The organism is Nissabacter archeti (assembly GCF_018257325.1).
Lineage (GTDB): Bacteria > Pseudomonadota > Gammaproteobacteria > Enterobacterales > Enterobacteriaceae > Chimaeribacter > Chimaeribacter arupi.
Genome location: NZ_JAERKB010000001.1, coordinates 511,616 through 564,374 on the forward strand (window position 1 = coordinate 511,616; position 52,759 = coordinate 564,374).

At 57.4% G+C, this 52,759-nt stretch carries 69 protein-coding genes (2 of these 69 cut by a window edge); 39 read left to right on the forward strand and 30 right to left on the reverse strand.

The window, feature by feature from the left end; translation table 11 throughout:
• The 15 genes from JK232_RS02315 to JK232_RS02385 form a co-directional block, all read right to left on the reverse strand.
• Positions 1–340, reverse strand: partial view of a phosphoadenosine phosphosulfate reductase domain-containing protein gene (locus JK232_RS02315; protein WP_212588739.1) — the start only. 701 nt of this gene lie to the left of the window's left edge; 340 of the gene's 1,041 nt are visible here — the first part of the coding sequence; its start codon is at positions 338–340; its stop codon lies off the left edge, out of view.
• Positions 337–936, reverse strand: a complete 600-nt coding sequence (locus JK232_RS02320) for a recombination protein NinG (RefSeq protein WP_212588740.1) — start codon at positions 934–936, stop codon at positions 337–339. Before JK232_RS02320 ends, JK232_RS02315 begins: the two co-directional genes overlap by 4 nt.
• A complete protein-coding gene (locus tag JK232_RS02325; protein WP_165699529.1) occupies positions 929–1,069 on the reverse strand; it encodes a protein NinF in 141 nt (46 codons plus the stop codon). The genes JK232_RS02320 and JK232_RS02325 overlap by 8 nt, the downstream gene beginning before the upstream one ends.
• On the reverse strand, positions 1,053–1,439 hold the full coding sequence (locus JK232_RS02330) for a phage protein NinX family protein (RefSeq protein WP_212588741.1): 387 nt from the start codon (positions 1,437–1,439) through the stop codon (positions 1,053–1,055). The genes JK232_RS02325 and JK232_RS02330 overlap by 17 nt, the downstream gene beginning before the upstream one ends.
• Positions 1,436–1,720: a hypothetical protein gene (locus tag JK232_RS02335; RefSeq protein ID WP_212588742.1), complete on the reverse strand. Its 285-nt coding sequence runs from the start codon at positions 1,718–1,720 to the stop codon at positions 1,436–1,438. Before JK232_RS02335 ends, JK232_RS02330 begins: the two co-directional genes overlap by 4 nt.
• Complete coding sequence (locus JK232_RS02340; RefSeq protein ID WP_212588743.1) at positions 1,717–2,151, reverse strand: recombination protein NinB; 435 nt, start codon at positions 2,149–2,151, stop codon at positions 1,717–1,719. The genes JK232_RS02335 and JK232_RS02340 overlap by 4 nt, the downstream gene beginning before the upstream one ends.
• A gap of 2 nt (positions 2,152–2,153) precedes the next feature.
• Positions 2,154–2,333, reverse strand: a complete 180-nt coding sequence (locus JK232_RS02345; RefSeq protein WP_212588744.1) for a hypothetical protein — start codon at positions 2,331–2,333, stop codon at positions 2,154–2,156.
• Entirely contained in the window at positions 2,330–2,575 is a 246-nt protein-coding gene (locus tag JK232_RS02350; protein ID WP_212588745.1) for a hypothetical protein, read from the reverse strand. Before JK232_RS02350 ends, JK232_RS02345 begins: the two co-directional genes overlap by 4 nt.
• A 43-nt stretch (positions 2,576–2,618) precedes the next feature.
• Positions 2,619–2,792, reverse strand: coding sequence for a hypothetical protein (locus tag JK232_RS02355; protein WP_212588746.1), 174 nt, complete (start codon positions 2,790–2,792; stop codon positions 2,619–2,621).
• The gene (locus JK232_RS02360; RefSeq protein ID WP_212588747.1) at positions 2,789–2,932 is read right to left on the reverse strand and encodes a hypothetical protein; all 144 of its coding nucleotides are present in this window, start codon (positions 2,930–2,932) and stop codon (positions 2,789–2,791) included. The genes JK232_RS02355 and JK232_RS02360 overlap by 4 nt, the downstream gene beginning before the upstream one ends.
• Entirely contained in the window at positions 2,932–3,171 is a 240-nt protein-coding gene (locus JK232_RS02365; RefSeq protein ID WP_212588748.1) for a hypothetical protein, read from the reverse strand. The genes JK232_RS02360 and JK232_RS02365 overlap by 1 nt, the downstream gene beginning before the upstream one ends.
• On the reverse strand, positions 3,168–3,863 hold the full coding sequence (locus tag JK232_RS02370) for a replication protein P (protein WP_212588749.1): 696 nt from the start codon (positions 3,861–3,863) through the stop codon (positions 3,168–3,170). The genes JK232_RS02365 and JK232_RS02370 overlap by 4 nt, the downstream gene beginning before the upstream one ends.
• Positions 3,860–4,774 carry a replication protein gene (locus JK232_RS02375; protein ID WP_212588750.1) on the reverse strand — a complete coding sequence of 305 codons (915 nt, stop codon included), beginning with the start codon at positions 4,772–4,774 and terminating at the stop codon, positions 3,860–3,862. The genes JK232_RS02370 and JK232_RS02375 overlap by 4 nt, the downstream gene beginning before the upstream one ends.
• A 76-nt stretch (positions 4,775–4,850) precedes the next feature.
• A complete protein-coding gene (locus JK232_RS02380) occupies positions 4,851–5,189 on the reverse strand; it encodes a hypothetical protein (RefSeq protein WP_212588751.1) in 339 nt (112 codons plus the stop codon).
• Positions 5,190–5,303: 114 nt separating this feature from the next.
• Positions 5,304–5,531 (reverse strand): helix-turn-helix domain-containing protein, encoded by a 228-nt coding sequence (locus JK232_RS02385; protein ID WP_072929987.1) that lies wholly within the window; start codon positions 5,529–5,531, stop codon positions 5,304–5,306.
• A gap of 98 nt (positions 5,532–5,629) precedes the next feature.
• On the opposite strand from JK232_RS02385, the gene JK232_RS02390 reads away from it, so the two are divergent.
• Positions 5,630–6,319 carry an XRE family transcriptional regulator gene (locus JK232_RS02390; RefSeq protein ID WP_072930064.1) on the forward strand — a complete coding sequence of 230 codons (690 nt, stop codon included), beginning with the start codon at positions 5,630–5,632 and terminating at the stop codon, positions 6,317–6,319.
• A gap of 377 nt (positions 6,320–6,696) precedes the next feature.
• Positions 6,697–7,056, forward strand: coding sequence for a transcriptional antitermination N peptide (locus JK232_RS02395; RefSeq protein ID WP_212588752.1), 360 nt, complete (start codon positions 6,697–6,699; stop codon positions 7,054–7,056).
• A 192-nt stretch (positions 7,057–7,248) separates the two neighbouring features.
• Here the strand turns inward: JK232_RS02395 and JK232_RS02400 are convergent, their stop codons facing one another.
• Positions 7,249–7,374: a DUF2256 domain-containing protein gene (locus JK232_RS02400; RefSeq protein ID WP_072930066.1), complete on the reverse strand. Its 126-nt coding sequence runs from the start codon at positions 7,372–7,374 to the stop codon at positions 7,249–7,251.
• 59 nt (positions 7,375–7,433) lie between these two features.
• Between JK232_RS02400 and JK232_RS02405 the strand changes: the two genes are divergently transcribed.
• A complete protein-coding gene (locus JK232_RS02405) occupies positions 7,434–7,601 on the forward strand; it encodes a hypothetical protein (RefSeq protein ID WP_212588753.1) in 168 nt (55 codons plus the stop codon).
• Positions 7,602–7,620: 19 nt separating this feature from the next.
• A complete protein-coding gene (locus JK232_RS22915) occupies positions 7,621–7,752 on the forward strand; it encodes a hypothetical protein (RefSeq protein ID WP_276515042.1) in 132 nt (43 codons plus the stop codon).
• A 49-nt stretch (positions 7,753–7,801) separates the two neighbouring features.
• Here the strand turns inward: JK232_RS22915 and JK232_RS02410 are convergent, their stop codons facing one another.
• The gene (locus tag JK232_RS02410; RefSeq protein WP_101828317.1) at positions 7,802–8,008 is read right to left on the reverse strand and encodes a hypothetical protein; all 207 of its coding nucleotides are present in this window, start codon (positions 8,006–8,008) and stop codon (positions 7,802–7,804) included.
• Between the two features lie 248 nt (positions 8,009–8,256).
• On the opposite strand from JK232_RS02410, the gene JK232_RS02415 reads away from it, so the two are divergent.
• The 14 genes from JK232_RS02415 to JK232_RS02475 all read left to right on the forward strand — a co-directional run bounded on the left by JK232_RS02415 (position 8,257) and on the right by JK232_RS02475 (position 13,009).
• The gene (locus JK232_RS02415; RefSeq protein WP_101828316.1) at positions 8,257–8,385 is read left to right on the forward strand and encodes a protease FtsH-inhibitory lysogeny factor CIII; all 129 of its coding nucleotides are present in this window, start codon (positions 8,257–8,259) and stop codon (positions 8,383–8,385) included.
• Positions 8,382–8,510 carry a hypothetical protein gene (locus JK232_RS22920; protein WP_276515043.1) on the forward strand — a complete coding sequence of 43 codons (129 nt, stop codon included), beginning with the start codon at positions 8,382–8,384 and terminating at the stop codon, positions 8,508–8,510. Before JK232_RS02415 ends, JK232_RS22920 begins: the two co-directional genes overlap by 4 nt.
• Positions 8,507–8,710 carry a thioredoxin reductase gene (locus JK232_RS02420; RefSeq protein ID WP_212588754.1) on the forward strand — a complete coding sequence of 68 codons (204 nt, stop codon included), beginning with the start codon at positions 8,507–8,509 and terminating at the stop codon, positions 8,708–8,710. Before JK232_RS22920 ends, JK232_RS02420 begins: the two co-directional genes overlap by 4 nt.
• On the forward strand, positions 8,707–8,856 hold the full coding sequence (locus JK232_RS02425) for a hypothetical protein (protein ID WP_212588755.1): 150 nt from the start codon (positions 8,707–8,709) through the stop codon (positions 8,854–8,856). Before JK232_RS02420 ends, JK232_RS02425 begins: the two co-directional genes overlap by 4 nt.
• The gene (locus JK232_RS02430) at positions 8,853–9,476 is read left to right on the forward strand and encodes an ERF family protein (protein WP_212588756.1); all 624 of its coding nucleotides are present in this window, start codon (positions 8,853–8,855) and stop codon (positions 9,474–9,476) included. Before JK232_RS02425 ends, JK232_RS02430 begins: the two co-directional genes overlap by 4 nt.
• Positions 9,477–9,938 (forward strand): single-stranded DNA-binding protein, encoded by a 462-nt coding sequence (locus tag JK232_RS02435; RefSeq protein WP_212588757.1) that lies wholly within the window; start codon positions 9,477–9,479, stop codon positions 9,936–9,938.
• 19 nt (positions 9,939–9,957) lie between these two features.
• Positions 9,958–10,299 (forward strand): hypothetical protein, encoded by a 342-nt coding sequence (locus JK232_RS02440; RefSeq protein WP_212588758.1) that lies wholly within the window; start codon positions 9,958–9,960, stop codon positions 10,297–10,299.
• Positions 10,300–10,316: 17 nt separating this feature from the next.
• Positions 10,317–10,712 carry a hypothetical protein gene (locus JK232_RS02445; protein WP_212588759.1) on the forward strand — a complete coding sequence of 132 codons (396 nt, stop codon included), beginning with the start codon at positions 10,317–10,319 and terminating at the stop codon, positions 10,710–10,712.
• A complete protein-coding gene (locus JK232_RS02450; RefSeq protein WP_212588760.1) occupies positions 10,705–11,058 on the forward strand; it encodes a hypothetical protein in 354 nt (117 codons plus the stop codon). The genes JK232_RS02445 and JK232_RS02450 overlap by 8 nt, the downstream gene beginning before the upstream one ends.
• 44 nt (positions 11,059–11,102) lie before the next feature.
• Positions 11,103–11,345 (forward strand): DNA polymerase III subunit theta, encoded by a 243-nt coding sequence (locus JK232_RS02455; RefSeq protein WP_212588761.1) that lies wholly within the window; start codon positions 11,103–11,105, stop codon positions 11,343–11,345.
• A gap of 117 nt (positions 11,346–11,462) precedes the next feature.
• A complete protein-coding gene (locus JK232_RS22990; RefSeq protein ID WP_338086288.1) occupies positions 11,463–11,828 on the forward strand; it encodes a DUF4060 family protein in 366 nt (121 codons plus the stop codon).
• Entirely contained in the window at positions 11,825–12,055 is a 231-nt protein-coding gene (locus tag JK232_RS02465; RefSeq protein ID WP_212588762.1) for a DUF551 domain-containing protein, read from the forward strand. The genes JK232_RS22990 and JK232_RS02465 overlap by 4 nt, the downstream gene beginning before the upstream one ends.
• Before the next feature lie 281 nt (positions 12,056–12,336).
• The gene (locus JK232_RS02470) at positions 12,337–12,714 is read left to right on the forward strand and encodes a hypothetical protein (protein ID WP_212588763.1); all 378 of its coding nucleotides are present in this window, start codon (positions 12,337–12,339) and stop codon (positions 12,712–12,714) included.
• 103 nt (positions 12,715–12,817) lie between these two features.
• Positions 12,818–13,009, forward strand: a complete 192-nt coding sequence (locus JK232_RS02475; protein WP_101828307.1) for a helix-turn-helix transcriptional regulator — start codon at positions 12,818–12,820, stop codon at positions 13,007–13,009.
• Here JK232_RS02475 and JK232_RS02480 read toward each other — a convergent pair.
• Positions 12,990–14,171 (reverse strand): tyrosine-type recombinase/integrase, encoded by a 1,182-nt coding sequence (locus tag JK232_RS02480; protein ID WP_212588764.1) that lies wholly within the window; start codon positions 14,169–14,171, stop codon positions 12,990–12,992. The genes JK232_RS02475 and JK232_RS02480 overlap by 20 nt on opposite strands.
• Before the next feature lie 147 nt (positions 14,172–14,318).
• Here JK232_RS02480 and sbcB point away from each other — a divergent pair, with 147 nt between their 5' ends.
• Positions 14,319–15,782, forward strand: a complete 1,464-nt coding sequence (sbcB, locus tag JK232_RS02485) for an exodeoxyribonuclease I (RefSeq protein ID WP_420847727.1) — start codon at positions 14,319–14,321, stop codon at positions 15,780–15,782.
• Positions 15,783–15,961: 179 nt separating this feature from the next.
• On the opposite strand, the gene JK232_RS02490 is transcribed toward sbcB, so the two are convergent.
• Complete coding sequence (locus tag JK232_RS02490; protein WP_072932846.1) at positions 15,962–17,344, reverse strand: APC family permease; 1,383 nt, start codon at positions 17,342–17,344, stop codon at positions 15,962–15,964.
• A gap of 493 nt (positions 17,345–17,837) precedes the next feature.
• Complete coding sequence (locus JK232_RS02495; protein WP_072932848.1) at positions 17,838–19,256, reverse strand: glutamine synthetase family protein; 1,419 nt, start codon at positions 19,254–19,256, stop codon at positions 17,838–17,840.
• Between the two features lie 281 nt (positions 19,257–19,537).
• Between JK232_RS02495 and puuD the strand changes: the two genes are divergently transcribed.
• The 10 genes from puuD (at position 19,538) to JK232_RS02545 (ending at position 30,484) form a co-directional block, all read left to right on the forward strand.
• A complete protein-coding gene (gene puuD / locus JK232_RS02500) occupies positions 19,538–20,320 on the forward strand; it encodes a gamma-glutamyl-gamma-aminobutyrate hydrolase (protein ID WP_072932850.1) in 783 nt (260 codons plus the stop codon).
• Positions 20,321–20,333: 13 nt separating this feature from the next.
• Complete coding sequence (gene puuR, locus JK232_RS02505) at positions 20,334–20,891, forward strand: HTH-type transcriptional regulator PuuR (protein ID WP_072932852.1); 558 nt, start codon at positions 20,334–20,336, stop codon at positions 20,889–20,891.
• Positions 20,892–21,036: 145 nt separating this feature from the next.
• Entirely contained in the window at positions 21,037–22,314 is a 1,278-nt protein-coding gene (locus JK232_RS02510) for an NAD(P)/FAD-dependent oxidoreductase (RefSeq protein ID WP_072932855.1), read from the forward strand.
• Positions 22,315–22,991: 677 nt separating this feature from the next.
• The gene (locus JK232_RS02515; protein ID WP_072932857.1) at positions 22,992–23,975 is read left to right on the forward strand and encodes an iron-containing redox enzyme family protein; all 984 of its coding nucleotides are present in this window, start codon (positions 22,992–22,994) and stop codon (positions 23,973–23,975) included.
• A 12-nt stretch (positions 23,976–23,987) separates the two neighbouring features.
• Entirely contained in the window at positions 23,988–24,974 is a 987-nt protein-coding gene (locus JK232_RS02520; protein ID WP_072932860.1) for an iron-containing redox enzyme family protein, read from the forward strand.
• A gap of 10 nt (positions 24,975–24,984) precedes the next feature.
• A complete protein-coding gene (locus JK232_RS02525; protein ID WP_072932862.1) occupies positions 24,985–26,394 on the forward strand; it encodes an iron-containing redox enzyme family protein in 1,410 nt (469 codons plus the stop codon).
• 80 nt (positions 26,395–26,474) lie between these two features.
• Positions 26,475–27,647, forward strand: coding sequence for an aminotransferase class III-fold pyridoxal phosphate-dependent enzyme (locus JK232_RS02530; RefSeq protein ID WP_165698498.1), 1,173 nt, complete (start codon positions 26,475–26,477; stop codon positions 27,645–27,647).
• The gene (locus tag JK232_RS02535) at positions 27,637–28,791 is read left to right on the forward strand and encodes an ATP-grasp domain-containing protein (protein WP_212588766.1); all 1,155 of its coding nucleotides are present in this window, start codon (positions 27,637–27,639) and stop codon (positions 28,789–28,791) included. Before JK232_RS02530 ends, JK232_RS02535 begins: the two co-directional genes overlap by 11 nt.
• Positions 28,792–30,012, forward strand: a complete 1,221-nt coding sequence (locus JK232_RS02540; protein WP_212588767.1) for an MFS transporter — start codon at positions 28,792–28,794, stop codon at positions 30,010–30,012.
• Positions 30,013–30,031: 19 nt separating this feature from the next.
• Positions 30,032–30,484: a GNAT family N-acetyltransferase gene (locus JK232_RS02545; protein WP_072932870.1), complete on the forward strand. Its 453-nt coding sequence runs from the start codon at positions 30,032–30,034 to the stop codon at positions 30,482–30,484.
• 1 nt (position 30,485) lies between these two features.
• On the opposite strand, the gene JK232_RS02550 is transcribed toward JK232_RS02545, so the two are convergent.
• The 4 genes from JK232_RS02550 to yieE all read right to left on the reverse strand — a co-directional run bounded on the left by JK232_RS02550 (position 30,486) and on the right by yieE (position 35,198).
• A complete protein-coding gene (locus JK232_RS02550) occupies positions 30,486–31,277 on the reverse strand; it encodes an ABC transporter ATP-binding protein (RefSeq protein ID WP_212588768.1) in 792 nt (263 codons plus the stop codon).
• A complete protein-coding gene (locus JK232_RS02555) occupies positions 31,274–32,356 on the reverse strand; it encodes a FecCD family ABC transporter permease (RefSeq protein ID WP_072932876.1) in 1,083 nt (360 codons plus the stop codon). The genes JK232_RS02550 and JK232_RS02555 overlap by 4 nt, the downstream gene beginning before the upstream one ends.
• Positions 32,357–32,649: 293 nt before the next feature.
• On the reverse strand, positions 32,650–34,122 hold the full coding sequence (locus tag JK232_RS02560; protein WP_072932878.1) for an amino acid permease: 1,473 nt from the start codon (positions 34,120–34,122) through the stop codon (positions 32,650–32,652).
• A gap of 188 nt (positions 34,123–34,310) precedes the next feature.
• Positions 34,311–35,198 carry a DNA-binding transcriptional regulator YeiE gene (gene yieE, locus JK232_RS02565; RefSeq protein WP_072932912.1) on the reverse strand — a complete coding sequence of 296 codons (888 nt, stop codon included), beginning with the start codon at positions 35,196–35,198 and terminating at the stop codon, positions 34,311–34,313.
• A 311-nt stretch (positions 35,199–35,509) separates the two neighbouring features.
• Between yieE and JK232_RS02570 the strand changes: the two genes are divergently transcribed.
• Both JK232_RS02570 and nfo read left to right on the forward strand, forming a co-directional pair.
• Positions 35,510–36,592, forward strand: coding sequence for a YeiH family protein (locus JK232_RS02570; protein WP_079205323.1), 1,083 nt, complete (start codon positions 35,510–35,512; stop codon positions 36,590–36,592).
• 79 nt (positions 36,593–36,671) lie between these two features.
• Positions 36,672–37,535 (forward strand): deoxyribonuclease IV, encoded by an 864-nt coding sequence (gene nfo, locus JK232_RS02575; RefSeq protein WP_212588769.1) that lies wholly within the window; start codon positions 36,672–36,674, stop codon positions 37,533–37,535.
• Positions 37,536–37,598: 63 nt separating this feature from the next.
• Here nfo and fruA read toward each other — a convergent pair whose 3' ends face one another.
• The 3 genes from fruA to fruB are packed head-to-tail and all read right to left on the reverse strand — an operon-like array spanning position 37,599 to position 41,400.
• Positions 37,599–39,320 (reverse strand): PTS fructose transporter subunit IIBC, encoded by a 1,722-nt coding sequence (gene fruA / locus JK232_RS02580; RefSeq protein ID WP_072932883.1) that lies wholly within the window; start codon positions 39,318–39,320, stop codon positions 37,599–37,601.
• A 14-nt stretch (positions 39,321–39,334) separates the two neighbouring features.
• Entirely contained in the window at positions 39,335–40,273 is a 939-nt protein-coding gene (fruK, locus tag JK232_RS02585; protein WP_101828302.1) for a 1-phosphofructokinase, read from the reverse strand.
• Positions 40,270–41,400 (reverse strand): fused PTS fructose transporter subunit IIA/HPr protein, encoded by a 1,131-nt coding sequence (fruB, locus tag JK232_RS02590; protein WP_101828301.1) that lies wholly within the window; start codon positions 41,398–41,400, stop codon positions 40,270–40,272. The genes fruK and fruB overlap by 4 nt, the downstream gene beginning before the upstream one ends.
• A 247-nt stretch (positions 41,401–41,647) precedes the next feature.
• On the opposite strand from fruB, the gene JK232_RS02595 reads away from it, so the two are divergent.
• Complete coding sequence (locus JK232_RS02595; RefSeq protein WP_072932888.1) at positions 41,648–42,073, forward strand: nucleotide triphosphate diphosphatase NUDT15; 426 nt, start codon at positions 41,648–41,650, stop codon at positions 42,071–42,073.
• A 187-nt stretch (positions 42,074–42,260) separates the two neighbouring features.
• Positions 42,261–43,517 (forward strand): sugar efflux transporter, encoded by a 1,257-nt coding sequence (locus JK232_RS02600; RefSeq protein WP_101835682.1) that lies wholly within the window; start codon positions 42,261–42,263, stop codon positions 43,515–43,517.
• A 6-nt stretch (positions 43,518–43,523) separates the two neighbouring features.
• On the opposite strand, the gene JK232_RS02605 is transcribed toward JK232_RS02600, so the two are convergent.
• A complete protein-coding gene (locus JK232_RS02605) occupies positions 43,524–43,778 on the reverse strand; it encodes a YkgJ family cysteine cluster protein (protein WP_072932916.1) in 255 nt (84 codons plus the stop codon).
• 299 nt (positions 43,779–44,077) lie between these two features.
• On the opposite strand from JK232_RS02605, the gene mtr reads away from it, so the two are divergent.
• Together mtr and yeiP are read left to right on the forward strand one after the other, a co-directional pair.
• A complete protein-coding gene (mtr, locus tag JK232_RS02610) occupies positions 44,078–45,316 on the forward strand; it encodes a tryptophan permease (protein ID WP_101835680.1) in 1,239 nt (412 codons plus the stop codon).
• Positions 45,317–45,443: 127 nt separating this feature from the next.
• On the forward strand, positions 45,444–46,019 hold the full coding sequence (gene yeiP, locus JK232_RS02615) for an elongation factor P-like protein YeiP (RefSeq protein WP_101828298.1): 576 nt from the start codon (positions 45,444–45,446) through the stop codon (positions 46,017–46,019).
• Positions 46,020–46,087: 68 nt separating this feature from the next.
• Here the strand turns inward: yeiP and uxuA are convergent, their stop codons facing one another.
• Positions 46,088–47,284 carry a mannonate dehydratase gene (gene uxuA, locus JK232_RS02620; RefSeq protein WP_072932891.1) on the reverse strand — a complete coding sequence of 399 codons (1,197 nt, stop codon included), beginning with the start codon at positions 47,282–47,284 and terminating at the stop codon, positions 46,088–46,090.
• 375 nt (positions 47,285–47,659) lie between these two features.
• Between uxuA and JK232_RS02625 the strand changes: the two genes are divergently transcribed.
• Complete coding sequence (locus JK232_RS02625) at positions 47,660–49,132, forward strand: mannitol dehydrogenase family protein (RefSeq protein ID WP_072932892.1); 1,473 nt, start codon at positions 47,660–47,662, stop codon at positions 49,130–49,132.
• Between the two features lie 64 nt (positions 49,133–49,196).
• Here the strand turns inward: JK232_RS02625 and JK232_RS02630 are convergent, their stop codons facing one another.
• Entirely contained in the window at positions 49,197–50,585 is a 1,389-nt protein-coding gene (locus JK232_RS02630; RefSeq protein WP_212588770.1) for an aminotransferase-like domain-containing protein, read from the reverse strand.
• A gap of 139 nt (positions 50,586–50,724) precedes the next feature.
• On the opposite strand from JK232_RS02630, the gene JK232_RS02635 reads away from it, so the two are divergent.
• The 3 genes in view from JK232_RS02635 to JK232_RS02645 are tightly spaced (at most 4 nt apart) and all read left to right on the forward strand, a layout consistent with a single transcriptional unit that may run on beyond the window.
• The gene (locus JK232_RS02635) at positions 50,725–51,858 is read left to right on the forward strand and encodes a hypothetical protein (protein ID WP_139300368.1); all 1,134 of its coding nucleotides are present in this window, start codon (positions 50,725–50,727) and stop codon (positions 51,856–51,858) included.
• Complete coding sequence (locus tag JK232_RS02640) at positions 51,830–52,108, forward strand: 2Fe-2S iron-sulfur cluster-binding protein (RefSeq protein ID WP_072932895.1); 279 nt, start codon at positions 51,830–51,832, stop codon at positions 52,106–52,108. The genes JK232_RS02635 and JK232_RS02640 overlap by 29 nt, the downstream gene beginning before the upstream one ends.
• Positions 52,109–52,112: 4 nt before the next feature.
• On the forward strand, positions 52,113–52,759 hold the 5' portion of the coding sequence (locus tag JK232_RS02645; RefSeq protein WP_072932896.1) for an iron-containing redox enzyme family protein. It continues 88 nt past the right edge of the window; 647 of the gene's 735 nt are visible here — the first part of the coding sequence; it begins with the start codon at positions 52,113–52,115; its stop codon lies beyond the right edge, outside the window.

A 52,759-nucleotide genomic window follows, 5' to 3' on the forward strand; every position in this document is an offset into this window, starting at 1 on the left:
AAGGCCCAAGCTTCATTCTGTCTGTGCAGAACGGGCCAGTTACGTACGGGAGTCCGTATTTTTTCATCATGCGCACCCAGGGGGTCATGTCATGCTGGATATCTTCAACGTCGACGACCTCATAGCTGTTTGCTCTGCCTAGTTCGTTATTCGGGACAAGCCGCAGGCATGTCAGGTTGATCTGCCAGTTCTGAACAAACTCACGGATGAAATCGTAAGTTTTAGGATGCTCTGCGCCGGTATCCATAAAGATGAATTGCGTTTCTGGATCGAGCTCCAGCATCGTTCTAACCAAAAATGCAGATGTGCGCCCACCGGAAAAGCTGACAACGTTAATCATGCTGCCTCCTGTCGATGTTTTATGAGTTCGCGCAATTTCTTTCTGTAACGCGCTCTGAGCGTGTCGAGTTCTTCGCGGGTGTATCGGTGAGGGTTGTTATCAGATTCGAGTGCTATAACGCGCTGGAGGCCGATTTTCGCTATCAGGTTGATGCGGTATGGCCCGATGTTTCCGGAGTGATGGGTATTGCAGGCTGCACACTGCAAATTGCAGTTGTCTTCATTGAATCTGAGTTGTGATGCCGCCGCTGTCGTCCGGAAGTGACCAGCGTGATAACTGACCGCCGTTGTGCTGCCGCAGCTGATGCAACCCTGCCCTTCATCCCTTGCCCTGATGTAGTCGTTGAATACCCGCTGGGTCATGTTCATCCAGTGGCTTAACGGCTTCACATCGGCTTTGCGCTTGTTCCACTCTTTCCGCTCTTCACGGTGTTGCTTACGGGCTTCACGCGCGGCTTTCTCTTCTCCTTTGAGACGGGTGAATTCGATAGCGCATTTATAGGAGTGGCAGACTTTCTGAGTGGTAGAGCGAGGAGTGTATTCGGCGGAGCATATGGGGCAATTTCGAGCTTTCGGCGGCTTGGTGCCTTTAGCCATCGTCATCCTCCCCTACTGCATAATTGGGGTCGGTCATCTCGAACCAGTCGGCGCAGTTCTGGCAGCAGTAGGTTTCGTCAGCTTCCAGCTTCAGGCCACAGTGGGCGCATACTGGCTCAGGCTGCTTCTGCATATCTGGCCTCCTGCATCATCAGGAAAACAATCATCGCCAAGCGACATGGAGACTCCGGGCAACGCTTCCAGTCGTTATAGGAAGCAATCCCGCGCAAATTGCATGACGCATCCCAGCTAATGCCGTCGTAGTTCAGTTCAATGCCATTACGATGGATAATCGGCCCGGCATCAGCCCATGAGTTGCACGGGTCGAATCGGTTAGGCGCATCGCCGAAACCGCGGGCTACCAGGAGCGTCTTGCCGTTCAGGTCGTACTGAACCGACTCCCGGACATCCTTCACTGAGTAGGCGTTAACCATCTTCGCGCCCAGGGCAATGGCGACCAGTTTGTTAATTTCATAGTCCGATAGTTCGCTGTAATTGTTCATCCATGTCTCCGGTAGATGTTCTGGCATGAGGTCACCTTAAGGCCGGTGAGCCTGGCGATTTCTTTAAACGGCAAACCTTGATGGCGTAGCCTGACTATTTCTTCAATGTCCTGCATGGTGTGGCTCTTGTGGCAGCCGGAAAACAGGCTGATGCCGTGCTTTTTGGCAATACCGCGGATGCTTCCCTCTGTACGACGGAGAATTTTTCCCATCTCTGCTGCGGTGTGGGTGCCGGCCAGCGCCCTAATGCGCTCGACGTGTGCGGCTGTGCAAGGTTTCATGCTGTTGTTCCGTATCTGTTCGCCCATTCAGCAGCCCGTGCAGCTTCGTCGCTGAATCTGACGTTATGCTCGGCACCAAAGGCGCTGATGAGTTCGATTAAGTCCCGCATTTCACGAACGGCCATGCGGCTGGTTGATTGGCCTAAAACCACGAATCCGCCATCAATACCTGGCACCACGTCTTGCTTCTTGAGTGCCGCGGTGAATACCCACTTCCACTCTTCGCTGGTCAGCTTTCGGCCATGCCAATTGACCTGCTCTGAAATATCGTTCAGGCAAGCCCAAAGCTTGGCGTTTTGCGAAATGCTGCGAGTGCGTTCTTGGATGGTTATTACGATGGGTGATTCAGGATTGGCTGGTAAGGTCTGGATGTATTCGATGCAGTTTCGTCGTCGGATAGAGTCAATCAGGAAATAGCTCTGTTTGTTCACGGTTACCTCCCTTCGCTTGTCTCCACGTAGTCGAGTACCAGGTCATGGGCTTTGCTGAGCAGCAGGTCTAGCGTGTGCTGCTGATGCCCGCCCTCACGCACCAACTTCAGGGCTTGGTTGATGTACTGCTGAGCCTCTGTGAGTTGCCTGCGGGGATGGAGGGGAATAATTTCAGCTGTCATTGCTTCTCTCCATGTTTCTGGATAGCCATGATGATGCAGGCAGTGCATAACCACATGGTTCCAATGATTATTTGTTGAGGGTTATCGGCAGCCATCCCATAACCCGTAATGGGTGCGCCGATAATGGCGAGGATGTAAGGCATTAGTTCTCCTGCTTGCTGCGGGCGGCCCGCCATATTTTCCAGCCCCAGCCTTGCGCGCATGACTTTCTTAGCTCGTGCTGCTCCGACAGCTCCTACCACGATAAGAACTCCACCCAGTCCCTTACCAGCTCATCGTTGTTGGTCATTGGCTTTTCCCCTTCAGGGGCCAAAGGTCAATAATCAAAAGCAACAGCGCTGGTCCAATGGACACAATGGCTTGCCATGGTTGAAGGCGCGCATCGCCACCGTAGTGAACAATGAACAGTAGAATGCTTGCTGGAATCCACGCTAAGGCGATTTTGATAGCGGTTATCATGATTCCTCCTGATTGCCGGCCTGCCGCGCTGCGCGCCAAGCAGCTTCCCAAATCGGGGCAACTTCTTCGAAAGAGGCTTCGCCGTCGTACTCATGGACAAACCATTCGAAGAATTTCTTATTCTCAATTTTCTCATCCATCAGAACTTACCTCTGCCTTGTGGTTGGCTGTAAACGCTTGAATGCTCGGTGGCCTCAATGAGCACATCGAAAAGCTTATGGATTCCCTCACAGGCGTCTAATTTCAGGTCTTCCGATGCCGGATCAGCTGCTTTGATAGACGCCACCGTAGTGATTAACCAGTCGCGGAAATCCTTGCCTGTCTGAATATCTCTTGCCTTCGCAGTGTATGGTTCAAGGCTGATAACATTGCTCATCATGATTTCCTCTGCATCCCCAGCTTGGCGCGAATTTCAGCAATCTTTGATAACCCCCTCTCGCTACTCATCGGCAGGTGAAGTTTGGGTATCTGAACAACCGGTGCAGGAATTTGCTCTCCAGCTTCAAGCCGTCGGGACATGGCCGTCAGCTCTTTCCCGCAACGCTTGCGAAGCTCTGACTCGCTGAGGTTATTTGCGCGCATTTCAGAGTAGAGCTTGGTGACCATCCAGTAAGCAGCGTTGCTTTGCCAGGGGAAGGCTTCAGGGCTGTCGTGCATACCGCGGCGAGCGCTGTAATCCAACACCATGTCGTAGAGCGATTCATCATCAGGCAGGCCAGCTGCCCGGATAGCGCCCTGCTTACACCATGCAATGAACTGCCCTGGTGACGGCCAGAACGGTGACTCACTGGCACGGGCATGTTGCATCCCGGCAGAAAGCTGCTGCTTAGTCCGAATACCGTTTTCGGCAAAGGCGGCGATCCACTGGCGCTTAGCCGCTGCCTCATCCCCAGAGTTTTTTAGCGTTGTAGATACCGCTGCTGGGAAGACTTGTTTCAGATTGCTGAATAGCGCATCTACCATCTTTTCCGCGTCAGGATTAACCATCTTCGCTGGTTCAGGCGATGAGCCGGCCATCCGGGCTAAAGCACCGCTGTCACGTGCTGCGATAATCTGCGTCAGATTGCTCATATAAATTCCTCCTCCCATGCCTGCCGATCATTCCAGTGACTGACCGGCTCGGCATCAGGGCGTTGTTGGCGGTTTTTCTGAGTTTGCTGAAGGGCCAGCGTGTCCCACTTCTCACGAAGCTTTGCAGGAGATAGGACGTTGCTGTGCCAGAAGCTATCTGCGTTTGCCCACTTGAACAGGGCGCAGATGTCATGATGGGTAACCTGCTTAACATTGCGAAGCAGTCGAACTGCGTTTGCCCAGTCAGGCCAGCCAGGCTCTTTGGCGGTCGGGCTGACCTTGAGCACCATGGCATAAATCCACTGGGCAGCCTTCAGGTCATCAGCGGTTCCCCATTTGCTGCCAGTGGGTGTGTAGACTGCTGCCTCTGGATTGCAGGAAAGAAATTTTTGCAACCGTCCGTCAGAGGATTCGTGAGAATTCTCGGACGTAGGGTTAATGTCTTTCTTGTCTTTTGTAATAGTGTCTTTTGTGTCCCCCCGTTTTGAGGGATTCGACTCCCTCAATTTGAGGGATGTTTTATCCCCTGATTTAGGGGATTTCCCCTCATTTTGAGGGATGCGCCATTCGGAGACATTTTTATTAGGTCCAAACATGCCGCCCTGCTGCTTTAGAAGCCCCATTCTGACCAGTTCCAGCTTCGCTTCATTGCACCGCTTAACAGGCAATTTCGCTATCTCAGCAATCTGCGAATCGCTTATCCTGTCCATAGGTTTATTCCATCCGTAAGTCTTTCTCAGAACAGCCAGAAGCACCTTGAACTGACGCTTTGTCAGATCAGCTCCTGCATACTCCTCAAGAAGCATGTTCGACAGCTTGGCATAACCATCATCAAGGTCAGCCACACGTTGCTCCACTGCCCGCAAGTCGGGCCTGATTGGTACTACGGTTTTGTGGGCGGGACTAGCCATAAACCACCCCACTGCTGTTTACATATCCAGCCATTTTTGGCATAATTACCTCGTTGAAATTGCTTACATTTCGATACTAGGCCTCGAAGCTGTTCGCGCAGCTCGGGGCTTTTTCTTTTGTGATTTCCAACTGCAACTTTGCGAAGTTCATCGCCGTTGACATCAGCCAACGGTACTCCTCCAGAGATATTTTCTTTTCTCCGCGCATGACAAAATCCTCTACGCCGCTTGCGGCGAGAGTTTCCATGAGTTCTGGGAATTTTTCGGTTCTGCGAAGGACTGTTGAATCCGCTACGTTGAGCAGCGTTGCAACCACGGTTTGACGTGTATTCGATAGCGCCTGGTGCGCGGTGGCCAGGAGATGACGGCCGATAAATACGACGGTGCTCGATTTGCGTGTTGTTGCGTTTTCCATTTGAGATACTTTCCGTATTGAATAAGTAGTTGATTAAGTAGTAAACCGGTTACGATTTGCCTTAAAGGATTACCGCGTTGTCGGCGGTCTAGATTGTATAAAGAGCGGTGTTGCTTAAGCTGCGCTATCAGCAGCTGTCATATATCGCTGCGGGTAGAGAATTTGCATCTCGCTGATCTTCCCTTTGAAGAACTTTGAGAGCTTTTCAGCGGTTTCTAGCGAAGTGACCTGGATACCTCGTTCGATACGACTTAGGTTGCCTACATCTATCTGGGTGGCGATAGCTACCTCAGAAATTGTCAGCCCCTTCTCTACTCGCATTTTTCTCAGTGGCGTTTGCATAATGCACCTCCATAATGCGTTATGCGCATAATATGCGATATGCATGATATGCGCAATACGCTTTGCGTGTCACGCATAAAAAAGGTTTTAATGTGATGATGAAAACAGGCCAAAAAATCCGACAGATTCGCAAAGCGAATAAAATGACGTTAAGTGAGCTTGCGTTGCGTGTAGATAGCGACGTAGGCAACCTGTCACGCCTGGAACGGGGTGTTCAAGGCTTTAGTGAATCATTAATTCATAAAATTGCTGAAGCTCTTGGCGTTCCCGTTTCTGAACTATTCTCTTCTAATGAAGCTAATGATACTGTAGAAACATACAGTGTAAGTTCCATTATAAAAAAGGGGAGAAAAGATGTGTATAGAATTGATGTCCTTGACGTTTCTGCAAGTGCCGGAGATGGTTCACCGTCAAAAGACGTCGTTGAAGTTATAAGATCTATTGAATACGTACCGGAACAAGCCAGAGTAATCTTTGGCAACCGGCCGGAGCAATCAGTGAAACTGATTAATGTCCGTGGCGACAGCATGGAAGGCACCATTGAACCCGGCGATCTAATATTTGTTGATGTCGGTGTAAGTACATTTGATGGTGATGGAATCTACGTATTCGACTTCAATGGCGACATGTTTGTAAAGCGCCTGCAGAAGGTTAAGAGTCAGCTGTACGTCATTTCTGATAATCCCCGCTATAGAGAGTGGACCATTTCTGAAGAAGAAATGCATATGCTCCATGTAGCCGGCCGCGTGATGCTAAGCCAGTCTCAGCAGTTCAGGCGTCACGGATAAGCCAACTCATCTCGACAAACCCGCCTAGTGCGGGTTTTTTTATGCCTCACGCATAACCCGCCTAAAAATAATTCCCTTTTTGTTTCAAAAGCATACACAGAAACTACAGTTCATCTTTGAAATTCCCATTATTATGCGCTTGACGCATATGCGTATTGCGCATAAATTACATCACATCAGCAGGACGCACGACTCACCAGGACGGTGAAGCTCTTTAACAACATAGAGCGCTGACAAAGCGCAAAAGCAACAAACCGAGATGGGTTTGGGGTGCAGGAAGAAGCCAACCTCTTCGGCGGAGGCGCTCGGCAATGAGTACGCGGTCAGGATTAGCCGCCTGACTTTCTGCACCACCAAAACCATTTCAGGAGGTAATCATGACAGTCATTACTTACGGATCATCAAGTCTGGACAACGCTAAAACCCGTCGCCATGCTCGCCGCCGTGCTGCGGCAATGGAGCTGGAACGTATCGGGAGCATTCTCGAAGCAGCCTTTGGGCTTGAGCCAGAAGTTAAGACCGAAGCAGTAAGCAAGCCGGTTAATCGAGTAGTGAAAGCTGTATCCAGCGCTGAAGGGTATGGCCGGCAGCTACAGAAGGCTATCGGCCATCACGAGCCAATCGCTCAGAAGCGCGAAGAGAAGCAGCGCCGTGAACACATGAAGGTGCGCAATCCGCTGGGGCAGCAGGTTAACGCCCGTCAGAAGATGCGTGGCAAAAGCATCCCGTTAATTTGAGCGAGGTGACCATGAGAACAACATCATTCAACTCCGTACAGCGTCAGGCGTTTTGCCAGAAGTTATACGGTCGCCAGTGGATGGCTAAGTGCAGCAAGGAGCTGAGGTTCGGGGAAGTGCCAGCGAGAAAGGTGTTCTGGCCTGTGTACATATAGCCGCCCAATGAGGCGGCTTTTTTATTGCCAATCCAGCTCACTGACGCCGACAGCGCTCTGAGCATTTCCGCACTTCATCCCAGCACTTTTCCCACTTCTTACGCCATGTAAATGGGCGGCCGCAAACTGTGCAGATTTTTGTTGGGAGTTCGCTTTTTTTCACAAAGAGCCTCACGCGGTAAGAGTGGAAAACACATTATTTTAGCCGAAACAGGAGAAATTGTGAGCAAGAAGAAACAAGAAAAGAAAGAATCATCATCACTTAAAGATGGCGATAAAAACTGGCGAGTGGCCTGCGATAACTGCGGGCAAAAGCCAACAGTGCACTCTACTGGCTTGTGTGGGCCTTGCTGCTTTGGTGAGTCTGATACTGCCGGTGGCAACTGGTAACCGCTAACAGGAGAGAAATATGTGGGAAGTTGATTTAGATGAAGGTGGAAGTTATGTCGCCGCCTGGGATGGTGACTGGCTTCCGAATACATATCAAAGCCGCGAGGAAGCAATGGAGGCGCTTCTCGACTGGCTTAGCGAAAACATCTGAGTGACACCGCAGAGCTGATTCACTGAGTCGGCTCGACGATGGCACTTGGCTACTTAATCCGGCTTAGGCTGGCACCTTCTGAGACCGCATATTTCTCAGTGAAATGTTTCTCTATTTGGTCAAACAAATTAATCAAATAAGAAGCATCGCCATCTTGTGTGAATTCATGCAACCGCCCTGCTCTAATTAGCTCAATTACAAGTTGCTGGGCTGCTAATTGAGGATTCGTTTTCGGATTGATAATTAAATCTGACATCAGTAGCCCCTTATCAAGATTGCAAAAAAAAACACCCTAGCACTTCTCGGTGGTATAAATAAAGAGCAGCGCATCACACTTTGAACCCGCTGTTTTTATTGGTATTTATAGTCATAAATTGAGCCTTAAATATATTTAATCAGTCCCCCAGGAATTAATTAAATTCGCACACCTTTTACTGCATATCAAAACAGCTTCATTTGAGGCTGCTCTGCTATGTAAACAATCAACTTAAGGAACCACCCGTGATGGATTTAGCTATCGCAGGCGGCACCATCATGGGTGCCAATAGCTTCAATAACTCTTTACTCGACATTATCACCGAGCGCCTCCGTTCTGGCTGGCGTTCATTCACTCGTTCAGTGAGGCATCCATGAAGTTCACCATCGCCGGTCAGCTTCTCATCATCACGATAAGCGGGAGCAGTCGTGAATATCCAAATAACGCGGCTGGCTATCAGCTGATGGCTCGCGAGTTCTGCCAAAGCAAGGGGTTGTTATGAACCTGAAATTTGAATGCCGGGATGTACGTGTCCGCCCCGGAGTTCGCCTGGGTGAATTCAAAGTAGAGGCCGCGGACGTGGCTTTATACGGTCAGTCAGACGACCGCGAGATTCTGAGCCAGCTCGATATCACAGAGGTTGTTGAATGGCTTACCGGCCAGGGTTACAGCGTTACCGCACCACAGGAGTACGCAGCATGAATGAATGGAGTGATGACGCTTTCATCGCGCTGATGAAAGACGTATGGCCTGAAGAGCCGATTGATATTGGCGAGCCGGTTGACCTGGCTGCGGAACGGCAGAAGCCAGAGATTAGCTGGGCTGAATTTGCGGGGAACTATCAATGACAGTGAAGAAGGTTTATCAGGCCATCAGCGCGGTGGCCAAGGACATGGCGGCGGTTGGTATCAGCAAAGACCGCCGCAACCAGCAGCAGGGATTCAACTTCCGTGGTATCGACCAGGTGTATAACGCGCTGGCGCCAATGTTGGCCAAGCACAACCTGGTCATTCTGCCGCGCATCACAGAGCGCACAGTGACCGAGCGAACCACACAGAAAGGTGGCGTGTTGTTCTATGTCGTGGTCAGGGCAGAGTTCGATTTCGTGTCTACGGAAGACAGCAGCACTCATACGGTCACCACCTACGGCGAGGCTATGGATAGCGGCGACAAGGCCACGAATAAGGCTATGTCTATCGCCTACAAGTACGCGGCGTTTCAGGCGTTCTGCATACCCACAGAAGAGACTGCTGTTGACCCTGACTCAGAGGTTCATGAGGTGGCCAGCAGAACACCGGATGAAATCCTGGCTGAATTCACGGCTCAGGCTGGGGCAAGTAACACAGTTGAAGAGTTGAAGGCGATATACAAACCGGCATGGAACTCCCTGGCCAAGCATCCCGAACATCAACAGAAGTGCGTGGAAGTCTTTAAGACACGCGGTTCAGAACTAAAGCAGGCGGCATAAATGGCAAGCAAAGGCATTAACAAGGTAATTCTCGTTGGCAATCTGGGGCAAGACCCCGAGGTGCGTTACATGCCCAATGGCGGTGCTGTGGCCAACATTACGCTGGCCACGTCAGAATCATGGCGTGACAAAGCAACCAGTGAGCAGAAAGAAAAAACCGAATGGCACCGGGTGGTGCTGTTCGGGAAGCTGGCAGAAGTGGCCGGTGAATATCTGCGTAAGGGTTCACAGGTATACATCGAAGGCAAGCTGGCCACGCGAAAGTGGACAGACCAAGCAGGTGTCGAGAAGTACACAACAGAGATTCACGTCAATGTTGGCGGAGTAATGCAAATGCTGGGCGGTCGCCAGGGTGGTGATGGCCAGCAGCAACGGCCGGCACCTCAGCGCCAGCAGCAAGCGCAACGCCCTGCTCAGCAGGAAGAGCCCCCTATGGATTTTGACGACGATATCCCCTTCTAACCTTCACAGGTAAACCCAAATGCTCACCAGCCACGAGCAGGATGTCTACGACAACCTGCCGGTTGAGCTGCGTCCAAAATACCTGGACAAGCTCCGCCGAATCAAAGAAAGGGATGCTCTCATCGTTGCTGGTGCGCTCAAGGCAGTGGAGTGCGCCAGACAGGGATTGCAGCATGAGCGCCTCAACAGGATGAGGCTCAACGCGCTCAACAAGGAAGCGGCGTTCTACCCACTATGCCCTGAGCATATTCTCGCTAAAGACAGGCGGGCGTTCACCAGAGAGCAGCCTGCCAATACTGATATTTACCTCGACTACACTAACCCAATCAGGGGCTTTGGCGGCGCTGTCCGTCAGGGTTAATTACGTAAGGACTCATCATGACAGACAAACAGCCCGCCCCGATTGGGGATTGCCACATCGTAGGGAAAGCGGTTGTGCCGGAGGATTTCGTAAAGCTTGAGGCAGAAGCTAAGCGGCTTCAGGAGCTGATGGTTAGCGCAAGCATAGAGTGCGCAGGGAAGCAGCAGGAAGCGCTATCCAAGGCAATGGAAGCCTATCTTGAGGTGAGTACACCGAGCGTCATGCTTAGCCTGTTGCAGCAGAATGCTGAGCTTAAGGCAGGGCGGGATGCGCTGGCGGTTCTGGCTGAAGAAAGGCGTCAGTTCATCATCAACGGCGTGGAATTTGGTTATATCCGACTCCCCGATATGGACATTGATTCCGCAACATGTGTCTATGAACGATGCCTGAGCAAGGCGGTGAAGAGTGAATAAATCGCACCAAATTAAAGAAATGCAGGTTGTCATCGACAACTGGAAGTCGCGCGCTGAAGCGGCCGAGGCAGAACTTGATCGGCTGCGGGAGCTGGAGCCTATTGGCAAGGTACGTTTAGGCGAATATGACGACTGCGGTAACTATCCTGATGCTGCCGTTGTATGCCTGCACGAAAGTGCGCATTGGGATAATTTCCCGGAGGGATATGCCCTCTACGCCGCCCCGCCCGCACCGGTGGTTAGGGTGCCGGATGTAGACAAATTTTGTCATGGCTTGTGGCCTCATGCCGTTAAGGCTTTAGAGGATTACCGCAACGAAGTGCTCCGCCTGAACAGCCAGGGATAGCGCCCTTCTCTTTCCGGCGTATACTCCATTCAGGAGGTATGCCTATGTCTTTCAATATCGCAGAACGCAGCAGAGAAGAGCGTGACAAGGTAAATGTTGACCTTGCGGCGTCATCAGTCGCATACAAGGAAAGGATGAACCAGCCGGTTATCCCGCAGCATGTGGAAGCGGAGCAGCCGGAGGAATACAGGGAGTATTTCAGGGAGAGGTTGCGGCACTACAGGGAGGTAAGTCAGCAGTTCCCGCGTGGGACTGACCCGGTCTACTTTAGAGAGGAGGAGAGATAATGTCAGAACAAAAGCGGATGCGTAGGGAGCCGCGTCCTTCCGAATGCCCTTATTGCGGCTCAGAAAGAGTGGCTAAGGAAAAAATCATGGGTAACGATACCGGTGACTGGATCTGCGGTGCATGTAAAGAGACTTGGTCTATCAAATATATACCAGAAGAATAAAACCCAATCCGCAATAAACCTCGCTCCGGCGGGGTTTTTATCACTATCACAAGCCGCCTCGAGCGGTTTTTTTACGCCTAAAATCATGATTGAGCGCATCTACGGCGACACCGAGCCAGCCCATATCGTTGTCGCACATAAAGCTATGGAAGCGCATAAAGCCAAGTATGGCGAGGGCAACAAGTTTCATCCCCGGATTTACTCAGTCGCATATCGCGGCAGGTTCTATCAAATCGAGGTCGTGACCCGGCGCCAGACTATGGCAGCGACGGTGATTACTGGTGTCAGAACGTTAACTAAGGTGTTGGAGGTTGCATGAGCGAGTGGATTGAATGTAGCGACGGCCTGCCAGAAGATGAAACTCCGGTGATAATCAATATTAATGGTGAAGTAAGGGTTGGGGTGATTTGTTGGGAGCAGCCGGGCTGGGAAGATGCCTATTCGCCTTTCCAATACTGGGACGACCCATACAACAAAGGGCAAGACTGGGACTGGTGTGATGTTACTCACTGGATGCCACTACCAGAGCCACCGGAGCATACCTAATGCTTGCCGGCTTCGTCCTCTTACTCACCTCCTGCACTACTGATTGCCGCGCCATCCCCGTATCAGAAACCATCTTCCCTACCCTGACCGAGTGCCAGCAGATGGCTGAGCGCATCAGGATGGTTCGCCCGCGGGTCACTTTGGAATGTGCGGAGGTGCGCCGCTAAGAATGCTTACACCACTTCACCTGCTTATCACTATCGCCGCCCTGGCTATCTATTACGTCCTGATGGGCTAACGCCCTTAACCTTTTACTATCGCGCTATGCGTGAGGAGTTTTCATGTCTGAAGAGAAGGAATATTACATCGTTTCGGTAAAGTGGACCGAGCGCGGCGATCCATACATTACGCTTTGGGGGCCAGATGATGGTGGTTACCGAGCCAGATTGGAAAGCTCGGGGCGGTACAGCCATGAAAACGTGATGAGCGCCCTTTGGTACTATAACAACGGCTATCACACTCTCGCCGTTCCATGCCCAATCCTTGAAGAAATTGCCGTCAATGTTAAACCGGGGTGGATTGACGGCGATGGTGGGAATTGGATTCCTAATAATAGGGCAAGCTGGGAAGTGATTTTAAGCAACGCAATCTGCGTTCCTTCCAGAGAAGCCAGGCCAAGATATCGCGGCGCACCGCGCAGTCATGTTCGCTATGCATGAACACACTTCCCGACATCTCCCCGAGCGAGCTAATCCTCTGGCTCGCCATCGTCACCCTTTTCATCATCGACAGCTTTATCAGTAAGCCACCAAAGGAGTAGCTATGTCTGACATTACCCTGATCCAAGAAAAAGAAGTCATGGAAAAATTGCAGATTACCTCACGCACAACCATGTGGAAGTATTGTGAGTCGCATAATTTTCCCAAGCCCGTCAGAACGCGCCCAAAAGCATTTCTCAAGAGCGCGGTTGAAGAATGGATACTAAACGGAGGTGTTAATCAGAAAGCTTCCTGATGTGCCAGAACAGCTTATCGGCATGTATCTCATATGCCTTTCTCTGATCCTCTATCCAGTCGTGCTTGTTATATACCGCCATTACCCCGCCCAACTCATGCCCAAGCATCCTTTCGGTAACGTGAGGTGCTACCCCCTCCTCCGAAAGACGCGTGACAATAGTTCGCCTAAAGTCATGAGCGCGCCAGTAACCAATATCCATTCCCTCGCGAATACGCAGAATGTAGCGGTTCGCGGCGGCAATGGTTATTGGCTGGTTCACATCATTTCCCGGAAACAGTATCTGGTCATAGGTTTCCATGGCCCGTTCCAGTAGTGGCTTCATCTGTTCAAAGATGGGCCGCCTGATGACGTTATGCATCTTGCTGTGCTCTTTCGGAACCGTCCAGACCCATTCGCTCAGATCAAACTCTTTTCTTTCTGCAAGTCGAAGCTCTGATACCCTAGCCCCCCATAACATCAGCATCTGGTGAAGCAGTTTATTAGATGTAGCTGCTCTGCTTCTTTCAATCGCCACCCAGATACGAGCCAGCTCACTGTATGTCAGCACTCTACTCCCAGTTTCTGAACGCACGCCAACATCCTTCGGGCTGATGCGCATAATTGAGGAGCTATCAATCACCTGACGCCTTATGCACCAATTAATGGCCGTCCTGGCTTGGGACAGCAACTGCCGAGCGCGCCGGGGGTTCTCTTTTTCCTCTTTTGAGAAGAAATCTACCCACTGCTTTACAGTTATATCGGCAATGGGCCTGCCCGAGAATGCGCCTTCTAAGTGCTTAAGCACGGTCGATGTGTACAAAGCCTGCGTTTTTGGGCGCAGGGCTACATCGACGTAATGCTCTTTCCAGTAGCGCAGGCAGTCGCCGACAGTCATGGAGTCACCGCCTGAGGTTTCTTCAAAGTAAGTACGGGGGTCTGTGCCGCCGTCATAAAGAAGGCGTAGCTCTCCGGTAAGTGCTCGGGCATCTTTCAGGCTCAGTGCTGGATATCGTCCCAAGCCAAGGCGCTGGGCCTTACCTTTCCAGCGATAACGATATTGAAAGGTGATCACCCCTTTCGGAGAGATGCGAGCGCTGAGGCCATCTACATCTGAAACTTCTGGAGAACCAGAATATGGTTTACCATGTAATGAACGGAGTTTAGTGTCGCTCAAAGCCATAATTATTTTCTGTACGCAGTGAAAATGAAGTTCTGTACCAACTGTGTACGCAATATTGCATGGACTAAAGAGAACATCAATGAACTGATGTGAACATGTGCGGGCAAAAGCGAGGATGTTTGGCGGGATTGTCACTGCTCAAACAGTATGTTAGCAAACAGAAGTGAACGGATAAAAATCTTGGCAAACAAAAGCGAACAACCTACCTTCCTTATTCACGATTACGAAACCTTCGGCAAAAGCCCGTGGCGCGACCGCGCCGCGCAGTTTGCCGGGGTACGTACCGACATGGATTTCAACATTATCGAAGAGCCGCTGGTGATTTACTGCCGCCCGGCCGATGACTACCTGCCGGAGCCGGAAGCCGTGATGATCACCGGCATCACCCCACAACATGCCAGGGCGCAGGGGCTGCCGGAAGCGGAGTTTATCCGCCGGATCCATGAGGCCTTCAGCGTGCCGGAGACCTGCATCATGGGGTATAACAATATCCGCTTTGATGATGAGGTGACGCGCAACCTGCTTTACCGCAACTTCTACGATCCGTACGCCTACAGCTGGCAGAACGGTAACTCCCGCTGGGATTTGCTCGACGTGATGCGCGCCTGCTATGCGTTGCGCCCCGAAGGGATTGAATGGCCGGAAAATGAGGAAGGCTTCCCCAGCTTTAAACTGGAGCACCTGACGAAAGCCAACGGTGTGGAGCACACCCACGCCCATGACGCGATGTCCGACGTGTATGCCACCATTGCGATGGCGAAATTGGTGAAGCAGGCGCAGCCGCGGCTGTTTAATTTCCTGCTGACCCACCGCAGCAAGCACAAACTGATGACGCTGATTGACATCCCGCAGATGGCGCCGCTGGTGCATGTGTCCGGCATGTTCGGCGCAGCACGCGGCAACACCAGCTGGATTGCGCCGCTGGCCTGGCACCCGGACAACAAAAACGCGCTGATTGTCTGCGATCTGGCCGGCGACATGACGCCGCTGCTCACGCTTGACGCGGACGCACTGCGCGAGCGGCTCTATACCCGCCGCGACCAGCTGGCGGGCGATCAGGCTGCCGTGCCGCTGAAGCTGGTGCACATCAACAAATGCCCGGTGCTGGCCCCGGCCAAAACCCTGTTGCCGGAAACCGCCGACCGGCTGGGCATCGACCGTGAACGCTGCCTCGCTAACCTGAAACTGCTGCGGGATAACCCGCAGGTGCGGGAAAAGGTCGTGGCGCTGTATGCCGAAGCGGAGCCGTTCAGCGGCAGTGACGATGTTGACGGCAAGCTCTATGACGGCTTTTTCAGTGAGGCTGACCGCACCACCATGACCATTATCCGCCAGACCGCCCCGCAGAACCTGCCGGCGCTGGATCTGACTTTCCAGGATCCGCGTATGGAGGCGCTGCTGTTCCGCTTCCGCGCCCGCAACTACCCGGCCACGCTGGATGACGCCGAGCAGCAGCGCTGGTTGCAGCACCGGCGTGAGGCGCTGAGTGCCGAGCGCGTGCAGCGCTACCTTCAGGAACTGGAGGAGTTGTATAACCTGCACGAAGGGGATAAAGAGAAACTGGCGCTGCTGAAAGCCCTGTACGACTATGGTCGTGAACTGGCGGGCTAAGCCGCCAGGGGGCCGTGAACCGGCAGACTGAACCGCCAGGGGGCCGCGAACCGGCAGACTGAACCGCCAGGGGGCCGCGAACCGGCAGGCTGAACCGCCGCACCAGGCTGCACACGCAAAAAAGCCAGACCGGAGTCTGGCTTTTTTATTACTGTATTGCTGCGGCCGCTGCGCGGGGATTACGCCATCTCGTCGGCGGCATCCTCTTCCATCTGCGGCGGGGTTCTGCTGAAGAAGCGGGTGATGTAAGCCAGGTAAGCCAGGCCAACCGCGCCCCATGCCAGGCCCAGGTACATCGAGCTGGCTTCCAGGTTCAGCCACAGCGCCCCGACCGTCAGCGCGCCGATCACCGGCAGCACCAGGTAGTGCAGCACCTCTTTCGCGGTTTTATTGCGCTTCTCGCGGATAAAGAACTGCGAGATAACCGACAGGTTCACAAAGGTGAACGCCACCAGTGCACCGAAGTTAATCAGCGCCGTGGCAGTGACCAGGTCGAAGCAGACGGCAGACAGCGCCACCACACCTACCAGCACCACGTTAAAGGTCGGGGTACGCCATTTCGGGTGGACGTAGCCAAAGATCTTCTGCGAGAAGACGCCGTCACGGCCCATTACATACAGCAGGCGCGACACACCGGCGTGCGCGGCCATGCCGGAGGCCAGCACCGTTACACAGGAGAAGCAGAGGATAACCGACTGGAAGAACTTACCGGCCACATACAGCATGATCTCCGGCTGCGACGCATCCGGGTCCTGGAAGCGCGAGATGTCCGGGAAGTAGAGTTGCAGGAAGTACGACACCACGATAAAGATGATGCCGCCAATCAGCGCCGTCAGGAAAATCGCGCGCGGGATTACTTTCGCCGCGTTCGGCGTCTCTTCTGACAGCGAGCTGATGCCGTCAAAGCCCAGGAACGAGAAGCAGAGGATGGTTGCGCCGGTAATCATCGGCACCACGTGCGCATTCTCAGACCAGAACGGCTTGCTGCTCACCAGCTGGCCGGTGCCCTCGCCCTGATACACGCCGTGGATCAGCAGGCCCAGGAACACCACCATGATCGCCACCTGCACCACCACGATAAAGCTGTTGAGGTTCGCCACCAGCTTGATGCCGCGCAGGTTGAAGAAGGTCATCAGGCTTACCAGCGCCACCACGAAGATCCAGGACGGCACGCCTGGGAAGATCGCTTCCAGGTAGATTTTCGCCAGCAGGATGTTGATCATCGGCATGAACAGGTAGTCCAGCAGCGACGACCAGCCCACCATAAAGCCGACGTGCGGGCTGATGGCTTTCTGGGCATAGGTATAGGCCGAACCGGCAGAGGAGAAACGCTGCACCAGTTTGCCGTAGCTGACAGCGGTAAACAGCACGGCGATCAGCGCAAAGGCGTAGGCGGTCGCGACATGGCCGTCCGTCAGGCCGGTCACGATGCCGAAGGTATCAAAAATGGTCATTGGCTGCAGATAGGCCAGGCCCATCATCACCACCTGAACCAGCGTCAGGGTTTTATGCAGCTTCACGCGCTGCGCCGCCGGTGCGGCCGCCATCACATCAGCAGACATGGCTCAGCCCTCCCAGCGCGCGCGGGGAAAGGGTAAGGCCCGGCATTACCGGCCTGGGGTATTCATACAGAGGAAACTGGGGGGACACCGCGGCGCGGGTCCGGCACAACCTGGTACTTTTTTCCTGGCTATGACCACAGACGCCGGCGGGCACCGGCACGAACACTTTACTTTGCCCCATCGTTCATTTCCTCATAGTGGCGACCGGTAGAGTTTGGGGTCGCACACGGACTGGTTTGATTATCTATCCGGATCGAAGCCCGGCCTCTTGATATGTAAAAACGCCCTGTTTCCAGCGCGCGTAAATGGTTTGTACAGCCTTGAATGCAAAAAAATAACCGACGCCTGTGAGCGCCGGTTATTTGCAAGCCGCGTATTCTGCCCGAGGGGGGCAAAGATGACAAGATCCAGAGACGCCCTGACACACATTCTTTCAATTCGTGTAAAAAACAGCCAATCCTGCGCAGGCGCCGATCCGCTGTTTTTCTGCCGGTCAGGCGTTTTTCAGCATCCAGTCAATCTCAGTTTCCGTGATAAGCCGCTCAAATTGCAGCAGCTCATCTGATTTACAGGTGTGGTACACGTGGCAGAAGCGCTCACCTAAATAGTGTTTCAGCGGCGACTGCTCTTCAAATTCATACAGCGCGTCACTCTGGCGGATCGGCAGCGGCACGCCCTCTTGTTCCAGCCCGTTGCCGGTCACCGGCTCCGGCAGCGGCAACTCGTTGTCCAGCCCGTGCAGCATCCCGGCCAGCACCGCAGCCACCACCAGATAGGGGTTGGCATCCGCACCCGCGACCCGGTACTCCACACGGTGACTGTTGGCGTCCCCGCAGGGAATACGCAGTGCCACGGTACGGTTATTGTGGCCCCAGGAGGCCTGGTTCGCCACATATTTGCCCGGCTGGAAACGGCGGAACGCGTTGACGTTCGGTGCCAGCAGCGCCATGGATGCCGGCATCAGGTCAATCATCCCGGCCAGCACGCGTTTCAACAGCGCGGAGTCTTCACCGTCGGCATCAGCAAACAGGTTTTTGCCCTGGGCATCCACCATGCTGACGTGGATGTGCATCCCGCTGCCCGCATACTCTTCATAGGGTTTCGCCATAAAGGTGGCGTGCAGGTTGTGGTTTTCTGCCACCTGGCGTACCAGGCGTTTCAGCGCCAGCGCATCGTCGCAGGCGCGCAACACGTTGTCGGTATGGTTGAGGTTGATCTCAAACTGGCCGGGCGAGGATTCCGCTACCGCGCCGTCGGCAGGCAGGTGCTGCATCTGTGCCAGCGCGTCAATATCGCTCAGCACGTTGCCGAAATGGTTCAGGTTATCCACCGAGTAGACCTGGGTCTGGATGTTGCGCTCCTGGGTGCCGGGGGCGCACGGGGGTTGCAGGTAGCCCTCACTGTCACGCTGACGGTCGATCAGATAGAACTCCAGCTCTACCGCTACCACCGGGAAGAGTCCGCGTCGGCGCAATGCTTGCCATACATTATTCAGGACATTACGGGGTTCAACGTCAAAGGGAGTACCATCTTCGTCCATCATGGTAAGCAGTAACTGGCCGATGTGCTCCGGGTCAGCGGCGGAGGGCACCAGCGTACCGGGGATAGGCATACAGACGTTGTCAGGCTCGCCCAGCTCCTGGCCGAGACCGGCCTCTTCCACCACATTGCCGAGGATGTCCATCGCGAAGACGGATGAAGGGAAGTAGCAGCCTTTTTCGAGGCGTTTCAATGCAGAGACAGGGATGCGTTTACCGCGAAAACTACCGTTGAGATCGGTGAGGAGGACGTCGACGTGCTGGGTTAAGGGATGGCGTTCCAAGTATTGTTCGACTTCACGTTGGAACGCGCTACTTCGTCTCTCTTCGCTATGCTGCGCGAATTTTTCAACTTCTACCAGATTGGTTTGCATAAATCACCTGCCGTTGTGAGGGTCCGGCGCGGCCCACAGAGGGCTGACTGCACCGTTAACTGATTGTTTTCAAAACCTGGGTCCTGTCTGGGGGCGCTGCGTTGTGCGCTCAAAATATACACCGTCTGCTAGAAACATAGCCCCATCACTTATGTTTTGCAAATGTTACGAGCTGGTTTGAATATTAACCACCGGACTGCTAAATTGATAAAATAATGACCAGGATGTCAAAAAAGCAGCGTTTTTTGGCAAAAATTTAGTCCAGTCTGCGAGGTCAAATAATGGGCAATATATTTAACAGACCGATTGTTGGCGTGGTTATGTGCCGGGAATGTATTGAGGGGCATTACACACAAACCGTTGAAGAAAAATACCTGGATGCGGTGTTCGCAGCCGGGGGGTTACCGGTGGCATTGCCGCAGGTGCTGGCGTCTCAGCCCTATGCGCTCGACAGCGTGATCGCCAGGCTTGACGGGATCTTCCTGACCGGCAGCCCGAGCAATATTGAGCCGCACCATTATGGTGAAGAGGGGATTGAAGAGTGGATTGATCCGGGGCGCGACAAACTGGCGCTGACGCTGATCCGCAGCGTCCTCGACCAGCGGTTGCCGTTGTTTGCCGCCTGCCGCGGGATGCAGGAGCTGGTGGTGGCCACCGGCGGCGCGCTGCACCGGCAGGTGCATAACGAGCCGGGCTTTATGGACCACCGCGAGGATCTCTCACAGTCGGCGGATATTCAGTACGGCCCGGCACACCCGGTGATTGTGGAACCGGGCGGATTACTCGAATCTTTGCTGCCGGGCACACCGTTGTTTGAGGTGAATTCGCTGCACGGCCAGGGCACACGGCGGCTCAGCCCGTCACTGCGCGTGGAAGCCAGCGCGCCGGACGGCCTGGTGGAGGCGGTCAGCGTGCGTGACCACCCGTTCGCCCTGGGGGTGCAGTGGCATCCGGAATGGCGCATCGAGGAAAACCCGGTATCGCGCCAGTTGTTTGAGGCCTTTATTTGCGCATGCCGCGACGCGATGGTTGAGGAGCGCGCGGTGCAGGAAAACGTCCTATGAGCGAAAACGTCCTATGAGTGAAGTCAGCCTGGCACCGGGGCGACGGCTGTCACAGCTGCGCCAGCAACTGGGGTTATCACAGCGCCGGGCGGCCGAACTGGCCGGCCTGACCCACAGCGCCATCAGTACCATTGAGCAGGACAAGGTCAGCCCGGCGATCAGCACGCTGCAAAAGCTGCTGACGGTATACGGGCTGTCGATGGCGGAGTTTTTCACCGATGAGGATCGCCTGAAAACGCCGCAGGTGGTGATTGAACCGGAGAACCTGATTGAGATTGGCAGCCAGGGCGTATCGATGAAGCTGGTCCATAACGGCAACCCGATGCGCACGCTGGCGATGCTGCTGGAAACCTATGAGCCGGGCAGCAGCACCGGCGAGAAGATCCGCCATCAGGGTGAAGAAGTCGGCACCCTGCTGGAAGGGGAAATTGTCCTGACGGTGAACGGCCAGCAATTCCCGCTCCATGCCGGGCAGAGTTACACCATCAATACCGGCATGGCGCACAGCTTTACCAACCTGTCGGCGCAGGTGTGCCGCATTATCAGCGCCCACACCCCGACGACGTTTTAGCGGTCAATCCGCAGGCAATGGCACAGTAATTGCTTCATTTTGTTGCCATCTACGGTGTCTGTTCCGCAGCGTGGGAACCCCGGCCTGAGGTCGCCGCGTTCCCCTGTGGGCAAGAAGCACACCGGGCCTGTATAAGGAGAAGGATATGACCGAGCATATTACCAGTTACTATGCGGCAACAGCCAACCCGCATGAGCCGTGGCCGCAGCTGGCCGGCCAGGTGGAGTGTGACGTCTGTATTGTGGGCGGCGGCTTTACCGGCCTCTCTTCTGCCCTCTACCTGACGGAAGCCGGGTACGATGTGGTGCTGCTGGAGGCGGTGCGTGTCGGCTGGGGAGCCACCGGACGCAACGGCGGCCAGGTGGTGAACTCTTTCAGCCGGGATGTGGATGTGATCGAGGCGCGTTACGGCCACGACACTGCCCAGGCATTGGGCAGCATGATCTTTGAAGGGGCGGACATCATCCGCCAGCGCATCGATCAGTACGCCATTGATTGTGACTATCGCCCCGGCGGCATCTTCGCCGCACTCAACTATAAACAGGTGGCCCACCTTCACCAGCAGAAAGCGCTGTGGGAGAAGTATGGGCATCACAGTCTGATCATGCTGGATGAGAGCGGCATCCGGCATGAAATCGGCACCCGGCGCTACGTGGGCGGTATGCTCGACCCGCGCGGGGGCCACCTTCATCCGCTCAATCTGGCGCTGGGCGAAGCCGAGGCGATCCGCCGCCACGGCGGGCGCATCTACGAACACTCGGCCGTCACCCATATTGACCACGGCACCCCGGCGCGGGTGCACACCGCGCAGGGCGAAGTCAGGGCGCGGTTTGTGATCATGGCTGGTAACGCCTACCTGGGCGACAGGCTTGAGCCGCGCCTGTCGCGCCTCAGTATGCCGTGCGGTTCACAGATTGTGGCCACCGAGCCGCTGTCTGAGGCGGTGGCCCGGTCGCTGTTGCCGAACAACTACTGCGTGGAAGACTGCAACTACCTGCTGGATTACTTCCGCCTGACCGCGGACCGGCGGCTGCTGTTTGGCGGCGGCGTGATCTACGGCGCGCGCGACCCGGCCGATATTGACCCGCTGATCCTGCCGAAGCTGTATAAAACGTTCCCACAGCTGAAAGGCGTGAAAATTGACTACCGCTGGAGCGGTAACTTCCTGCTGACGCTGTCACGGATGCCGCAGTTCGGCCGGCTGGAGAAAAATGTCTACTATATGCAGGGCGACAGCGGCCACGGCGTCACCCTCACCCACCTGGCCGGCAAACTGATTTCTGAAGTGATGCGCGGTGATGCCGAACGTTTCGACGCCTTCGCCAACCTGCCGCACATGCCGTTCTTCGGCGGCCGCAGCCTGCAGGTGCCGTTCACCGCCATCGGCGCGGTCTACTACGCGCTGCGCGACCGGCTGGGCTGACCCACACCGGTACCGGTAAGGTTTGCCCTTACCGGTACTCCCCTGCTGTATTTCCTCCCAACGCTTTCTTTATTCGTTGCCGGCCCGCCTCTCTGTTAAGCGATATTTATTAGTTTCCCTTCGGTATATTCATCTCCCTGTCTTAAGTCCCGAAAATAACGTTTATCCGGTAAATCGGTATACCTGACTATTTGTTTATCCTTCATCCACTTATTTACGTTGTAATTTATTTTATCAACCATTAATTAATTATTGAAACGGTTCAACCCCCTAAATAAATCCTGTTTTCTTAAACTCTAAATTTACTGCATAAACAGTGTTATTCTTTGCATAACATCATCTCATCAGTGTAAAAACCCGCTACGCCAAGCACCAATAAAATTTTTTATGAGAACGATTTTCAATACCCTATATACGGCGTTAATTACCTTTGCGGTTAAAAAAAATTTTGTTAGGTTTCTGGTGATCGCATAAAAAGATAATTTTTTCGATCACCTCCCAATCATTACTATTGAAGGAATATGACATGAGCAATAAAACTGAGAAAACCCCTGCACCTCAGAAACCGAAAGTCGTTATTAAACCAAAAAGCGATCGCCCAATCCTGATGGCTGCGCACCTGTAATTCCCATGACAGCCAGGAAACTGGCTGTCCTTTTTATTATTGAGGGTGAGATATGGAAAACCAGTATGTCATTTCCGGCACCGTATCGCGGGAAGAAGAGAGTCATGGCCTGCTATTCCAACAGGGGAATGCGCTTTTTGAAATTGAGAATATCACCGGTGATGCGGCGCAATGGAATACGCTAATTAAAGCCTGCGATGGAAAAGCAGCACTGAGTGAGATTTTATCACGCACGCCCTCCCTGGATAAAGAAGCAGCGTTGGCTTTTCTGGATGCGCTGGTAGACAACAACCTCGGCTATATCAATAACTCAGGTCAAGCGTACTTAAGTGGTGATGAGGCTATTCTTATTCTTGAGGATCTACAGGCTAAATTACTTTACAGCACGCTATACAAAAATAAATTCTGGCAGGCAATGCAGACACCCGGCGACGTCCCTGAGAAAGTGTATTACGGCATGGCCATTGAGAATTACCACTTTCTTTTCCGGGAAAGCTGGTTTGACTCTCCCGTATTAAGCTTCCAGATGTCGACCAAAGCCCGCTTGATCATGAATGAATTTTATGGCGAAGAGTATGGCCATGATGAGCTGATACTGAAGGCCCTGAATCACATTGATATTCAGCGCGCCGACATCAGCGAAACATTACCTCTGCCGGAGACGCTCGCTTTATGTAATGCACTGGCCTATTGGTCTGCTAATGATCCTTTATTTTTCTTCAGCACCATGGGCATTCTTGAGGGTAAGGACATTAAAGTCGACAGCTATATCCTCGCCATGGAGCAAAGCGGAAAAGTGTCCGAATCCTTTATCAAACCGATTAAAGAACATGCCAACATCAACATCGACGCTGAGCACGGTATATTAACCCGCGAACTGTTCCATGAAATTCCGGTGGTTCGTCTTGATCAAATGAAGAGTATGATTGCCAATACCTACCTCTTTGTTGAGCTTTACGATAATTTCCATAGCGCAGTGTGGAACCATTACGCTGACGATAAAAAACCGCTGTTGCGCAGACTGTCCAATATCTGAGGGAACCCAGCCATGCAGACTTCACCACAACGTTTTTCTTACCCTAAGTTGCGTGACGGTATCCTTTATTCGCGTAACGGGGCAGAACATCATTTAGATTATCGCCAACAGGGTGTGATTTTATTCTCTGACGCGGAAGACGCGTCGCTGGATGCGTTGATTACTGACCTGTCAACGGGCGGCTATACACCTTCTGAGTTAAAAACAAAGAATCCCCTGTTAGCCGACGAAATAGACGCGCTGATTGAACAGCTTGATAACCATTACCTGCTGACAGAAAGCCACTATGCCCCGGTTGCCGATACCCTGTCAGGCACGCAGTTTGCCCGTAAGCTCAAGTCCTATGCCAATGCCTGGCATAGCCAGCTCGGCACCTCGGCGCTGTACGCCGCTATGCAAAACGGTACTGCGACCGCCTCCCAGCTGATTGGCTTTGCCATTGAGTATTACCATATTGTTAAAGCGGCCCCCACGGTGCTCGCCCCCGCACTCTCTCAAAAATGCCCGCCTGCGGTATTCCAGGGCATCAAACACCTTTTCCTGGAAGAGCACGACCATGAGGGTTTGTTACTGAAAGCCCTGGGTGCCGCCGGGTTGTCTGAAGAGCAGGTCAGCCAGACCACGCCTCTGCCGGCCACCTTTTCTGTTTACGCCACCCTGGGAACGTTCAGCCGTCAGCACCTGTTGAGCTTTATCTCCAGCCTGTTTCTGTTCGAAGAACCCTACCCGGAGTTTAATACCGTGTTCGTTGAGAACTGCCGGCGCCTTGGATTACCCGATGCGTTCTGGAAACCGATCATCGGCCATTCAGAGGTGAATGAAGAGGGCGGGCACCATTTGATTACCGATGAGCTGTTAAGCCACATCTCCGCCATCTCTGCGGAAGAGGCTCAGGTGACGCTGATCCATGTCATGACGCTGCTGGAAACCATGAAAATCTGGGACAGCCAGATTTGTGAGTATTATCAGTCTGCTACCACCCTACGCATCTATCAGTGAGGAGAGTGTCATGGAACAGTGGAGTCTTGGCCATTTTGTGAAACCGACGTTGAACACGGCTTTCCTGGCTAAAAATGAAAATGGCACGATTGAGATTGGTGAAGCAGAGGCAGAGCTGGAGATCAGCGCCACTCAGCCTGATGCCATTTTCAGCCTGCTGGAGCGCCTGCGCCTTGGGGATCAACAGGCCTGGGAAAGCGTACAGGGCACGCCACAGGACGAAGAACTCGCCCTGATTATCGGTTCGCTGAATGAGTATGGCTTTATCCGTGAAACCGCCCCTGAACATACGCCCGCCAGGAAAGACGCAATCCTGGCGACGGCGCTTGATGAGGCAGAAGCGGCGTTGCGGCCTCACCAACATGCGTTGACCGCCCCCCTGCGCACCCTGCTGGATCGCGCCCTGAACGCGGATGAGGCCGATTTCATTGATCTCATCCGGGAAGAAAAAAACGCCTTTCTTCTTTATGCGTCCCTGTCACTCATCAGCTGGAAAACGCTTTGCCCGCCGGCTGTCCGCGCGACCACCCTGCTGATGCAACGTATGCTGGGCGAAGAACCGGCACCCGGCACCATTGATTTCACCGCTTTCTGGTCAGGCGAAGTGCGCCGCTGCCTCTCACTGATTGTCTGGGCGCTGGTACGCAGCCAGGCACCCGATGCCGCGCGTAAACCCCTTCCGCCCCTGCCGATCGACCAGCCGGATTCCGGCACCAATTTAGCCTTGCGCCTGGAGCGGTGGGCGTTACATTGCCTGGCCTCCTTTGGTGAGAGCCGTTTTGCCCCGGCCCTGCGCACCAATGCGCATGGCGCACAAAAATCGCTGATTGAGGCGGTCTATGCGCAGGAGTATTACATCACGGAGCGCTTTATCGATCTGGTTTCCGCGGCGATTGCGCTGCGCCTGCCGCGCCCTCTGAAAAAGCTGCTGCGCCGCTACTATAGCGAGGAGATGGGCCATGAGTCTTATGAGCTCAGAACCTGCCTGGCGCTCGGCCTGTCGGAAGATGAGCTGCACAGCGCGCTTCCTACTCCCTTTGCACAACTGCTTTGCGACACCTATACCTGGCTGGCGGGCCACCATGTTGTCGCTTATGCGGCGGCGGCCACCATTACCGAAGGGTTACCGGGCCAACCCAATATCATCAATGAAGCGGTTGCCACCTCGGGTTTGTTATCCGCAGAGGTGAATGAAAGCTCGCGCAAACATGAAGCCCTTAATGAAAAGTTGTTCCACCCCTATATTTCCCGCCTTTTGCTGGCGGAATGCGGTGAGCAGAGTGTGGACACCCAGGAGATCGCGCGGGATTGCTATGGGTTATTGCTGGAAATGACCTGGAGAACCTGGGAGGAGCTGGAAAAATTACATGTCCGGCAAGCCCGCCCTTCTCTTAATTACCGTATGCAGGATTTCCTTTAACGATGGGCGCGCTGGAGACGTATAGCCGGTATGTCAATGATGACTGGCTTCAGACCCTGGCTCCGCTGGGGGAGGTTCCCGTGTTCATCCGGGCCGGCGGCGATCGTCTGCACGACAGCCAGGGGGACGAGTGGTTTGATTTTATCGGCCATTATGGTGCCATGCTGTTTGGTCACCATCACCCGGCTCTCCAGCAGGCGCTGATCGCCGCACTGGCGGACGAGCTTCCCATCGGCGCGCCCCTGGGGATCACCGCGCATGGCGCGACACTGGCGCAACAGCTGGTTGAAAAGCTGGCACTGGGTGACGGCTGGAACAACTGGACGCTGACCACCGGCGCGGAAGCGGTAGAAGGGGCGCTGAAAATCGCGCTGACCGTCACCGGCCGCCAGAAAATCCTTGCCAGGGCAGGCGCCTTCCACGGCTTGAGCAGCCTGACGCTGGCCCTGAACAATATGCCTTTCTGGCGTCAGGGTTATGAAGCCCTGGTGCCGGATGATGGCGTCACGTTCTTTGACGACCCGCAGGATCTCCCTGCGTTATTGGCGTCGGGTGAGTATGCCGCCGTCATTATTGAGCCTCTCCAGGCCATTGCCGGCGGCCGGCGGCTGGATGCGGCACAGGCCGGGGCCATCCGCCTGGCCTGCACAAATACCGGCACCCTGTTTATTGTTGATGAAATTTTCACCGGGCTGGGCCGGTGCGGTGACTACAGTGCCATGCAGGCGCTGGGGTGGGCCATACGGCCTGATATTATCCTGCTTGCCAAAACGCTGACGGGCGGCCTGATGCCCAGCGCCCAGTTACTGGTAAAACAGCCGTTTTTCCATGCCTTTACCGGGCGGCCCGGCTGCGCCAAGCTGATTGCCTCCACCTTTTCCGGCAATAATCTTGGTCATCAGGTGGCGCTGGCCTCTCTGCAATTACTGACGGATACCCTGGAAACCCCTGGGCTGATGGCCCGCCATGACCACTTTTCCAGCAGGCTTCAGGCGCTGGCTGTCCGTTATCCGCGGCTGTTACAGGGCGTTTCCTCATTAGGCGCCCTGCATTTCCTGCATTTCACCACTCCTGACGCTGCACAACTAAGCTGGCACTATCTTCATGCCAATAAAATTCTGACCACACTGTGCGCCCACCAACCCGCCACACTGAAGCTTATCCCCTCGCTGTTCCAAAGTGATGAGGCCAATGACGCGCTGTACAACGTGCTTGACTATGTCTGTGAAGAGGAAAATGAGCATGTCAGATAAAAGGCATATTCTGCTGTTAGGGCCGACCGATGATTACTTTGACAAAGTCGTGGCCTGTGGGCACCACGTCACGGTGTTGACCGAACCCGGCCGCCTGACCGCACGCCAGAAAATACGCGATGGCGTGACCCTGCTGGCGGACTTCCGGCATTTTCCTTCACTGCTGTTGAGAGCCAGTGATGCCCATCAACATACCCCTTTTGATGCGGTGATCTCTTTTACCGAATATGGGATGGAACCGGCGGCCATGATCGCCGCCGCGCTGAACCTTCCCGGCCCGGATCTACGCAGCACCCTGATCTGCCGGGATAAAGTACGCACCCGTGAGGCCGTGGGCGCGCACGCCCTTTCTGCTTTGCCCTTCGCGGCGATAACCGATAACGTGCAGCTCACGCAGTTTATTGCTGACCATGCGTTGCCGGTAGTGGTGAAGCCCCGCTCGGCGACCGGCAGCCAGCAGGTGGCCATTCTGAATCATCCCGGGGATGCGCTGCCCGCGATAGCCGGTGACTGGCTGGTTGAAGGCTTTGCGCCTGGCAAAGAATACAGTTGCGAAACCTTTTCGGTTAACGGGCGGCATACGCTGGTCGCGGTGACTGAAAAATTACTGGGCGGCACCAGCGGCCTGGTGGAGGTCGGGCATAAGATTCTGCCCCAGACAACACTGACACCGGCATTTGAACAGTGGTTATTTCAGGTATTAGAGGCCATCGAGCTGAAAAACGGCGTGGGCCATACTGAGATAAAAATTGAAGGCGACACCATAAACCTGATCGAATGCCACAACCGCCCCGGTGGCGATCGCATCTGGCAACTGGTCGAGCTGGCTACCGGCATCGACCTGATCACCCTCGCCACCCGCCTGCTGTGTGGAGAGGCGGTGTCTGTGCCGCCGCCCCAGTCACGCTGTGCCGCCATGACCTATTTCCAGTTCCAGCCCGGCCCCGTCACCTTGTCATCCCATCCGTTTATCGCCCCATCCGCATGGGTACGTTGGTATGAGTGGACGCTCAAACCCGGCGATGAGATAGCGCCAATGACTGACTCCTTTCATCGCCATGGCGGGTTTATTGTCGATGCCGACGATCATTTCGAACTTAATCAGCGCATTGCGCAGGTTTTACATGAGACGGTGGTACGCTGAATGTCTATCCTTTCTGAGGTGCGGGGCTTCTCCGCCCCTACCCGCAAAACGTTGTTCGTCCAATGGCTGACTTCCATCGGCTATTTCTCAGTGATTCCGTTTCTGGTGGTTTATCTGGTACGTTTCCAGCATTTCAGCGCGGAATTTGCCACACTTCAACTCTCGCTGTTTTTAATTGGTCAATATGGCGCCACCTTTCTTGGCGGGCTGATGACGGACAGGTTCAGCCCTAACCTCACCATGAAATATGGGCTGATTCTTCAGATAGCCTGTTATCTGGTGTTTTTTACCGGTATTTCCCAAAGCAGCATTATCTGTGTGTTAAGTACCACTATCGGCATCAGCAAAGGTTTATTTACACCGGCGGCCAAAACCCTGGTGGCGCGTGTTTCAGCCGGGAGCAATAAAATATTGCTCTTCTCATTCCGCAGCACCGTAAATAATGTCGGTGTCGCGCTCGGCAGCGCCATCGGCGGCCTGTTTATAACGGCCAACAGTGCCTCTTTCTTCGCTATCGCCGCCGCCAGCCAGCTGATTGCCCTGGCGATGCTGTTCACCTTGCCCACGCCCGCGGCGATACCCGCCGACCACAGCCATAGCGCCGCCCCGCCGGTCAATAAAGGCACGGTGCGGCAACTGGGCAGCAATCTCTCCTTTATTGCTGCCTGTCTGCTTTATTGCGCGTTTAATTTTATTTATATGCAACTTGAAAGCGCCTTTCCGCTTTTCTCTTCACAGAAATGGGGGGCAATGGCGGTGTCGGCGATCTTTATGATGAATGCCGCCGTGGTTATTTTTCTGCAAGTTCTGGTGAATGTTTATTTGAATAAGTGGCTCTCGCCCTGGTTATCGATGTGCCTGGGGTTTATGGCGTTCTCTCTCACGTTTTCTCTGTTAGGCAGCGCAGAAAGCCTGGGCGCATTTATTATCCTGATTGGGTTTTATACCCTGGGCGAAATTACCGTAGACCCAACGATTGATGCCGTCACCAGCGAGGCTATTCCTGCCCGGATGCTGGGCACAGCGTTTGGTGTACTGGGCATTGCCGGGCTGATTGGCGGCGTCAGCGGCAACGCTTTTGCCGGGCGGTTCCTCAGCCTCACGCTCAATCAACCTGCGACTTTATGGCATAGCTGCCTGGCCGTCTCAGCACTGGGTGTGGGGTTAACCCTTTTGTTTTCCCTAAAGAAATTCTATATTAAACAGACGCAGGCCGGCTGACTACCCCATGGAGAAACCAATGGAAACGCCTATTGAATGGAAAAAAGATCGTTACCGCATCTCCACCGACCCAGCCCAGCTGGACATTACGGCGATCCACGCCTTTCTGACCCGCTCGAGCTGGGCGGCGGGGATTGATCGCGGGACGGTGCAGCAGTCGGTGGCACACAGCCTGAACTTTGGCTTGTACCACGGGGAGACGCAGATAGGCTTCGCGCGGCTGGTGACGGATTACGCCACCTTCGGCTACCTGTGTGATGTTTACGTGCTGGAGGCGTACCAGCAGGCCGGGCTGGGCCGCTGGCTGATGGAATGCTGCCAGGCCCACCCGCTGTGGAACCGGCTGCGACGGGTGATGCTGGTCACCTCTACTGCGCCCTGGCTGTATGAAAAACTCGGCTACACGCCGGTAAACCGCGAGAATTTCGTCTGGCAGCAGGTGCAGCCGGATATCTATACCGCCACGCGCTGAGTTACAGTGACGGCTTGGCCACCAGCCCGTCAATCATCACCTGCGGCGTCCCTTGTGAGCAGCGTTCAATACGCCCGCGCACCCCGTACACCTTCGCCAGGCTCGCCGGGGTGATCACCGTTTCCGGTGCACCATCCGCGATCAGGTTACCGTTTTGCAGCATCAATACGTGGTCGCCGTGGCGCAGCGCAATGTTGATGTCATGCACCACCACCACCGTCACCATATTGCGCCGCCGGGTTTCACGCCGCACTAAGTCCATTACATGGAACTGGTAGTTGAGATCGAGCGCGCTGAGCGGCTCATCCAGCAACAGCAACGACGGCTGGCGGATCAGCGATTGTGCCAGCCCCACCAGCTGTTTCTGGCCGCCGGAGAGCTGATCGAGGTAGCTGAGCGCCAGATGGGCGATGCCGAGTTGCTCCAGCAGCGCCATCACCTCACTCTCGCCGGCGGCTGTATGGCTGCGCCCGCCCGCGGCACGTTGCGCCACAATAATCGACTCCAGCACATGCAGGTGCACCCCGGCCGGCAGGGACTGCGGCAGGTACACCACCTGCTCTGCCCGGCGGGCAAACGGCATCTGCATCAGGTCCTGCCCGTCCAGCCGCAGTGCGCCCTGCGCCGGGTTCAGCCCGGCCAGTGAACGCAGCAGGGTGGATTTGCCGCTGCCGTTCGGCCCCAGCAGCACCGTGATCTGCCCGCGCGGCAGGTGCGGCACGTTAAGGTCACGGATCACCGGGCGTTTCGGGTAACCGGCGTGGAATGCCTGAATCTCAAGCCCTGCGGTCATACATTCCCCCGGTGGCGTAAAATAATGCTGAGGAAGAACGGCACGCCGACCAGCGAGGTGACGATACCGACCGGAATAATCACGCCGGGGATCAGGTTTTTCGAGGCCACGGAGGCCATCGACAGCACCAGCGCGCCCATCAGTGCACTGGCGGGCAGGTAGAAGCGGTGATCTTCCCCGAACATCAGCCGCGCCATGTGCGGGGCCACCAGCCCGATAAAGCCAATGGGCCCGACAAACGCCACCGCCAGCGCCGACAGAATGCTGATGCGTAAAAGCGTCGCCAGCCGCAAACGCCGCACGTCGATGCCGAAGCTTACCGCACGGTCTTCCCCCAGGCGCAGCGCCGTGAGTTTCCACGCGCTCCCCATCGAGAACGGCAGCAGCAGTGCCACCACCGCCAGCAGGATGCCGAGCTTGGTCCAGTTGGCGCGCGCCAGGCTGCCCATCGTCCAGAACACCAGCCCCTGTAACGTATCCTCGGTGGCGATGAACTGCATCATCGACACCAGTGCGTTGAAGGTGAACACCAGCGCGATGCCGAACAGCACCACGCCGGAGGTGGCCACCCGCGTCCAGCGCGTGACGCCGTCCAGCATCAGCGCCGCCAGCAGCGCAAAGATAAACGCGTTGGCCGAGATAAACCACTGCGCCGGAATGCCGGGCACGCCGATGCCGAGCACAATCGCCAGCGCCGCACCAAAGGCGGCGGCCGACGACACCCCGAGGGTAAAGGGGCTGGCCAGCGGGTTGTTAAGGATGGTCTGCATCTCTGACCCGGCGAGGCCGAGCGCCAGCCCCACCACCACCGCCATCAGCGCATAGGGCAGCCGGATGTCCCAGACAATAACCCGGGTTCCGGCGTCGGCGGTGTCCGGGGACAGCAGCGTATGCCAGAGGGTCGGCAGTGACAGCCCGGCCGGGCCGAGGGTGAAATCAAGAACCAGCGAGCCGAAAATGGCCACAACCAGCAGCGCCATAATTAACAGACGGTGCCGGACAATACGCCGGTAGTGCCCCATCACGCCGGCCTGTGGCGCAGCGGCCGCCAGGCGTGACGGGTCAGTGGTGATGCTCATGTTGTGATTACCTGTTGCGGGTGATTCTTTTCCCGTGCGGCCGGCACATCGCGGTAACGCCGGGGCCTGACGGGAACAGCAAAGACGGTGCACTGAGTGCGTGCGGCCGGAGGCCGGGCAACGCGGAGCCAACCTTAAAGCAAACGAGAATTCTTATCAATATCATTGATGGGCGCGACAGGGTTTTCAGAAAGGTAACAGGTTGTTTCTGCTCGGTTCCTGCCTGCCCGGCCGGCTCTTCCGCATAAAAAAGGGCGGGTCTGCTGACCCGCCCTGCGTTTACCCGGACGCCGTTACGCTTTGTATTCCGGGAAGTCCATCTCGTGGTATTTCACCACTTTGGTGCCTTTGGTCAGCTTGTAGCCGAACCAGATCAGCAGGAACAGCGGAATGCCGATGTAGGTGGCGGCTACCGACGTCCAGTCGATCTGGTCTTCCAGAAACGCCTGATAGTTCTGCCCAAGTGTAATCACCAGACAGAGCGCAAAGGCGAACATCGGCCCCAACGGGAAGAAGCCGGAACGGTACGGCAACGCCGACAGCGGCAGCCCCTGCTTCACATACCCGCGGCGGAAGCGGTAATGGCTGATGGCAATGCCGAGCCAGGCGATAAAGCCGGTCATGCCGGAGGTGTTCAGCAGCCACAGGTACACGGTCTGGTTACCAAACATGGAGGTCAGGAAGCAGAGCGCCGCCACCACCGTGGTGGCATAGAGCGCGTTACGCGGCACACCGCCTTTGGAAAGGCGGGCGAAAATGCGCGGCGCGCGGCCTTCCGATGCCAGCGTAAACAGCATACGGGTGGAGGCGTACATGCCGGAGTTACCCGCAGAGAGCACCGCCGTCAGGATCACCGCATTCATCACGGCCGCCGCCGAAAGCAGCCCGGCGTTTTTGAAGACCAGCGTGAACGGGCTGACGCTGATGTCGGTCACGTCGTTACGCAGCAGGCTTGGGTCGGTATAAGGAATGATCAGGCTGATGATCAGGATGGCGAAGATGTAGAACAGCATGATCCGCCAGAACACCTGACGCACCGCGCGCGGGATATTTTTCGCCGGGTCTTCTGACTCCCCGGCCGCGATGCCGATAAGCTCGGTGCCCTGGAAAGAGAAACCGGCAATCATCGCCACGCCAATCATTGCGGAGAAGCCCCCGGCAAACGGCGCGTCGCCGATGGTCCAGTTCTGCCAGCCCGCATGTTCACCGCCCTTCATAATGCCGAAAATCATCAGCACGCCGATCACAATAAAGATGATGACCGTGACCACTTTGATCAGCGAGAACCAGTATTCCGCTTCGCCAAACCCTTTGACCGAGATCCAGTTCAGCAGGAACATCAGCCCCAGGAACAGGGCGCTCCAGATCCAGCCCGGTACGTCCGGGAACCAGTAGCTCATCAGCAGCTGCGAAGCCACCAGCTCCACGGCGATGGTCACCGCCCAGTTGTACCAGTAGTTCCAGCCCAGGGCGAAACCAAAGCCCTCTTCGACATATTTTGCGCCGTAGGTGGCGAAGGAACCGGAGACCGGCATAAACGCGGCCAGTTCGCCGAGGCTGGTCATCAGGAAGTAAACCATCAGGCCGATCAGCGCATAGGAGAGCAGTGCGCCCCCCGGCCCGGCCTGTGACACGGTGGCGCCGGAGGCCACAAACAGCCCGGTACCGATCGATCCACCAATCGCGATCATCGTCAGGTGACGCGCTTTAAGCTCACGGCGCAGGGCCGGTTGCGGCTGCGAATTATTAGTATGTTGTTCCGCCATTGTTACCCTATTTTTGTTCGTCCCGGGGGAATTTGAGGGCGGATTGTAGCAAACCCGCCCCTAAGGTATAGCAGGATCGGGCGGTTATAAGAGAGCTTCATGATAGGCTATGGATTATAAGTAACAGCCCGGCAACAACTGTTGCAAGGCTGAGCAGATTGCCGGAAAAAGCAGCAATGCGCGGGGAATTACTGGCGGAGTTTGCAATAGTCGAGGAAGCGCTGGAGCGCACTGGAGATATGTTTTTGCCGGTGGTGGATCAGGTACAGGGTACGCATCAGCGGTTCGCCCGGCAGCGGAATTTCAGCCAGCGTCCCGGCAGTGAGCTGCTCTGCGATCACCCGGCGCGACAGGCAACTGATGCCGATATTGTGGCGCACCGCATGTTTGATCGCCTCAGAATTGCCCAGTTCCATCACCAGGTTGAACGCCGGAAGCCGCGCCAGCAACAGGTGATCCAACACCTCACGGGTGCCGGAACCGCGCTCCCGCAAAATCCACGGTGCCTGCGCCAGCATGTCCGGCGTCACCGGCCGCTCGGCCAGCGGCTCCCCTGCCCTGACCCGCTGCGGCGCAGCAAACACCACCAGCTCATCCTGCAGCCACGGCTGGGTGATCAGCTCCGGCATATGGCACGGCCCTTCTATCAGGCCGAGATCCACCCGGAAATCGGCCACCGCGGTGATCACGTCCTGGCTGTTGCCGACATTCAGCTCCAGCGGCGTGTTGGGGTAGTCGGCGCGGTATTCGGCGATCATCCCCGGCAACATGTAGTTACCGATGGTGCTGCTGGCAGCAATGCGCAGGGAGCCGTTGTCATGGTTGAACAGCCGCTCGATCTCCCCGGCCTGCTCCAGCAGCGCCAGCGCCCGCGGGTAGAGCAGCCGCCCATGCTCGTTGATCACCAGCCGTTTGCCGACCCGGTCAAACAGCTGTACCCCAAGCTGGTTTTCCAGGTCAGCCAGCGCGGCGCTGACGGCAGATTGTGACAGGGAGAGCACCACCGAGGCCTGGGTGGTTGAACCGCTCTTCAGCACTTCAGCAAAGACTTCAAGTTGTCGGAGTGTGATATGCATAGCGATCTCTGTGTGTTGGCGCAGCATGCCCGGAAACGCTGCCGGTGCCGATAACCGGCGGCGCTTCCGGCTCTGGGTTTGCACCGGCGATCGGCGTCAGGGCCGGGCGTGGCGCAGGTGCCTCACAATTAAGGGTATCACGTTTGCCGCATTTCGTGAGGCAGCCCCCGCAGCCCGTATGTTTCAGCTACGTTATTGATTGATTGCGCTAATGTTTATACCACTTTTAGCGGTTGGTTATAACGATATAATCAATTTCTCTTTTATACCTTCCCGCCGTAAGCTGCCTGCCTGACCAAGGAGGCATCCCGATGAATACTCTCTCTTTATTGACCGGCAGACGCACTGCGCTGCCCGATCCCAAACAGATGGCAGCCCTGCTACCGGGGCTGGCGCTGACCGGCCTGCTGACCGCCTTCGCCCTGTGGGTGAGCCGCTTCGACGGCGTTGCTGCCCTCGGGCTGGGTGCACTGACACTGGCGATTCTGGCCGGTATTGTGGTGGGGAATACGGTCTATCCCCGGCTGCAAACCGCCGGTAATCCCGGCGTGATTTTCGCCAAACAGCGGCTGCTGCGGCTCGGGATCATCCTGTATGGTTTTCGCCTCACCTTTCAGGAGGTGGCGGCGGTAGGAGCCACAGGCTGGCTTATCGATTTTTTGACACTCAGCTCAACTTTTTTATTGGCCTGCTGGCTTGGTCGCCGTGTCTTTGGGCTGGATCACGCCACCACCTGGCTTATCGGGGCCGGCAGCAGCATCTGCGGCGCGGCAGCCGTCATGGCGACCGGGCCGGTGGCGAAGGCCGATGCGGGCAAAACCGCCATCGCGGTCGCGACCGTGGTGCTGTACGGCACGCTGGCGATTTTCGCCTACCCGTGGCTCTACCATCTGTTGCAGGCGCACAGCGCCTGGCCGGTAAGCGCGCAGGCGTTCGGCATCTATACCGGTTCCACGGTGCATGAGGTGGCGCAGGTGGTGGCTGCCGGCCACGCCCTCGGCCCGGAGGCTGAAAATGCCGCGGTGATTGCCAAAATGATGCGGGTAATGATGCTGGCCCCGTTCCTGCTGTTGCTCTCCGGCTGGCTGGCCCGGCGGGCACCGGCGAAAAACGGCGGCGGCGCACCGGTGACCGTGCCGTGGTTTGCGCTGGCCTTTATCGGGGTGGCGATGCTGAACTCCTTACAGCTGCTGCCGGCGCACTGGGTGCAGGCGCTGCTGGCGCTGGACAACCTGCTGCTGGCGATGGCGATGGCAGCACTGGGGCTGACCACCCATTTCAGCGCCCTGAAACAGGCTGGTGTGCGCCCGCTGCTGTTGGGCGGCCTGCTGTTCGGTTGGCTGATGGCCGGTGGCGCGGGGATTAACCTGCTGGTCAATGCCCTGCTGGGGTAACCGCTGCGATCAAAGGCTCTGTTTGTGGTAACAAAACCATTACACTATGCGCTGACAGGCAGAACCAGAGGAGAATGACATGAAGTTTGTCGGAGCGCACGTCAGCGCCACAGGCGGGGTTGATCAGACGCCGGAACGCGCCCATGCGCTGGGGGCGACGGCTTTCGCCCTGTTTACCAAAAACCAGCGCCAGTGGCGTGCTGCCCCGTTGAGCAGCCAGGTGATTGACACTTTCCGGCGCAACTGTGAGCGTTACGGCTACACCAGCGGGCAGATTTTGCCGCATGACAGCTTCCTGATTAACCTCGGCCACCCGGAAGCTGAGCCGCTGGAGAAATCACGCGTGGCCTTTATCGATGAGTTGACCCGCTGCGGGCAACTGGGGCTGTCGCTGCTGAATTTCCACCCCGGCAGCCACCTGAAGCAGATTGATGAAGACGCCTGTCTGGCGCGGATCGCGGAGTCGGTGAATATCGCGCTCGACCAGACCGAAGGCGTCACGGCAGTGATTGAGAACACCGCCGGACAGGGCAGCAACCTCGGTTTCCGCTTTGAGCACCTGGCCGCCATCATTGACGGCGTGGAAGACAAGAGCCGGGTCGGCGTCTGTATCGACACCTGCCACGCCTTTGCCGCCGGGTATGACCTGCGCACGCGCGAGGATTGTGACCGCACCTTCGCCGAGTTTGACCGGATTGTCGGGTTTAACTACCTGCGCGGTATGCACCTGAACGACGCCAAAAGTGCCTTCGCCAGCCGGGTTGACCGCCATCACAGCCTCGGCATGGGCAACATCGGCCATACGCCGTTCAGCTACATCATGGCGGATGCGCGGTTCGATAATATCCCGCTGGTTCTGGAAACCATCGACAGCAGCATCTGGGCCGAGGAGATCGCCTGGCTGAAGTCGCAGCAGGATACCGCAGACAGCCCGGCAGCCTGACGCCGCGGCATAAAAAAGGCGCTCACTGAGCGCCTTTTTGTCAGGGGAGAAACTGGAAACCGCTTACTGCGCCTCGATTTTCTCCGCCACTTCCGCATCATTGCGTTTCACGATGGCGTAAGAGATCCCTGCCAGGGCCGTACCGGCAACAATCGCCACCAGGTAGAGCAGCACCGGCTGGATAGCACCAGGGATCAGCAGCACAAACAGCCCGCCGTGCGGTGCCATCAGCTTGGCACCAAACGCCATGGAGAGGGCACCGGTCAGCGCCCCGCCCAGGATACAGCACGGCAGTACACGCATCGGGTCACGGGCAGCAAACGGAATCGCGCCTTCAGAGATAAAGCACAGCCCCAGTACCAGCGCCGCTTTACCGCCTTCCTGCTCACTTTGCGCAAATTTGCGACGGGCCAACAGGGTGGCCACACCCATCGCCAGCGGCGGCACCATACCGGCCGCCATGATGGCAGCCATCGGCGCATACACGGAGGAGCTCAGCAGCGCCACACCAAAGGCGTAAGCCGCTTTGTTCACCGGGCCGCCCATGTCAGTACACATCATCGCCCCGAGGATGGCCCCCAGCAGGACTGCGTTGGCGGTACCCAGCGATTGCAGCCAGTCGGTCAGCCATTTCATGATGCCTGCAACCGGTGTGCCGACGATGTAGATCATCACCAGACCGGTGATCAAGCTCGCCACCAGCGGGATGATCAGGATCGGTTTCAGCGCCTCCATACTCGCCGGCAGGCGCAGGTTGCCGCTGATGGCACGGGCCACATACCCGGCCAGGAAACCGGCGATGATCCCGCCGATAAACCCGGCACCGGTGCTCACGGCCAGCATCCCGCCAATCAGGCCCGGCGTCAGGCCGGGACGGTCAGCAATGGAGAAGGCGATGTAACCGGCCAGTACCGGCACCATCAGGGCGAAGGCGGAGCCGCCGCCGATCTGCATCAGTGCGGCGGCCAGCGTGCCTTTTTCTTCAAACGCTTTGATGCCGAAGATAAAGGAGAGCGCGATACACAACCCGCCTGCCACCACCATCGGCAACATGTAGGAAACGCCGGTCAACAGGTGACGGTACGGGCCGGTGCCGCCTTCCTGTTTTTTGGTGCTTTTCGCTGCCGTGCTGCCCGCACCGGCCGGCCGGTAGACTTCCGCTTCCGCCACTGCCTTGTCCAGCTCCTGTTTGGTCTTCTTCAGGGCCAGCCCGGTCGAGGTGCGGTACATCGGCTTACCGGCAAACTTCTCCAGATCCACTTCGATGTCGGCCGCCACCACCACCAGATCGGCCTGCGCCACTTCTTCCGGGGTGATCGCGTTACCGGCACCCACGGAGCCGCGGGTTTCCACTTTTACCCACCAGCCGCGTTTTTTGGCTTCCGCCTCAATGGCTTCGGCGGCCATAAAGGTGTGTGCCACGCCGGTCGGGCAGGCGGTGACTGCCACAATACGTTTCGGCCCGGTGGCCGCCGCGGCAGCCGGGGCGTTGGTCAGGGTCGCGGTGGGTTGCGGCGCCTGATACGCGGTGGCTTCCTGCTGAGCACGTTGCAGGAACGCCTGCGGATCGCGCACGGCCTGTTGCAGCGCGCCCACAAAGAGTTTTTTACCGTTCAGGGCGGCGTCTGCCGGTGCCTGTTCCCCGGCGACGGCCACCAGTTCGGCCTCCGCCACATTGTCGGTCAGCGTCACCCCGGCTTTTTGGGCCGCGGCGGTCAGCATACGTTTCGCCAGATAGCCTCGTGCCTGTCCCAGCGACGGGTCTGTCATCAGCAGCGTTTTCATTGTGCCTCCTGCTGTCAGTTAAAAGGTTTTAAATCAACACGGGCCATCATCGCCGCCAGTTGGGTACGATCGGTCACACCGACGTTGCTCTGGCTCACGGCCAGGGCGGCAACCGCCGTGGCGAGGCGCAGGGTATGTTCACTGGATTCGCGCATCAGCAGGCCGTAAATCAGGCCGCCGACCATCGAGTCGCCCGCCCCCACGGTGCTGACCACCTCACAGGCCGGCGGGCGCGCCAGCCAGGCCCCGGAGGCGTTGACCCACAGCGCCCCTTCCGCACCCAGCGAGATCACCACGTGGGCGATGCCCTGGTCGCGCAGGCCGTGGGCCGCTTCCACCACGGATTCCAGCGTCGGCAGTTTTTTACCGGCCCAGATCTCCAGCTCGCGGCGGTTGGGTTTGACCAGCCACGGCGAGGCTTTCAGCCCGGCGACCAGCGCGTCGCGGCTGCTGTCGAAAATGATGCACGGGCACTGGCTGCGCAGGCGCGTCATCCAGTCGGTGAAAGCCTCCGGATCGACGCCTGCCGGCAGGCTGCCGCTCACCGCCACCATGTCGAACTGGCCGAGCCAGCTCAGGGAATCGGTGACGAAGCGCTCCCAGTCCTGCGGGGTGACGTTAAAGCCGGAGAAATTCAGGTCGGTGACTTCACCGCCGTTCTCGGTGAGTTTGACGTTGATGCGGGTACGGCCGTTGACCACCTGGAAGCGGTTGGCGATGCCCAGCTCGCTGAACAGCTGCTGGAAACCGTCCTGGTTCTCTTTGCCCAGGAAGCCGCCGACAGTAACGTCAATGCCCAGATCTTTCAGCACTTTGGCAACGTTAATGCCTTTCCCGGCGGCGTGCAGCCCGGTGGTTTGCACCAGGTTGACTTCACCGCGCTCGACTTCCGGGCAGAACCCCACCAGATCGTAGGCCGGGTTTAAGGTAATGGTAGCGACTCTGCGGCTCATACGCCCTCCCCCAGCCCTTCGGCGATGGCGGTGCCGATGGCTTGCAGCGCCTGTTCGGCGTCATCCCCGCTGGCGGTGAAGCGCAGGCGGTGGCCTTTTTTCACGCCCAGCGCCACCACTTTCATCAGGCTGCGGCCGTTGGCCGGTTTCCCGCTGCCGTCGAGGTTGGTCACGGTGATGTCACTGGTAAATTGTTTGATGGTGTTCACCAGCATGGTGCCCGGCCGTGCGTGCAGGCCGTGTTCATTGCGCACCACGAATTCGGCGCTCAGCACCTGGCTCTCTTCGGGCACCACGCTGGTCAGCAGCGCCAGCAGCGTCGGTGCGTCAGCCTTCAGCAGGCGTTCAGCTTTGTCCGCCAGCAGCAGGTCGCTCAGGTAATTCAGCACCGCCAGCGGCTGGTCGTCTGCCACGGCAGCGGTCACCAGCAGGGCGACTTTCTCGCCGTCCTGCTCAAAGGCGCTGGCCGGGCGGCTCACGGCCACCGCACTGCGCAGGTTGCCCTCAAAGCTGTCTGCCAGCCAGATACCCTGGCCGAGGCTCAGCGGCGCACGGCTGACGGCATCGCTGACGAAGCGGCTGTCTACCGCGCCGACCTGTTGCAGGCGGCCGGCGTTCAGCGCCTGCAGCGTGATCAGGTTGTCGGCGGCCACATCCAGCGCCATCAGCGAGGTGTCAAACAGCAGCTCCGCGCTCTGCTTTTCGCCCATCAGCAGGGCGCGCAGGGTTTCTTTGGAGTCGGTTTTCGCCATTTCAGCCGCGACGCTGTCATCAGACAGCACGTGCGTCAGCTGGCGCAGCAGGGCCAGGTGTTCGTCTGAACGGGCGGCGATGCCGATGACCACATAGGCGGTCTGGCCGTCGCCCCAGGCGATGCCCTGCGGGAACTGGAAGACCTGCACGCCGGTTTTGAGTACCAGATCGCGCGTGTCAGTGGTACCGTGGGGAATGGCGATACCGTTGCCGAGGTAGGTGGAGGTCTGCAACTCACGTTGCTGCATGCCGTCAACATAACCGGCGCCCACATTACCGGCGGCGGTGAGGGCTGCCGCCACCTGCTGGATGGCCTCTTGCTTGCTGGCAGCCGCGGCACCGAGGTGGATGTCTTGCTGTGACAACTGGAACATAATTCTCCTCGCTTGCTGAAATTGAATCGTTTCAGCTCTCTTGAGAAAAAGGCGGCGCCGGTAAGGCCATGAACACGCTGACCAGCGCTGAAACGTTTCAATTAGTCTCTGACCAGCCTGACTTTTATGCAAGTTTTCTTGTGGTTGTTGTCACAGTTTTTTGACTTCACGCACATTTTGCTGATTGCGGCTGAAGCACATACACGATGCAAGCGCTTTTTGCTGAAAATAGCTGACAGGAGAATTCATGCCGGTAGTCATGGGTGTAGGGGTAATTATTGTGAACGCCTCCGGGGAGGTGTTGTTTGGTCAACGTTGCGGCAGTCATGCGCCTTATTGGTCGATTCCCGGCGGCCATATGGAGCCGGGCGAGGGCTTCACCGAGGCGGCAATCCGGGAGGTGGCGGAAGAGACCGGCCTGCAACTGGTTGCACCGCAGGTGATCGGCATCAGCAACAACCTGGAAACCTGGCGCCAGGAGGGCAAACACACGGTGTCTGTCTGCCTGCTGGCCCGCCATCCCGGCGGCGAGGCGCAGCGCAAAGAGCCACAGAAGTGTGCAGAATGGCGCTGGTGTGCCCCGGACGCCCTGCCCCGGCCACACTTTGAAGCCAGCGAAACAGCGATAACCTTGTGGCAGCGCGGGCAGTTCTGTTTACCGGATACCGCGTAACCCGCTGAATCTCTTCTGACGGCAGGGCAATTTTCCTCTGCCGGCCGCCGATCACCCTTTCACGTTGGCCTGCCGGCGAAGAAAAATCTGTTTACCTTTTCAGCAACTGAAACGTCTTTTTGTTTTTTTTAAACAGGCGTAAGATCCGCCGCGACCTCCCCCTTTTCCTGTTCTGTTAGCGAATATTATGTCTGCTCCCATAGCCTCTGCCCGACGCCTGCCCGATGTCACCTCGGTGGCCTTTTTACTGGTGGCGTTTCTGACCGGTATTGCCGGCGCGCTGCAAACCCCGACCCTGAGTCTGTTCCTCTCTACCGAAGTCCATGCACGGCCGTTTATGGTCGGGCTGTTCTACACCGGCAGCGCGGTGATCGGCATTCTGGTCAGCCAGATGCTGGCCAGCCGTTCTGACAAACGCGGTGACCGCCGCAACCTGATTTTTGTCTGCTGCCTGCTCGGCGCGTTGGCCTGTGTGCTGTTCGCCTATAACCGCAACTACCTGATCCTGCTGCTGGTCGGGGTGCTGCTGTCGAGTTTCGGCTCCACCGCCAACCCGCAGATGTTTGCGCTGGCGCGCGAGCATTCCGAAAAGACCGGGCGCGAAGCGGTGATGTTTACCTCGATCCTGCGGGCGCAGGTGTCGCTGGCGTGGGTGGTCGGCCCGCCGCTGGCTTTCGCGCTGGCGCTCGGCTTCGGCTTTCCCTTTATGTATATGGCGGCGGGCGTGGCCTTTTTGCTGTGCGGGCTGCTGGTGCGTTACTTCCTGCCGTCGATGCCGAAAGCGGCACTGAAAACCACCGATACCTTACAGGCCCCGCGCCGTAACCGCCGCGATACGCTGCTGCTGTTCGCCGCCTGCACCCTGATGTGGACGGCCAACGGGATGTACCTGATCAATATGCCGCTCTATCTGGTGCAGGAGCTGGCCCTGCCGGAGAAACTGGTGGGGGTGCTGATGGGCACGGCGGCCGGGCTTGAGATCCCTATCATGCTGGTGGCCGGGTATTACGCGCGGCGTTTCGGTAAGCGCAGCATGATGCGCCTCGCGGTGGCGGCCGGGGTGCTGTTCTACTTCTGCCTGCTGTTTACCACCGGCACGGTGGCGCTGCTGCTGCTGCAACTGCTCAATGCGGTGTTTATCGGCATCCTGGCCGGGATCGGCATGCTCTATTTCCAGGATTTGATGCCGAATCAGGCCGGGGCCGCCACCACGCTGTTTACCAACTCAACCCGCGTCGGCTGGATTATTGCCGGGTCATGCGCCGGGGTGGTGGCCGAGATGTGGAATTACCATGCGGTGTTCTACAGCGCGCTGGCGATGGTGGTTGGGGCGGTGTATTGCGTCTGGCGGATTAATGATGTCGCGCCCAAACCGGCCGCAGACCCGCTGGCGGAACTGTTGCCGATTGAAAAAGGCGATAACGGCGGCCTGCCCCTGCCGTAAGCGGTGTCAGGGCGCGGTGGCCGCTTCCAGCCGCGCCAGAAAGATCAGCGCATCATCCCGGTGGCTGTGGCACATCTCACGGCTGGCCTGCAGGCCACCGCAGACTTTCGGCCGCAACGGCGAATGGAACAGGCGGCAACGCAACTGCTCATCAAGCTGGACACAGCGGGTGTTGGCCGGTTTGCCGTCAGGCATTCCAGGGATCGGGGAAGAAATAGAGGGTGCGATACAGCAGGCCCCGCAGTCGGTACGGCATTCCATCATCAGCTCACAGGGCAGAGTTATCAGGCGCGACAATAACAGGCAGCGCGCCGCTTCTCCAGCGCTGTTTCACGTGGCCCCTGCCCCGCAGCACAACAATCCCCGGCACCGCCCCACCACCACCGGCGTTTACTCACGCCGTTTTACACCCTGTCAGGATATTCTTCCACCCCGCGGCAGGTGCATGAAGTAAACCGCGGTTTACTTCTTTTTCCCGCTTTTGTACTATTGAGCTAGTACATAGAAGTTGAGCGAGTCCCAAGAAGTGCATAAGCACAATGAGCCTACCTGGAGCCATCATGTCGTCTGACCTTACCCTGCCCGCCACCCGCCCTTCCGCCTTTGGCGGCGCGATGATCATTGCCGGTACCGCCGTGGGTGCCGGGATGTTTTCTATTCCGGTGGTGACGTCCGGCGTCTGGTTCAGCGGCTCCGTGCTGCTGCTGGCCTATACCTGGCTCTGTATGCTGCTTTCCGGCCTGTTAATCCTGGAAGTGGCGCTGAATTACCCGGCCGGGGCGAGTTTCCATACCCTGGTGCGGGACCTGCTGGGGCGGCGCTGGAGCCTGATTAACGGGCTGTCGATCGCGTTTGTGCTCTACATCCTCAACTACGCCTATATCTCTGCCGGCGGGTCGATCATTGCCCATACGCTGGGCGATGCGCTGGGGCAGAAAAGCGCCGGGCTGGCGTTTGCCGTGGCGGTGGCGCTGGTGGTGTGGCTCTCGACGCGGGCGGTGGATCGCCTCAGCACCATTCTGATCGGCGGCATGGTGATCAGTTTTGCGCTCTCCATCGGTAACCTGTTTACCCAGGTGCAGCCGGCACTGCTGTTCAACAGCGCCCAGCCGGGCAGCGATTATGCGCCCTACGCACTGGCGGCCCTGCCCTATCTGCTGGCCTCTTTTGGCTACCACGGCAATGTGCCGGGGCTGGTGACCTACTATCACCACCAGCCGAAACCGGTGGTGCGCAGCCTGGTGGGCGGCACGCTGATTGCGCTGGCGATCTACCTGCTGTGGCAGTATGTGATCCAGGGCAATATCAGCCGTGACGCCTTCCGCACGGTGATTGCCGAGGGCGGCAATATCGGCAGTCTGCTGAAACAGATGGGCAGTGTCAGCGCCAACCCGCTGATCACCACCCTGCTGAACGCCTTCTCTTACATGGCGCTGGCCAGCTCCTTCCTGGGCGTGGCGCTCGGGCTGTTTGACTACCTGGCCGATGTGTTCCGCCTCAGTAATACCCGCGGCGGCCGCGCCCGCAGTGCGCTGCTGACCTTTGCGCCGCCGGCGCTGTGCGCCCTGCTGTTCCCGGACGGCTTCCTGTATGCCATCGGGTTTGCCGGGCTGGCGGCCACGGTGTGGGCGGTGATTGTCCCGGCGCTGCTGGCGCGCGCCAGCCGCCGTCGCCACCCTCACGGCGGGTTCCGGGTGCCGGGTGGCCCGGCGGTGCTGTGGTTTGTGCTGGCGTTCGGTGTGATCAACGCAGCGGCGCACCTGCTGTCACTGGCCGATCTGCTGCCGGTTTACCGCTGAGGCGCAGGCGGTACGGGGGATTGACGCGTACCGCCTCACTCTTTTTGCGCCGCCCGCTTGCCTGAAGCGCACGGCACGGGTACCTTGTCGCCACTTCTTGATAATCCTCTCAGACAGGTCACTTTTTATGCCAAGAGCGAACGAAATTAAACGCGGCTTTGTAATCAATTACAACGGCAAGCTGCTGCTGGTGAAAGACATTGATGTACAAAGCCCCAGCGCCCGTGGTGCCAGCACCCTGTACAAAATGCGCTTCTCCGATGTGCGTACCGGTTTGAAGGTGGAAGAGCGCTTCAAGGGCGACGACATCCTGGACACCGTGACCCTGACGCGCCGCAGCGTTAACTTCTCCTACGTGGACGGCGACGAGTACGTGTTCATGGACGACGAAGACTACACCCCATACGTCTTCAAGAAAGATCAGATTGAAGATGAGCTGCTGTTTATCCCGGAAGGCGGGATGCCGGGGATGCAGGTACTGACGCTGGACGGCCAGATCCTGGCGCTGGAACTGCCGCAGACCGTGGATCTGGAGATTGTGGAAACCGCACCGGGCATCAAAGGCGCATCGGCCAGTGCCCGTAACAAACCGGCGACCATGACCACCGGGCTGGTGATCTCCGTGCCGGAATACCTGAGTGCCGGTGAGAAAATCACCATCCATATCGCGGAACGCCGCTATATGGGCCGTGCGGACAAATAACCCCGCCACGAAAAAGGCGCTCAGTGAGCGCCTTTTTTTATGGTGGCCTTTTCTGTATGGCGGCCCACTCAGCGCCGCGGCAAGTCCGTGAACTGGGTGCACTTCAGCGCCAGCTCGACGCCGCGCAACTCCGCCAGCCCTTTCAGCCGCCCAATCGCCGAATAGCCGGGATTGGTTTTCTTGTGCAGGTCGTCGAGCATCTGGTGCCCGTGGTCGGGGCGCATCGGGATGGCGGACGGCCGCCCGGCGCGGTGGCGGCGCTGCTCCTCACGCAGCAACGCCTGGATCACCGCCACCATGTCCACGTCGCCGTGCAGGTGCTCGCCCTCGTGGAACGATTCCGGGTTCGCCTCGCGGCAGGTGGCGCGCAGGTGGATAAAGTGGATGCGGTCAGCGTAGGTGTCGATCATGCTGACCAGATCGTTGTCTGCGCGCACGCCATAGGAGCCGGTGCAGAAGGTAAAGCCGTTATTCGGGCTGTCTACCGTCTCTTTCAGCCACTGCATATCCTCCTGGGTGGAGATAATGCGCGGCAGGCCGAGGATCGGGCGCGGCGGATCGTCCGGGTGCACCGCCAGGTTGATGCCCACTTCCTCCGCTACCGGCACAATGGCGCGTAAAAAGGCCGCCATGTTCTCCCGCAGCGCGGCCTTGTCGATGCCTTCGTAGGTTGCCAGACGGGCGCGGAACTGATCCAACGTGTAGCCCTCTTCCGCCCCCGGCAACCCGGCGATGATATTCGCGGTGAGCTGCGCCACGTCGGCCTCACTCATCGCCTGGAAATAGGCCCCGGCCCGCGCCTGCGCCTCTGCGTCGTAATCCTGTTCCGCACCCGGCCGCTTCAGGATATGCAATTCAAAGGCGGCGAAGGCATCCTGATCAAACCGCAGCGCTTTGGCGCCGGTCGGCAGTTCATACGCCAGATCGGTGCGCGTCCAGTCCAGCACCGGCATGAAGTTATAACAGACCGTGCGGATGCCGCAGGCCGCGAGGTTGCGCAGGGATTGCTGGTAGTTCGCGATATGCTGCGCCACGTCACCACTGCGGGTTTTGATCTCCTCATGCACCGGGATGCTTTCCACCACTGACCACACCAGCCCTTTCGCCTCAATGATCGCCTGCCGCGCCTTGATCTCCTCGACCGGCCAGACTTCGCCGTTAGGAATATGGTGCAGCGCGGTCACTACCCCGGTCGCCCCGGCCTGACGCAGATCATCCAATGAGACCGGATCGGCCGGCCCATACCAACGCCATGTTTGTTCCATGCTTTATCCTTTTCATTAAGAAGGCAGTGGGCAGCGCTGTGCGGGTAAGGGGCAATCAGCACAAAGCTGTCATACCAGTGAATCAAGTTATCACTTATCTTACTACCATACACCGGCGCGTTGCCTTGTCAAAACACTCTGGGCAATGGGTTGATGCACTTCACGAATCTCAGTTAATCTGCGGTGCGGCGGTTTGAATTTAGCCGGTGCGGCAGTACACTGCCGGGGGTCAGGGCTGCCTGGCGGTGCGGGAAATGCGCTGAAACCTGTCCGCCGCCAAAAAATTGGTCTGACCACTTTTTCCCCGTGTGCGGGTCTTTCCGGCCGCGGGTCCGCCTTCCCGGCCGTAGCCGGCATTCTCAGTCAGGAGCATTCATGAAAACTATTGCCACCGCTTCGCTTCCGCACGCTGTCCAGCAACCGGCTTATGATCGCCGGCGCTTGCAGAGCCGCATTGTGCATATCGGCTTCGGGGCGTTCCACCGGGCGCATCAGGCGCTGGTCACCGACCGGCTGCTGAACCTGGAGGGCGGTGACTGGGGGCTGTGCGAAGTCAGCCTGCACGGCGGTGCGGACATGATGCGCCAGTTGCGCGAGCAGGACCATCTCTACACCGTGCTGGAAAAAGGGGCGCAGGGCAATCAGGCTATCGTGATCGGCGCGGTGCATGAGTCGGTGCACGGCAAAATTGAGGGCGTCCCGGCGGTGCTGGAAAAACTGGCGGAACCGCAGGTGGCGATAGTCACGCTGACCATCACGGAAAAGGGCTACTGCATTGAGCCGGGCAGCGGCAAACTGGACCTCAGCCACCCGGCGATTATGGATGACCTCGCCAACCCCACCGCGCCGACCTCCGTCCCGGCGATCCTGGTCGAGGCGCTGCGCCTGCGCCATACGCGCAACCTGCCGCCGTTTACCGTGCTCTCCTGTGACAACATCCCGGATAACGGCCACGTGGTGAAAAACTCGCTGATCGGGCTGGCGCAGGCGCGCGATCCGGCGCTGGCGCACTGGATTGCTGAGCACGTCAGTTTCCCCAGCACCATGGTGGACCGCATTGTCCCGGCAGCCACGCCGGAGACGCTGGAGGAGATCGCTGAGGCGCTGGGCGGCGTGCAGGATGCCTGCGCCATCGCCTGTGAGCCGTTCCTGCAATGGGTTATCGAGGATAATTTTGTCGCCGGCCGCCCGGCCTGGGAGCGCGCCGGGGCGCAACTGGTGGACGACGTGCTGCCGTTTGAGCAGATGAAACTGCGGATGCTGAACGGCAGCCACTCGTTCCTGGCTTACCTCGGCTACCTGGCCGGTTACCAGCACATTAATGAGTGCATGGAGGACCCGGCCTACCGCACCGCCGCCCACCGCCTGATGCTGGATGAACAGGCACCGACCCTGACGGTGCGCGACACCGACCTGCCCGGCTACGCCGATCAGCTGATCGCCCGCTACGGCAACCCGGCGCTGAAGCACCGCACCTGGCAGATTGCGATGGACGGCAGCCAGAAACTGCCGCAACGGATGCTGGACTCGGTGCGCTGGCACCTGGCCAACGGCAGTGATTTTAACCTGCTGGCGCTGGGCGTGGCGGGCTGGATGCGTTACGTCAGCGGCACCGACGACGCGGGCCAGCCGATTGAGGTGAAAGACCCGATGCTCGCCACGCTGCAACAGACGGTGGCGGCCTCCCCGGCGGATGAAGGCCGGGTGCAGGCGCTGCTGGGCCTGAAAGCGATCTTTGGCGAAGACCTGCCGCAGCAGGCGGCGTTCGTCAGCGCCGTGACCCGCGCCTGGCTGAGCCTGCGTGACGTCGGCGCGCGTGAAACCGTGCAACGCTGGGTCAACCGCTAAGCGTTTCCGGCCCGGCAGCAGCCGGGCCAGCTCTCCTTTTTTCGGCCCGGCAGCAGCCGGGTTGTCATGCCAGCAGCGCCGTTACCCGCTCGCTGACCATCGGATCATCGCTGTGCGCAATATTAAAGCGCATCTCATGCTGCCCGCCGCCAAACAGGCTGCCCGGTGCCAGCGCAATCCCTTCCGCCAGCGCCTGTTCTGCCAGTGCCTCCGCATTCACATGCGCGGGTAAGTGCGCCCATAAAAACAGCCCCCCGGTATGCCGCACCGGGAAGCGGCACCCCGCCGCCTGTAACCATGCGGTTACCCGCGCGGAGGATTCCGCCAACCGGCTGACCAGCCGCCGCTGGTGGCGGTAGTAGCTGCCGTCCCGGAAGAACTGGCAGAGCGCCTGCTCGGTAAATTCACAGGTCACGCTGCCGGTCAGGGATTTCAGCTGGGTGATGGCCTGCGTCAGCGCCGGGTTGGCGGCAATGTAACCCACCCGCATATTGGCGCTCAGCAGCTTGGAGAAACCGGAGATATAACTGGCATTCGCCAGCCCGGCCAGGGCGGCCATCGGCGGCGGTGCCCCTTCCATCAGATCGTGATAGAGGTCGTCCTCAATCAGGTGGCAGCCGTAGCGGTTGAGCAGCGTGATCAGGGCGACCATCTCCCCCAGCGCGTAGCTGTGGCCGGTAGGGTTGTGCATCAGCCCGGAGGTAATAAAGACTTTGGGCCGGTGGGCGATCAGCAGCGCCTCCAGCGCGGCGGGGGTCACCCCCTGATGGCCGCGCGGCACAAAGACCACGTTGGCCCGGTGCTGGCGCAGGTTGGCGGTGAAATTGAAGTAGCAGAGATCGTCCAGCAACACGGTATCGCCCGGTGTCACCAGCACCCGCAGCAGCAGATCAACGGCATTCATGGTGCTGCTGGTCAGGATGAGGTTATCTGCCGGCACCTGCAGGCCCGCATCGGCCAGTTTCATTTGCAATGTCTGGCGCAACGGCAGGTAACCCAGCGGGTGCCCATACTCCATAAAGCGCAGGCGGGGAGTGCGGAGCGTGTGCCGCAGCGCCTTACGGAACAGCCCGGTATCAAGCCAGGCTTCCGGGAAAAAGCCGCAGCCCGGCCGCAGCAGGGTGCTGTTGGTGGCAAACGCCCGCTTCAGCCGGGTGTGCAGATCTGCCGCTGCCTGCGCCGCCGGCGCCGCCGGGCCGCCCGGCACGCTGTCTCGGCTGATAAAGTAACCGCGCCCCGGCACCGAGGTGACCAGGCCGCGTGCGCGCAACCGCTCCAGCGCATCCACCACCGTGTATTTACTGACCGACAACTGCTCACAAAATTCACGCAGCGAAGGTAACCGGCTGCCCGGCCCCAGCGTGCCTTCGTCCACCGCCTGTGCGATAAACGCCACTAACTGATTGACCTTGGACAGCCCTTCAACCCGCTGGAAATGTATTAAGCTCAGCATACTTTTCTTTTTCATCCTGACGCCACTGTACCGGTGTTTTTACCAGCCAGGCCGGGCGGGAAATCATCACGCCTTACCTGCCGCTGATGCCCATCATGCCTTATGTTAGCGATCCAGACCTTCGCCAGGGTATTGATTCGTGAAACTTTTAGGTAAAATTTCATTTAATTTCAGCGCGCCGCGACACACCTTCCTGACAGGCTCCCCCGCCTTACTGTTACGGATGCTGTCGGCCATTGTGCTGTTTGCGCTGCTTGGGCAGGCCAACGTCTGGCTGGATGCCACCAACAACATTGTGTTGGCAACAGGGTACCGGTTGCTGCTGATCCTGACACCCCTGACGTTGCTGCTGTTCGGCCCTTTTGCGTTGCGTGTCACAGTGTTTGCCGCGCTGGCCGGCGTCATACTGCTCGCTGTACCCGCTCTGCCGGGCGTGCAGGTGGTCGCCGTCCTCCTGTTTGGCTACGGCATCGCCGTGCTGGGCTACATCGTCAAGAAAGATGCCGCTGCCACCCCGGCCGGGGCGGCCAATAACAAGATTATGCTGAATGTCGGCAGCCTGTGCGCCGGGGTCGTGCTGCTCTACCCCCACTGGCAACCGCTCTATTTCTACCTGCTGCTTGGCCTGTTGCTGCTGCTGTGCCTGCCCGCGGCCTGGCGTTTTACCCCCTCTGCGGCGCTGCTGCCTGCCACCGCGTTGACGGTGCCCTCCGGCAGGAACACCCTGTGGGTGCTGGCCGGGCTGATGAACGGCATCAAACTGTTCGCCGTGTTTTCTGTGCTGCCGCAGGCGATCCTGGCCCACCACAGCACGCTGCCCGCCTGGTACGGCGTGATGATTATCCTGAACAGCGCGGTGGTGGCCCTGTTACAGCTGCCGGTCATGAAACTGATTGCGTACAGCGGCAATAAGGCGTTGTGGGTGTCGCTGCTGATTATCCTCGGCGGGCTGGTGCTGCTGGCGATGCCTGATATTTTCCGGGTGCATACCTTTACCGGGGCGCTGCTGTGGCTGACGCTGCTCTCCATCGCGGAGTGCGGGCTGAGTTATCTGGATTATTGCGCCGCCCAGGACAATGCCTTGCTGATTAAAGAAATCTCCGTGAGTGCCGGGGCGGGGTTGACCGTGTGTGTGATGCGTTATCTGCCCGCGCCCTATAACGCTGAGATCCTGTCTGCTATTGCCATTTTCGCCCTGTTTAGCTGGCTGTGGCTTTATCAGCGCCGCCATAAGGAACATTCTGATGCCCTCCATAATCTTTATGAAAAGTAAGACTGAATACCTGTTCCGGGATGTTATTTCATTAACCGAGTGCCGTGAAAATATGAAGTTCGGGTGTAAAACCGGAAACTGCGGAATATGCCGGGTGAAAATTATTTCCGGCGCAGAGAATATCACTCGCAAAACGCCCAAAGAAAAAAGATTATTCAACGCCCTTAATATTGAAGATCCGGCTATTCGCCTGGCATGTCAATGCCTGATTACCGGTGATGTTTCCCTGATAGAAAACTATATGGAGTAATATAATGAGCAACCGTATTAAAGACACCTCTATTATCCGTACCGCCCCTTTCCTTGACCGTGACCGCAGCCAGGCGGTGAAACGTGAACTGGATGATTTCCTCGACACCAAGATTATTGAGTGGAATAACACTGTGCCGTCAGCCCGGCACCTGGAAGGCAAAGAGATCAACCCGGCGTATTATCAGCAAACGCTGATTGAGCACTGCTGGCGTATCCGCCTGATGCGCAGCGCCCAGTGCAATGCCCTGCACAAGATTTCGCAGGTCAACGCCGAAGCCGCCCAGCTCTACGCCGCCTATCAGGACGAGGAGATGCTGCACGACACGCTGTTTATGCAGGATGCAGAGAGTCTGGGGGTGACTAAAGAGACGATTTACGCTACCGAGCCAAGTTTTTATACCCGCTTATTAACCGGCTTCCTCTATTTTGTCGCGGAGCATGAAAAACCGCTGGGGGTAGTCTGTTATAGCTATCTGGTGGAATACACCACGCAGAAAATTACGCCGAAACAGATTAAAGCCCTGTCAGACGCATTGGGTGATGACAAAATTATGGGCCAGGCAGCACACCTGAATACCGATCTGGTGGAGGACCACACGCAGGATATGTGGGACATCCTGAGCAAGCTGATTGAAAGCGACCAGGATAT

What these genes read in the sequence shown, in the direction of transcription:
- JK232_RS02320 (WP_212588740.1), bottom strand. Translation starts at nt 936, where the DNA reads ATGGCTAAAGGCACCAAGCCGCCGAAAGCTCGAAATTGCCCCATATGC.
- JK232_RS02325 (WP_165699529.1), bottom strand. Translation starts at nt 1,069, where the DNA reads ATGCAGAAGCAGCCTGAGCCAGTATGCGCCCACTGTGGCCTGAAGCTG.
- JK232_RS02330 (WP_212588741.1), bottom strand. Translation starts at nt 1,439, where the DNA reads ATGAACAATTACAGCGAACTATCGGACTATGAAATTAACAAACTGGTC.
- JK232_RS02335 (WP_212588742.1), bottom strand. Translation starts at nt 1,720, where the DNA reads ATGAAACCTTGCACAGCCGCACACGTCGAGCGCATTAGGGCGCTGGCC.
- JK232_RS02345 (WP_212588744.1), bottom strand. Translation starts at nt 2,333, where the DNA reads ATGACAGCTGAAATTATTCCCCTCCATCCCCGCAGGCAACTCACAGAG.
- JK232_RS02355 (WP_212588746.1), bottom strand. Translation starts at nt 2,792, where the DNA reads ATGATAACCGCTATCAAAATCGCCTTAGCGTGGATTCCAGCAAGCATT.
- JK232_RS02360 (WP_212588747.1), bottom strand. Translation starts at nt 2,932, where the DNA reads ATGGATGAGAAAATTGAGAATAAGAAATTCTTCGAATGGTTTGTCCAT.
- JK232_RS02365 (WP_212588748.1), bottom strand. Translation starts at nt 3,171, where the DNA reads ATGATGAGCAATGTTATCAGCCTTGAACCATACACTGCGAAGGCAAGA.
- JK232_RS02370 (WP_212588749.1), bottom strand. Translation starts at nt 3,863, where the DNA reads ATGAGCAATCTGACGCAGATTATCGCAGCACGTGACAGCGGTGCTTTA.
- JK232_RS02375 (WP_212588750.1), bottom strand. Translation starts at nt 4,774, where the DNA reads ATGGCTAGTCCCGCCCACAAAACCGTAGTACCAATCAGGCCCGACTTG.
- JK232_RS02380 (WP_212588751.1), bottom strand. Translation starts at nt 5,189, where the DNA reads ATGGAAAACGCAACAACACGCAAATCGAGCACCGTCGTATTTATCGGC.
- JK232_RS02385 (WP_072929987.1), bottom strand. Translation starts at nt 5,531, where the DNA reads ATGCAAACGCCACTGAGAAAAATGCGAGTAGAGAAGGGGCTGACAATT.
- JK232_RS02390 (WP_072930064.1), top strand. Translation starts at nt 5,630, where the DNA reads ATGAAAACAGGCCAAAAAATCCGACAGATTCGCAAAGCGAATAAAATG.
- JK232_RS02395 (WP_212588752.1), top strand. Translation starts at nt 6,697, where the DNA reads ATGACAGTCATTACTTACGGATCATCAAGTCTGGACAACGCTAAAACC.
- JK232_RS22915 (WP_276515042.1), top strand. Translation starts at nt 7,621, where the DNA reads ATGTGGGAAGTTGATTTAGATGAAGGTGGAAGTTATGTCGCCGCCTGG.
- JK232_RS02410 (WP_101828317.1), bottom strand. Translation starts at nt 8,008, where the DNA reads ATGTCAGATTTAATTATCAATCCGAAAACGAATCCTCAATTAGCAGCC.
- JK232_RS02415 (WP_101828316.1), top strand. Translation starts at nt 8,257, where the DNA reads ATGGATTTAGCTATCGCAGGCGGCACCATCATGGGTGCCAATAGCTTC.
- JK232_RS22920 (WP_276515043.1), top strand. Translation starts at nt 8,382, where the DNA reads ATGAAGTTCACCATCGCCGGTCAGCTTCTCATCATCACGATAAGCGGG.
- JK232_RS02420 (WP_212588754.1), top strand. Translation starts at nt 8,507, where the DNA reads ATGAACCTGAAATTTGAATGCCGGGATGTACGTGTCCGCCCCGGAGTT.
- JK232_RS02425 (WP_212588755.1), top strand. Translation starts at nt 8,707, where the DNA reads ATGAATGAATGGAGTGATGACGCTTTCATCGCGCTGATGAAAGACGTA.
- JK232_RS02430 (WP_212588756.1), top strand. Translation starts at nt 8,853, where the DNA reads ATGACAGTGAAGAAGGTTTATCAGGCCATCAGCGCGGTGGCCAAGGAC.
- JK232_RS02435 (WP_212588757.1), top strand. Translation starts at nt 9,477, where the DNA reads ATGGCAAGCAAAGGCATTAACAAGGTAATTCTCGTTGGCAATCTGGGG.
- JK232_RS02440 (WP_212588758.1), top strand. Translation starts at nt 9,958, where the DNA reads ATGCTCACCAGCCACGAGCAGGATGTCTACGACAACCTGCCGGTTGAG.
- JK232_RS02445 (WP_212588759.1), top strand. Translation starts at nt 10,317, where the DNA reads ATGACAGACAAACAGCCCGCCCCGATTGGGGATTGCCACATCGTAGGG.
- JK232_RS02455 (WP_212588761.1), top strand. Translation starts at nt 11,103, where the DNA reads ATGTCTTTCAATATCGCAGAACGCAGCAGAGAAGAGCGTGACAAGGTA.
- JK232_RS02465 (WP_212588762.1), top strand. Translation starts at nt 11,825, where the DNA reads ATGAGCGAGTGGATTGAATGTAGCGACGGCCTGCCAGAAGATGAAACT.
- JK232_RS02470 (WP_212588763.1), top strand. Translation starts at nt 12,337, where the DNA reads ATGTCTGAAGAGAAGGAATATTACATCGTTTCGGTAAAGTGGACCGAG.
- JK232_RS02475 (WP_101828307.1), top strand. Translation starts at nt 12,818, where the DNA reads ATGTCTGACATTACCCTGATCCAAGAAAAAGAAGTCATGGAAAAATTG.
- JK232_RS02480 (WP_212588764.1), bottom strand. Translation starts at nt 14,171, where the DNA reads ATGGCTTTGAGCGACACTAAACTCCGTTCATTACATGGTAAACCATAT.
- sbcB (WP_420847727.1), top strand. Translation starts at nt 14,319, where the DNA reads ATGTTAGCAAACAGAAGTGAACGGATAAAAATCTTGGCAAACAAAAGC.
- JK232_RS02490 (WP_072932846.1), bottom strand. Translation starts at nt 17,344, where the DNA reads ATGTCTGCTGATGTGATGGCGGCCGCACCGGCGGCGCAGCGCGTGAAG.
- JK232_RS02495 (WP_072932848.1), bottom strand. Translation starts at nt 19,256, where the DNA reads ATGCAAACCAATCTGGTAGAAGTTGAAAAATTCGCGCAGCATAGCGAA.
- puuD (WP_072932850.1), top strand. Translation starts at nt 19,538, where the DNA reads ATGGGCAATATATTTAACAGACCGATTGTTGGCGTGGTTATGTGCCGG.
- puuR (WP_072932852.1), top strand. Translation starts at nt 20,334, where the DNA reads ATGAGTGAAGTCAGCCTGGCACCGGGGCGACGGCTGTCACAGCTGCGC.
- JK232_RS02510 (WP_072932855.1), top strand. Translation starts at nt 21,037, where the DNA reads ATGACCGAGCATATTACCAGTTACTATGCGGCAACAGCCAACCCGCAT.
- JK232_RS02515 (WP_072932857.1), top strand. Translation starts at nt 22,992, where the DNA reads ATGGAAAACCAGTATGTCATTTCCGGCACCGTATCGCGGGAAGAAGAG.
- JK232_RS02520 (WP_072932860.1), top strand. Translation starts at nt 23,988, where the DNA reads ATGCAGACTTCACCACAACGTTTTTCTTACCCTAAGTTGCGTGACGGT.
- JK232_RS02525 (WP_072932862.1), top strand. Translation starts at nt 24,985, where the DNA reads ATGGAACAGTGGAGTCTTGGCCATTTTGTGAAACCGACGTTGAACACG.
- JK232_RS02535 (WP_212588766.1), top strand. Translation starts at nt 27,637, where the DNA reads ATGTCAGATAAAAGGCATATTCTGCTGTTAGGGCCGACCGATGATTAC.
- JK232_RS02540 (WP_212588767.1), top strand. Translation starts at nt 28,792, where the DNA reads ATGTCTATCCTTTCTGAGGTGCGGGGCTTCTCCGCCCCTACCCGCAAA.
- JK232_RS02545 (WP_072932870.1), top strand. Translation starts at nt 30,032, where the DNA reads ATGGAAACGCCTATTGAATGGAAAAAAGATCGTTACCGCATCTCCACC.
- JK232_RS02550 (WP_212588768.1), bottom strand. Translation starts at nt 31,277, where the DNA reads ATGACCGCAGGGCTTGAGATTCAGGCATTCCACGCCGGTTACCCGAAA.
- JK232_RS02555 (WP_072932876.1), bottom strand. Translation starts at nt 32,356, where the DNA reads ATGAGCATCACCACTGACCCGTCACGCCTGGCGGCCGCTGCGCCACAG.
- JK232_RS02560 (WP_072932878.1), bottom strand. Translation starts at nt 34,122, where the DNA reads ATGGCGGAACAACATACTAATAATTCGCAGCCGCAACCGGCCCTGCGC.
- yieE (WP_072932912.1), bottom strand. Translation starts at nt 35,198, where the DNA reads ATGCATATCACACTCCGACAACTTGAAGTCTTTGCTGAAGTGCTGAAG.
- JK232_RS02570 (WP_079205323.1), top strand. Translation starts at nt 35,510, where the DNA reads ATGAATACTCTCTCTTTATTGACCGGCAGACGCACTGCGCTGCCCGAT.
- nfo (WP_212588769.1), top strand. Translation starts at nt 36,672, where the DNA reads ATGAAGTTTGTCGGAGCGCACGTCAGCGCCACAGGCGGGGTTGATCAG.
- fruA (WP_072932883.1), bottom strand. Translation starts at nt 39,320, where the DNA reads ATGAAAACGCTGCTGATGACAGACCCGTCGCTGGGACAGGCACGAGGC.
- fruK (WP_101828302.1), bottom strand. Translation starts at nt 40,273, where the DNA reads ATGAGCCGCAGAGTCGCTACCATTACCTTAAACCCGGCCTACGATCTG.
- fruB (WP_101828301.1), bottom strand. Translation starts at nt 41,400, where the DNA reads ATGTTCCAGTTGTCACAGCAAGACATCCACCTCGGTGCCGCGGCTGCC.
- JK232_RS02595 (WP_072932888.1), top strand. Translation starts at nt 41,648, where the DNA reads ATGCCGGTAGTCATGGGTGTAGGGGTAATTATTGTGAACGCCTCCGGG.
- JK232_RS02600 (WP_101835682.1), top strand. Translation starts at nt 42,261, where the DNA reads ATGTCTGCTCCCATAGCCTCTGCCCGACGCCTGCCCGATGTCACCTCG.
- JK232_RS02605 (WP_072932916.1), bottom strand. Translation starts at nt 43,778, where the DNA reads ATGGAATGCCGTACCGACTGCGGGGCCTGCTGTATCGCACCCTCTATT.
- mtr (WP_101835680.1), top strand. Translation starts at nt 44,078, where the DNA reads ATGTCGTCTGACCTTACCCTGCCCGCCACCCGCCCTTCCGCCTTTGGC.
- yeiP (WP_101828298.1), top strand. Translation starts at nt 45,444, where the DNA reads ATGCCAAGAGCGAACGAAATTAAACGCGGCTTTGTAATCAATTACAAC.
- uxuA (WP_072932891.1), bottom strand. Translation starts at nt 47,284, where the DNA reads ATGGAACAAACATGGCGTTGGTATGGGCCGGCCGATCCGGTCTCATTG.
- JK232_RS02625 (WP_072932892.1), top strand. Translation starts at nt 47,660, where the DNA reads ATGAAAACTATTGCCACCGCTTCGCTTCCGCACGCTGTCCAGCAACCG.
- JK232_RS02630 (WP_212588770.1), bottom strand. Translation starts at nt 50,585, where the DNA reads ATGCTGAGCTTAATACATTTCCAGCGGGTTGAAGGGCTGTCCAAGGTC.
- JK232_RS02640 (WP_072932895.1), top strand. Translation starts at nt 51,830, where the DNA reads ATGCCCTCCATAATCTTTATGAAAAGTAAGACTGAATACCTGTTCCGG.